The following is a 57,671-nucleotide window of genomic DNA, read 5'->3' on the forward strand; positions in this document are numbered from 1 at the left end:
GATAAAGGATATGAAAAAGAGCGGTTTGAAGGTCTAAAAATTAAATCGTCGGTGGCGAAGAAATTCAGGAGGTTCAGTAAGAAGATTTCGAAATCGCAGTCGATGACCTTGTTGTTAATGATAGAATTTTTCGAAGAGAACGGGATATCACCTGAGGAGTCAATGGGACCGCATATGCAGACTTTAGAGAACCTTATCAAAAAACGAATCAATGGAGTCATCGCTATAATGAAGGATATTGAGAAGAACCAGACCAAACCTACTGTGGCCATGATTCAATCTTTATTTGAAGAAGCAGAACCAAAAAAGAAACCATTGATTCTGGAAAAGAACGACCCAAACAAAAGACAACCGAAATATCGAGAACGTAATCAAATGGAACTCTAAATAGCATCAAATGTATATCACTATTACATCTCAAAATCTTGGACAGAACTTTTCGCAAAGTGCAGCTGGTTATGTGGCGTATTTAGAAAAGGAAAACCAAGGATTGGAACAGGGTGAAATGGAGCATTTTTTTAATCAGTATGGCGATGAAATTTCTGCAGAAGAAGTGGTCAAAGAAATTGATGGTAACACGGCCAAACTGAAAAAGAAAGAGCCCAAATTTTATTCGATTACTGTGAATCCATCTAAATATGAACTTCGAAAGCTGGAGAATAGCAGCGACGATTTGAAACGATACACAAGAGCGCTTATGCAGGAGTACGCAAAATCCTTTAATCGTGAAATAGATGGTAGGCCTGTTACAGTGGATGATATTAAATACTATGCTAAAATAGAACACCAACGGACTTTTAAGGGAACGGACAAACAGATAATAGAAAATCAGCCCTATGCCACAAAAATCTTAGAATTGAAAAATAAAGTTCGAAATATTGAAAGAGGGCAGGGGCAAGGAAATATTGATAAACTAAAACTCCAGATTGCCAATCTTGAAAGAGAAGCTCCTCATCAACAAAATGGAAAACGCATCATTCAAGGAATGAAAAAAGAGGGCAACCAGAGCCATATCCATATCATAGTCAGCAGAAAGGATGCTTCCAATAGGTTTAGTCTATCTCCAGGGAGTAAATTCAAATCTTCGGAAGTCGAGATGCATGGCAAGAAAGTGGGAAGGGGTTTTGACAGGGATGCCTTTTTTGAAAAAGCAGAACAGGTTTTTGATAAGACCTTTAAATACAATCGAAATTTTGCCGAAAGGTATCGGGCAAGGAAAAACTTTATCAATGACCCGAAATTGTATTTTTCTGCATTGATGGGTTTGCCAACCAATGAAAAGTCCATAGCATTTAAGATGCTATGTGTAACAGGAATACCAATTCTGCAGAGTATCCCGACCAACAAGGCCCAGATGGCCTTAAAAGCATTCAATAGGTTGAAACGAGGGGTGAATGTGGCCATCAAATCAAGTTCTATAGGAATCTAAAAGAATACTATGGAATTACCTATTTCTATGATTTTCATAATTATTCTCATAAGTAGTCTAGTTTTCTTTGGTCTATACCAACTAACAATATACGCTGTTGAATTGAACCTGCTAATCATTTTAATTGGTGTGATTTATCTTCCCTATCCCTTTACTCCCTTGAAAAGTATTCTTTATTTGGGCTGCCCTTTACTTTTGGTCAACACGGTGCTTTACGTCTTTTTTCAAAAGAGAGAATCGGTTAGTACTTCAGATGCTAAATATAGAATTCAATTTAAGACGGAGCGGGGAGGAGGTGTCGAAATCGATGATATCAAACTCGGAGCATCAATTATTGGTTCTGCAGGAAGCGGAAAGACCGAAAGCGTGGTTTATAATTTTTTAAAACACTTTAGCAAGCATTCTTTTTGCGGTGTTATACATGATTACAAAGATTTTGAACTTACCGAAATGGCGTACCCACTTTTCAAAAACCCTAAAATTCCTTTCTACATCATTTCATTTGATAAAATAATAAATCGCGTAAACCCGATTGCGCCAAGGTATCTGGAAAATGAAGAAAGCGTTAATGAAGTGTCACGAGTTTTGATAGAGAATTTATTGGAACAAAAAGAATCTGGGAGTGTAGGAAGCACAAAATTCTTCAGTGATGCTGCCGAAGGGCTTTTGGCTGGATTGATTTGGAAACAGAAAACCTCCTATCCTGAGTATTGTACCTTGCCCCATATCATAACGATTTTCCAGTTTTTGAATACCGATAGCCTGGCGGAATATCTCAGTTCAAATAGTACCTCAAAGGCTATGGCCGATACCTTTATTACGGGAAAAGACTCGGATAAGCAAACAGCCGGGGTTAAGGGCACATTGGCCAATGCGTTCAAGAAGATAAGCACTCGAAATATTTTTATGGTGCTTTCAGCGGATGAAGTCCCCCTTAATATTAATAATGAGAAAAATCCAGCTGTGGTTTCGGTGGTCAACAATCCAAAGTATGAAACTGCTTATTCACCTATAATCGCGACTATTATTCATACGATAACCAAACAAATGAGTGTTCGTTATTCTCTGCCTTCATTTCTATTGATGGAAGAGGCTCCAACTATACGCTTATTGAATATGCACCGTATTCCTGCTACCTTAAGGAGCTATAATATTTCCACGATTTACGTAATGCAGGATAAAATACAGAACGATATATTGTACGGGGAAAAAGTCAGCAAGGCTATTTTGAGCAACCTTTCCTATCAGTTCTTTGGCAAAGCGAATGACCCTGATACCGCTAAATATTATGAACAGTTTTTTGAGATAGTGAAACAGGAAACTACAAGTGTAAGCCGTGGGCATAGTTTAAATTTTGATACTAGAGTTACCAAAGGGGAAAGGGAGGTTGCAAAAATTAGGGCAAACGTTTTCTTTCGTTTGAAAAAAGGAGAGTTTATTACCTATGCCGATGGGCAGGAAAGGAAGGTTCGATTTAAAGTGCCCGAAATTGAAAGGGAGATTCATGAGGAGAAAGAACTATTTTCGAAAGAAGATATAGAGGAGAATTATGAGCGGGTTTATGAGGAAGCTAGGTCAATTTTTAAATAGGTAAATCGGTTAAATACCTATTAATGGGTATTTTAACAATAATATATTTCTGTATTTTTATTAAAATTAAATCTGACATTATGCGATTGATAACTATTATTTTAATGTTTTTATTTTTTGTGAAAGTAGGCGGTCAAGAACTTCCTGGGACAGATGAATTAAATAGGAAATTGGATAATGAGGTGAGTAGTTTTATTCTTTCCAATTACATTCAAACACCATTCGATTTTGAACAAGAAGGAATGTCTTCGGATGAAGTAGATAATGCCATTCGGGATATTATTATTAGTCAAAAGGATAAGAGTATTGAAGGCTTAGATTTTCCTATAAACAACGATAAATTAAATTATTTGGGATTCATTCATCCAACGGAAACTAATATATTTTTTTCTGATTATAATTACTTCCTAAATAATGATGTTTCGATCAAAGGTGATTCCACACATATTTATAAATATGAAAACCTTTATGTATGTACTAAGGGAAACACCGTTTTAGACCGCTATTTAATTTACTATGCCATAAGAGCTCATTTGATAATTAAATACAGGTTTCCTAAGATTTACCATAATTTGTTTCTCCAGACTTCGATTATTCCCCACGAGTTCGTTAGAGAAAATGCCGGAGTTGGTTTTGTAAACCTAACTAAGAATTATTTTATAACCTTTGATGGTCAAAACACTCGACCTGAAAATAATGCTTACTTGGGTACAGCGTATAAACTTCCAGAATATTCTTTTGAAATTTATCCAAATACCCAGGTAATCTATCTAAATAAAAATACCATTAAAAATGGCGGTACTATTGAAGGTGGAGTTAAATTATATCCCAATATAGAGGGAGGAGCTTCTAGTTTTCACCGTTATATGAGGGATGGATTCATTCATACTTTCGTACACGAAAAAATTCACGACTGGATTTTTCAATATAAACACCTCAACAATCTAGCAAAGTTTTTAAGAGAGGAAAGCCAATCATCGGGATTAGTAACAAATTATTATCCATTTGAAGAAGCAGTCGTAAATAATACTACAAATTTACTTTTCGAATCAGAGGTTAATAACGGCGGGTTAAGCGATGATATACTTAATTATTATCGAAGAGATTTAGAAGTAAGCATAAACAAATTCAAAGCTGTCGGTAGTTATGAAAACATGATAGAGGCTTTAAAAATATTTGAAATAGTAAATAGTGATTTTCAAAGCTCTAATACGTACAAAAATTCGAAAGATAGTAGGTTATTTCTAATTGATTTTAGTAGCGTTGAAAATCAACCAACAAAAAAATAGACTTATGGCTTGATAAACACTTAAAAAATCTAGCAATTAATGAAGATAGCCTTTACCTCTTGCGTTCGATATAAAGCGTTTAATAAACAACCAGAATGGAAGCATATTCTGGAATATGACCCTGATTATCTATTTCTGTTGGGAGACAATATCTATATGGATTTTGGCTGTAAATGGTTTAGCTCAGATTATAATGAAAGCCCAAAGCATTTATCAGTAACAGATTTTGAAAAGAGAATGCGTTCTAGATATGACGACCAGTTTGGTGAAGAGAACTTCAAGCAGCTTGTCGAGCATATGAGATCTAAAAATGGTTTTTATGCTACTTGGGACGACCACGATTTTGCTTGGAATGATGCTTGGGGAAATGATGTTCGAGAAGAAAAACTATCTATTACAACGAGCCTTTTTCATGAGAAACTCAATTGCTCTACTAATCTCCCTAAAGTATATTATCATGTCGACACTCCTTTAGCCAGAGTCATTTTTCTTGACAATAGGTCTTATGCAAAAAAGGGAAAAGATGAAAATCGTAATGTTCTCTTAGGAGAAGAACAATTTGCATTTTTAGAGGAAAAGCTAAACCACAATCTTCAATACACAATTGTCTGTGGAGGACTCACTTTAAATGCGACTCCTTTAGGGCTTGGCGATGATTGGAGAAAATTTCCGAATGACTTGAAGAAACTATGTTCATTACTATCTCAAAAGGATAGGGTTGTATTCCTAGCCGGTGATATTCATCAAAATAAATTTATCGAACCAAAGTATAGTTCAAAATTAAAATGTACTACTCCTTTTCAATTAATTTCATCTGGAATGGCAATAAATTCTTTAGGAATTGGTCATGGTATAGATGAAAAACATAATTGGGCAACACTGGAATTAGCTACAGATAAAGCAAACATACAGTTCTTTAAAAGTCATAGACTGCAACCCAAGAAATCTCAAAAAGCTACCAAAGTATTTAATGACCATTTTGCATATTTATAAACCAGAATATTATGAGTGATAATAACCAAAATTCTATAGTAGATATTCATACACATATTTTTAACCTAGATTATTTACCTATAGAAGGTATCTTAAGAGCCAATGGAATTGGTAAGATTCTGGCAAAAGTACTTACCAAGATTATTTCTGCTGTAACGGGGAATACTGATTTTAATCGAGAGGAAATAAGATTAAGTTTTGAAGATGAAAATTACACTCAAAAGTTTATGAAAATGAGAAATACAGAGCTTTTAGAGGATATGGTGTTGAGAATGCCTATACAAGTAATAGATGATAAGGATACACAAGAAGCTCTTGATGAGTTTTTGGAATTGAATGAACCAACTCTTGAAAAATCGGAAAGATTTTCCGAAAAAATAAAGTTGATGGAACCCAATTCTGAAGAATATAAATTTTATTCTAGAGAGGTTATGCTTGATTTTCTTAATGCCACATTGAATAAATCTGAAAGTAATAGAAAGGCAAAGCGCTCAATTGATTTTGATTATATTAAATGGTTTTTGTTTATGACTGGTAATGAACAAAAAATCATTAATATTCTTTTAAGAGAGTATCGGCATATAGACCATTTTGTATTTCATATGATGGATGCGGATTATCTTTTTAAAAAAGGACGTCCTTCCAAAATGTTATTCTCAAAACAAATCGAGAATATGGAGGCAGTAATTCAAAAGTATGGGGATAGGTTTATTGGTTTTATTCCTTTTAATCCTAATAGAAAAAAATCTTTAGAATATATAAGCGAAGCTTTTACAAGAGGTTATTTTAAAGGCATTAAGTTTTACCCACCCTTAGGATATCGTCCCATTGATGATAAAAACGCTAAATACAAAGAAAGAATCGATGAGTTATTTAAAAAATATGGCGATGGTACTGTTCCTTTCTTCACACATTGTACTCCATCTGGGTTTGAATCCATACCAAACTGGAGCGGTAGAAATGCAAATCCTATCTATTGGGAGGAGCGTTTAAAGATAAATCTAAACTTAAAAGTATGCTTAGGTCACGCTGGAGGTGACGCGGGATGGTTTGATGATTTTAATGAGAATGATATTTTCCCTTATTACAATCAGAAATTCATAAAAGATGGTAAAGAAATTATTGAATGTATACGTCCCTACGGAAAAAAAGTCTACGAACTATGTACAACATATAAAAACGTTTATTGTGAAGTGGGTTTTTTAGCCCATAACAATGACCCGGGTAAACTAAATAATTTCAAAAAGAGAATGGAGTATTTGCTTTCAAAGGATTCTCAGAAAAACTATGCTTTTGGAAGTAAAATAATGTATGGTAGTGATTGGCACATTCTTTACAATGAGGGTTTAGAAGATAATTATGATGATGCATATAATGCCGTGTTTAATGACTCAAATTACCCTAATCTAAATAAGGCCAAATCAAGATTCTTTGTTGAAAATGCAAAGAGCTATTTAGGTATAGAAGAAGCGATAGTTTAGGGAAGTGATTTTCTTTGTTAATTTTGAAAGGAATGGAATGATGTTATTTGTTGCTCACCCCAATACTTAAGCTAAACTAAAGTATCCAATAGATAATTCCTTCATTATAAACGGTCGCAAGTTGCAAAATTGATCATAGTATACGACCCTTGCCAGCTCATCCCATAATGCTGTCTTGTAACATTTTTCTTGTATGAACAACCTATAAGTATTCTAAAATAAATTATATGAACTTTTTCAATTTTAGCGGTTTTTCCCAATCAATGAGCACTATCAACATTTTTAACTTCCCTTCGGGTAAAAAACCTGATTTCAAAAATAGGAATGCAGAGGTGATTATTGAAACTGAAAGAGGTCAAGAAATTGTCAGATACAATGACTTCAAAACACTTTATGGATATTCTGGGTTAAAATTGATTAATTCTATGAATTACGATTTGACTGTCTATCTGTTAATTGAAAAAGAAACGATAGGTTCGGCATGGAACCTAGTCGCTCCTGTTATTTTAGAAAATTCCACCATGAAAATAACCCAATTCAATTTAGGTGCTTTTGCACTTCAAGGTTCTGGTGGTGGGTTAAGCAATACTAGTTCACTTTTTCATAAATTACGAGATTATGAAATGAGGGGATACAAAGTTTCAGTAGTTCCAAAACTTGTAGATTCAGAGATTCTCTCGAATTTTCAATTTGCTGATAGTGGTTTAAGGTTAATGGATTTAATTGAGCATCCTAAAACTATTGACTTAGCAAATTATCGCAAAGATCAGTTTGCTGAAATTCATGAGACATACGTTGAATTAACTGAAGATTATGGACTATAAAAGTATTAAAATGACAGCTTCTTTCAACTATATTCTCAGTTACCAACCTTTAAACTTCTCCCATAAAATTAGATTTAGATGAATATTCACGATTTAAGAATAGCCCAAGTTCATTTTGAAAGTCAGATCGATAACGTTCTTGAATCTAGGAAAGAATTATACAAGCTTAGGGACAACTTTTCAAAGTATTTTTCTCCAGCTAGAATAAGTTCAATGCCAATTGATCATTACGCTATTGGGAATGATTTGCCAAAAAAAGGATACAATTTTTGTTATACTATAGAACGAGAACTCGATGGTTTAGGAAGGATTATCGGAGCAACTTCATTCAAATTTGGAGTTTACTACGGTAGAACTAAATCAGAACCGGAATACAAATATAGATTTACAAAGAAGTTTGGTAATAATTCAACGGAAGCATACCTTAATGTAAAGGCCCAAATTCTAAAACTACTTGAAGCGGGTAGAAATGAAAATATTGAAGAAATTGTTCGCAATAAAATTTCGCCAATGTTTAAAGGGAAAATATTATGTACATATTTTCCACAACGTTACCTAAACGTATTTTCAGATGAACATCTTGAATATTTCCTGGTCCAGCTAAATATTGACACCCAAGATTTAGTGAGGTCTGATGCCGTAATTAAAAGAGAGGCTCTTATAAGATTTAAAAATTCAGACGAAGTAATGAAAACCTGGTCCACGGATTTGTTTTCATATTTCCTATATAGAGTTTACCCAGGACGTCCTCCAAAAGAAAATTCAAATTTAAAAAACCCATTGGAAGGTTATAAAAATCCTGATTTCCCAGTAGATCCATCACCGGAGTGGATAGACATGTCAATTGAACCCCCTAAAAAAGTTAATCCTGATAGGAAACCTAGAAAAGAAAAGAAGAATCCAGATTATGAAAAAGAGGCTAGAAAACTAAAAAGACTCGGGGATAGAGGTGAAAAACTTGTTTTAGATATGGAAAAACATAGACTTGAGGAACTCGGGTTTACTAAATTATCTAAGAATGTATCAAAAGCAAAATATGACTATTTAGGTTATGATATAAAATCATTTGAAGAAAATGGAGATGAAAGATATATTGAAGTGAAAGCTACAAGTTCAAAAGTTGGTGCTGCTAACTTTTTTCTTTCCGTAAATGAATTTCAGAAGGCTCAAGAATTAAATAACTATTTCGTTTATGTCGTTTTTGATATTTTATCTGCCAATCCTCAAGTATGGATAATTGGCAATCCTTTTAAGCCAGAGAATAAGAAGGTCAAAATGACACCAATTTCATATAGAGTAGAAATAAATGCAAAGAAAAAATAAAACACTAAATGAAATAGTCTATTCATAGATTTGGGTACTATTTTGTTTGAATCTAACTTAACATAAAATTAGAAAGGCCCCTTCTCCCGCAACCCCTTCTCAGTAACCACCCATTGCCCCTCCTCCTGAACTAATTTGAAAGTCTCAGGCTTTTCCTCATAAGAAGTTGTAAACTTAACCCAGGCTATATCTCTATCAACAATTTCCTGAACAATATTAAAATCAGAAGCCCCACTTTCTGCAGCTGTCATCATATCCTGAATTGAAATAAAGGAAGCATAGCTTTCAGCAGTAGTGTACTTTTTTAGTTTCGAATTGTCTTTTTGATAAAAACTCTCCACCACAATTTTTGCTGTTTCCGTATGAGAGAGTTGTTTGTCGGCACAGGCTATAAACACCAATAATACTAGGTAAGTGCTGAATTTTTTCATGATACTCTTAATTTGGGTTGTTAATAAATCTATGTAAAACTTTGAGTTTCAAATCTCGTTCTCCGTTTTTTTCGTTTAATTCTAGAATCAATTTCCTTTGGTTGCTAATTGAAAATTTAGGTACTACATAAACCAGCTTTTTAGTCTCTTTCTTTTTAATCCTTGCAGGAAGCCCGTACATGAATAGGGGCTCTTGATGTAAACTTTGCAAGGATTTCTTTTTTCCTTTCCTCCGTGTCTCAATAGAGAGATTTAAAAAGTTTAAATCATAGTCTAAAGACGAACCATTTTCAATGCGAATGACGAAATACAATTCTTCCTTATCGAAAGCAATGTTCTCTATGCTAAGTATTACATCATTGTTCGATCTACTTAATGCAAGTATTCTTTGCTTTTGACTGAGCAAATACAAACAAAAACGTTCGTAATAATAATCTCGGTTGTTTGTCTTGAAATCCAGCTGCTGGCTTGAAAACAGCTTTTTTGTAGTTGGTTTTTCATTCCCAATGCTTTGCGATTGGGGAATGAAATAATTCAGTTTGGAAAGGTCTTCTTTATACCTAACAATATACGAAAAAATCGAACCATTTCGGTTGATAACCAGTAAATTACTTTCCTCTCCAGGAGTGGCCTGCAACAAGCCGAAATACTGTTCTTTTTCTCTATTAAAGGTGAATACAAAATTTTCTGACCCGGTTATTCCTTGCCGAATCGGCTCTGGAAAAAACAGGGCTACATTTTTCTGGTTATTGGCATATATGGTGTCCAATATGTGTTGCCCCAATAGGGCGTGGGAACAAAGCAATAAACAAATGCTAGAAAGGAAATTTTTCATGAGATTTCTGTTTTTGAGATTGTGGATAATCAGGTTTTAAAACGAGTTTGTAGTTATTGAGTATGGTTACTCGAACACTTCGATTATTCCTGCGAAATACTTTTTGGATTCCACTTATTTGGGGAACACTTGGAATATTGATATCCTGTAGAATGTCATCAACTACTTCATTGGAGATTTCTTCCCGGAAGTTATTTTCTATATAGATGCCTTCACTTCCGTCTTGAAAATCAATTGCTTTCAGCTTTGTGGGATGATGATTAATATTCTCTATTTCAATTAGGACCCTATTGGGCTGAAATTTTATAAATCCATAAATAGATGTGTTCTTGGCTACCAACCTATCATTGATGGTTGCATCTTTTGTGAGTCGCATTCTTAGACGGTGATTCGCTTTTACGACTTGATTGCCATCTACTGTGACATGAATCTCCGAATCTGTTCTAGAAATATTGATGTCATCATTTTGTATCGGATGGGTAGCAAAGAACAACTTATGTTCCAATCCTAGTTCTTTAGCTGCAGTCTTATGTTCATTTGCCAAATCGGTTGAATCGACTTCGGGTTCTTGCAAAGCTGGAATATGTAGCGTTTTGTATTCAGGTCTCTCAATTTCCGAATAGTAGATTCTGCCTGCTGCATAGATGCTATCCACAATACGTTCCTTTTCCTTATCCAGTAAATCAGGGTCATAGACACCAGTAGAATCGAGGTACTTTTCATCATAAATGCTAGGAGCATTTCTTTCACGCACCTTCTTTAGGGCATCAATAGCCTCCAATTTTGATTTATAGTCCTCCTGTTCCTGCTCCAATTCAGGTACTAAGGTTTGTTTTATGTTGCCATCTCCACCATCTTCTTCCTCCATAATCAATAGACTGTAGGAGACTAAGAAGATTAGGGTAATGGCAAGTACGGCACTAAAGACAATTTTGTTCTTTTCTATCTTCATATGAGTGATTTTATTAATCCCACCTTCCTACGACAGGCAGGTTATGGGCTTTCATTCGATAATTTTTTAAGTGTGTTTTCAAAGTAATCCGTGATAAGCAAGCCATGGGTATTGTTCGGGTAGTTCCTATCCACGATAATCAGCTTTCCCGAAGAAGTCAATTCGTAAGTATCGATTATCGAACCACGGTTGATTTCAAAAACCGTTGTGGTTTTGAACGTATAGTTTCCATTTTGTTCCTGTACCTGACTATCAATGCTCAATATCTTTTGAACGAGGGAATACTGAAGTATGCGGTTATAGACGCCATCTGCTTTCTTTTGCCGGTACAGGTTATCCACAGAGCTATTACCAAGCCACAAGGCCTTTTCTAAGTTCTTTTCGTAGTTACTTGCATCGATATTGTAGAAGTAGGTGTGGAACAGCTCTAAATGAGCCAATGCCTCTACTTGAAAGTTTTCCTTCTGTGTGACCAACTTCAAGGGAATGACTTCGCCATCAGTACCTATTGCAAAGGTTGTATTCAAAGACTTTTGATGAATGTTGAAAACCATCCATCCAGAAAACAAACTGGATAATAAAGCCCCAGAGACTACAATGCTGACGATGACTCTATTGGTTTTTAAAACAGTATAGATATTCTTGTAAGGTGTTTTTAGTTTCATAGTTTACGTTGTAAATAAGCGTAGCGTGAACGTTGTTGCTTTTTTATAGAGTTTGAATTTTAGAAACACGATAAATACAATAGAACCGAGGTCAATTACCGGAGCAAAAAAACGACTCCCTACATCTGTGCCGAATAGGTTTGACCAAAAGTTGGTGTTTAGCTCGGTATATATGGAATTGATAAAAACATTGACCAGAAAAAATGCCGGTACCAACATATACACCGCTGCATATAATTTGAAAAATGTATAGGCCATCGAACGGAATTTTTCGAAAACGGCTAGACTAATGACCAAAGGAAAAAAGGCCTGCATTATACCCAGCAGGAAATAGCGTTCCGCTAGAAACAAGGGGTAGATGAACAAGTCTAGAATCCAAAGAAATAGGCTAATAATGAACGCTAGTATCTTCCAACCATAAAGCGGTGTTACGAGCGCTTCGTACAGTAATGCCATTGCCTTTTTGGCGGCTTCCAATGCGCCCACATCCTCTTCCAGAGGAATATCTTGCATTTGGAGCGGGAGGAGCGCAGGAGCCGTATTGCGATATTGACCTTCAATGGCCACGAGAATGTTGTCGAAGAAACCCAATACCTGTGTTGAAAAAATTACGATTAGCACTATCGCAAAGTTTTTGGCAAGCTCTCCTGGAGTCAAGCCCCAAGTATATCCATACCTATCCGCGACACCTTCATTATACTTTTTAAGAATATTGATTAAGAAAAGTAGAACCGCAAGTGTTTTCATTCCCGCAATGGTGTATTGCAAAAAATCGCTGTCTTTTATGGTTTGGAAGACAGCATCTACATATTCCAGTCCGATTCCTAAAAAGATAATGGCAGTCATTCCTAGTAATTGGTTTCGCGGGTGTTGACTTTATCCTGCATTCTGCGAAATGAAATAATCTCACGATAGCGCTCTGTCTTTTTAGTAATTTCAGCAACCATTTCTTGGGATTGAATTTCTTTGTCTTTCAAAACTTTCGCCCGTTCGGCATCCGTCATTTTCAGGTTGTCACTTGATAGAATTTGATTAATGAAGTCCAGGTCTTTGGTCGAATTTTCCAGAATGGCGCTAAAGGATTCGTTCACTCGATTTACTTCTTCCGCTTTGATATAAGGGGAATTGAGGATTTCCCGTAAATCATCTTGCACGACTTTGTAGAGCTTTTTATTGTTGCTAGTCAGTTGCTCTACGGCCTTTAGTTGTTTGATGGCATTACTGACTTTCTCGATATTCTCCTTCTGCTTCTTCAGAAATTTTACCGTTTTGATAATATTCGAAGTCTGCTTGCCAGCCTCTACAAGTTGTTTTGCAAATGAGATAAAGTTTATGTTGTCATAAACAGGCATCCCTTGGGCCTTAGCGCAACAAGGAGATAAAATACCGATGGCAAGAATTAATACTAGTGTTCTAATTGTTTTTTTCATGATATATTGATTTAAGAATTAATAAATATTTTAATGGCTTCCTCCATGGAGCCTGTTTCGTTATAAATCGCCATTATGGCATCGTTTTCTTTTCCATCGGTCAAGTAGGCGGCATATACCTCCTTCGGGACTTCTAATCGGAAGATGTTACTTTCCTTTCCAATTTTGATAAACATTTCGGTGTATTTTCTTGGCCCTGAAAGATTGTTCTTGATGGATTTTAATTGATTTAAATCATGGCTGGATAGATTGAGCCGCTTGACTAATTCGGCATAACCCTTTTCGTTGTTTAGGCAATAAATCACTTGGGTATTTTCCAAAATGCTAGCAGAAGTAGAGTTATTGGGTAATTGATTGATGGATTGCAGAATAATGCCGATAGCCCCGTTCTGTTTCCGGATGGCTTGATAATAGAACTCCACACTTTCCAGTACGTTATCGAATTTGAGTTGCTTTGCGAACTCGTCGAAAAGAATGATGCCTTTTTCTGCACGATTTCTCCAGATGGTTCTTTGGATGGCGGACTTTATCAATTTGAGCATTACGGAAAGGATTTCCTTATTGTCTCTTACTTCATCCAGTTCAAAAACAATCAATCGTTTTTCTTCGATTTTATAGGTCTGGTCTTCGCTAACTTCAAATAGGAAACTGTAAATACCATTACCTACATACTCAGACATAATGTGAAGAAAGCTTGCGATATTGAAATAATCGGACTGTATTTTAAGACGATTTAAGAGGTCTTTTTGATGTGTCTCAACAAACTTGTAAAATCCTTCTAAAGAGTATTCCTTATCAACTGTTTCCTTATAATAATGGAGCAATATTTTCTTGATGGAAACAGACTGGGTTTTGGTCACTGTTAAATCGGAACCAAATAATTCAAAAAGAAATAGGGATAAATCTTCAAGACGTTCAGGGGTCAGGTCATCAATATTGCTTATGTAAAAAGGATTGATTCCCAAGTTCTTTCCACTCTCATATCGAAGCACGATATATTGGTCTGGGTAGAGTTTGGCAAACTTGGTATAAGAGCCTCCCAAGTCAATGATGACCAATCGGACGCCACTTTCGAAATATTGACGAAGGATGTTATTGGCCGAGAAACTCTTACCTTCTCCCGTTGGGGCGAAAAAGGCAAAGTTCCGTGCCTTAATACGCTTCTTCTTTTCATCCCAAACATCCTTTAAAACTGGAATGTTGTGTTCACGGTCATTAAAGATGATTCCCGTGTCATCAGATTTGTAGTTGCTGTTATTCAGTGTGAGGCATAGCGCGTGTTTTAAATCCGTTACATATAAATCCTCATTGGAAAAATTAGAAGAGAAACAGAAGTAGCTGTTCAGAATATAATTCTTGCGTTCTTCCCCTCCAGGATAGTAGGGTATAATATCGAGCTCCTTAAATTCAGTTTTTATATTAGCTGCTATTTTATCAAGCTCTCGGGCTTCCCGAGCCCAGTAGATTATATTGAGGTGACCTCTAATAATACGGGCATTGTCATCCGCATTAATTTGGTCTTGGACATACTGGATTTTTTTGAGTACAACTTTATTCTGGGAACCGAAATTTGAACTCTTGTTCAGCTCTTCGATTCGCTTGTTCAACAGCTTGCGCCATTTTTGTTTATCATCTAGATAGATGATTTGGTTGACAATATGATTTTCGGTTAGGGTGAGTCCTAACCCATCTACAAAACCTTGATGGAAAACAAAATCATCAGAAGTAAATCGTTCATTGGTTTTACTGCTCTGTACGCTTTCCCCAAAGCACAATTCGCTGTTGACAGCAAGCACATCAAAGTGATTTTCTCCAATGGTAACATCAGATTTCCCTAAAAGTATATCGGTGTCATAGCCTTCATTGTAGCCGTTGAAAAAGCTATCGCTCAGCGAATGGATTTCATGGACTTTTAGCGGAATCAATTCTATTTTTCGACTATTGTTGATGAAGGAAACAGAATCGCTTACGGAGCTTATAAAGCTATACACCGTATCGTTCATTTTTTGAACAATACTCTTGGAAATATTGCGAAGCGGATTGACATATTTGGTGTTGTTCAGGGTCTTGTTTTTAGTAAGGGTAAAGAAGAGGTAACAACTATGTTGCATGTACTCGCGGCCTTTAAAATGATTGTGAGTAGCCTTTTCTAAAAAAGAGGTGTTGGGTAGCTTTTCGGAGGTGTATGATTTCTTTAGATAAATATCTTGCTTATGGATTACCGTACCGATGGGAAGGGATTTCAATGCCTGAAACCAAGCACCGTGTATGTCCTCAAAATCTTTTTCGGAAAGCGAGTAGATTTCCGGGAGTTTCGCTTCATAACACAATACCACATTGCCATTGTTGGCAAAGACAACATTGTCGAGTATCTCGACTATGGGCTGAAAAGAAGCTAGGTTAATTTTCTTCATAATGGAATTGAGATGATTTTTTATTTGAAATCAGCTTTGGAAATGGTCTTGCGATATGAAAGACTCTCGGATTGCTGGAAATTCGCATTAGAACCGTGTAAAGCACTCCGTTAAAAAGGAGGGCACCAATAATAATCGCAAGGCTGAAAGAAAAAATGATGACCAAGAGCGAGGCTACTACGCATATCATCAGTAAAGCGAATAGGGGTAGGGGCAGTCCGAAAATGACCGCCCCTTTTCGTATGTTCTTATAAACTTCATATTTTTTCATGTGGCTTGCCTTAAGGATTATACTACAATGCCTATTAGGTAGGTGAAGATGCCCACTACCGCACCGGCAATGAGAACAAAAACTAACACTCGGGTAATTCCTTTTTTGAGATCGGCGTTCTCACCAAAAAAATGACCTGCATTAAAGAGGAAACCGATAAGGAAGATTACCCCAAGGATAATCGGAAAGATGGTTCGAATGGTATCGGAAACATCGTTTACGGAATCTTCGATACCTCCTATTTGAGCAAAAGTTGATGACGATACCGACAGGAATAGTGCAGTCAAATACATTGATTTTTTCATACTGAAATGGTTTTAAATTGGACTCATTTTTGTTGTATGAAAACTATTGTATATTTGAATTTAAAATACTGATATACAGTATTTTGTGAATAAAATAGTATTTGATTTCAATTGAATTTTGATGCTGTCATTTGACATCAAATCCTATGAATTTTTGAAAAACGGTTGTTGATAACTAAGAATTTGAAATGGGAAGCACCCTCAAAAACGTCAGCTTGGTCATTTTGCTTTTTAAAATGTGCTTTGCTTTTAGTCAAAAAAAAGTCATTGTTATAGATCCCGGACATGGAGGAAAAGATTCTGGTGCAATTGGTATAAATGGTATTCGTGAAAAGGACGTGGTTTTGAATATTGCCAAGGAGATTGTCCGTTTAAATCGAATGGTTTTTGAAGATGAATTTGAGATTTATTTGACGAGGTATGAGGATACTCTGATTTCATTGTCGGACCGGACGAAATTGGCCAAAAGATTGGAAGCAGATGTTTTTATTTCGTTGCATTGTAATCATTCTGATAATCCAAAAGCTAGAGGGGTGGAAGTTTATGTGGCCAGGACTGAAACTGGCTATTTGGATGAATCTATTCATCTTTCTTATGCATTGCAGAAGGGATTTCGGGATAAGCTTGGGTTTGAGAGTAGGGGGGTAAAATTTGCCGGTTTTCAGGTGTTACTTGAAGGGGCAAAGAGTTTTCCATCTGTTCTGTTGGAGTTAGGTTTTTTGAGTAATTGGGATGAGGCATGGTATTTAAGAAATATGAGTGATTTTACAGTTGTTTGCCTTTCGATATTGAATTCAATATAATTTGATGTTGGCACGAGAGAATTTGGACATAGTTTGTTGCTAATGTCAAAGGAAATATTGACCAAATTTATTGATGAAAATGAGAACGATATTCTCTAGTTTTAGAAACTATTGCTCAATTATTTTTTGTTTTAAATAGAAAAAGCAGGGGAATAATATTACCTTGTAAGTTTGTTAATTTTAATACTTTTATTTTGAAATGGGGAAGCCATTTGCCGAAGAACTTAAACAAAACTATGACTTATTAAACTGGGTTTCAAAGCTTGAACTAGGGCAGCTAGTAAGTTCAATTCAAAGATGTCGAAATACTACCGTTTACATTGTTGGCTCAGGAGGTTCTTTAAGTGCCTGTTATTTTCTTGAGTTTTTATTTGAGCAAAACGGGATTGTTGCCAAATCGGTTACTCCGTTAGAGATAATATATTCTAGAAAAAACATAAGTAACTCAAATATATTTTTGGTCAGCTCCAGTGGGAAAAACAAAGATATTCTTTTTGCCTTTAAAAATATTATAAAGGAGAACCCTAAAGGTATTCATATGATTTGTATGAAAAGGAACTCTCCTCTTAAAAAACTTTCAGATTTATATACCAAGGCTAGAATTTATGAATATGAGATTCCTACTGGTAAAGATGGGTTTCTAGCAACTAATTCTTTACTGGCATATTTCGGGATATTTACGATGCTTTTCGGGAAATTAACGGGAGTAGATTCTCTAAAGAAAAATGCACGTGATTTTTTAAAGGAGGTAAAGTCATTTTCGAAAAAAATTGATTCAACTTACACTTTATTTGTTCTATACAGTGGTTCAAGTAAATGTGTGGCAATGGATATTGAATCAAAATGTATTGAAGCTTCACTCTGCGATTTAACAACTGCCGATTACAGGAATTTTGGACACGGTAGACACAATTGGTTTGACAAAAGACCTGAAAATTCAGCTATTATATTGCTTACTAATAATGTTGATAGAGCACTTTCTAAAAAAACTATCGAGGTTTTGCCAAACGACATTCCATACCTAACTATTGATAGCGATAAGCAAATTCCTTTATCGAGTGTTGACCAACTATTGCAATCATTTCACTTAATAGAAGCGCTAGGTAAAAATGCGAATATCGACCCTGGAAGGCCAGGAGTACCTGAATTTGGCAGAAAGTTATATAATCTCAATTACTATTCTATATTCAAAGAAAAGCCCTTAGTTAGCAACAGAGCTTATTATTCTATCCATAGAAAAATAGGTGCTTCAAATACTGAAAACCACAAACTATTAAAAAATTGGAATGAAAATTATGAAGCATTCATCAAAAGAATAAATAATGAAAGATTTACTGCATTAATATTCGATTTTGATGGTACATTGTGTAGCAGCTCAAAAAGGTATGATGGGGTTGATGATACTATAAAAAAAGAACTTCTTACTATTCTTCAAAAGGGCTTTATTATAGGAGTATCAACCGGTAGGGGGAAATCTGCAAGAGAAAATTTACAGTCCTTTATTCCTGAAAAGTTTTATAACAATGTTTTCATTTCGTATTACAATGGATTTGAAACGGGCACTTTAGGACAGAATGAACTTCCAGATTTAAAGAGAAAATCGAATGATTCAATTGTTGATTCTCACAAAATTTTGAAATCAAAGCTAAAAAATTATGACGTGACGCTCGAATTACGGCCAGGGCAATTGACAGTTGAGATAGATGATATGGATAATCCGGTTAAACTCAAATCATATATTAGAGGAACAATATTAAAACACTCTGAACTTAAAGTTCAAATTTTAGAGTCTGACCATTCAATCGATATTATTCCAAAGGATGTTTCGAAACTTTCGATAGTTGATTTCTGCAAAAACAGGGAAAAGGAACTTGGCTTAGAAGGAAATTATTTATGTGTTGGAGATAAAGGTATTTGGCCAGGCAATGATTATAAGTTACTAAGTACTGAGTTCTCTTTAAGTGTAGACGAAGTATCATTGGATGAGGAAAGTTGTTGGAATTTGGCAAGTGTTGGATTAAGTAATGTTGAAGCAACGAATGAATATCTTGGAAAAATTAGTTTTTACGATAATCATATGAAATTTAGAATTACCAAATGAGGCAGAGATTAGCAGAAAAACTATTGCTTAAAATTATGCAATGGGATGTTGATGAGGTTCAAGTAGAAAGACCAATGCTTCAGGCAATATCTAATTTTAAATATGATGAGTACAGACAATTTTCTCCTGGTATGCTTTTTTTAGGAAGTTTAACTAGTTGGCTAAGACAGTTTGAGACACTAGAAGAGAGAAGAATTGCATATAGCTTTGTCAAGTCGCAGCTTGTATTTATTTCTGAAAATCAAGTGCAACAACTCGTCTCATTAGCTTTTTCTGATGCTGTGCAACCTTTTTTACTTACGAAGACCGGAAACGAACTTGAAATTGACCCTTATAAAATTAACGAGATTTATCATAGTGCTACATATAAAAATAATAAAAGAAAGACGCTTTTTATAGGCCTAAGTGATGGCTCTAGAATTGATTTTTTTAGGAGGATCAGCGGACTTAATAATGAACAAGTTTTTTCAACCTATTATATTTCTGAAGAAAAGTCTGCTGACCTCCAGAAAGAATTGAAAAAAGACGGCCATGAGAAATTTAACTCCATTTTTTTAATAGACGATTTCACAGCAAGTGGTAAGAGCTATTTTAGACAAGAAGACAGAAAATACAAAGGCAAGATTTTTAAGTTTATTGATTTCTTATTACATCCTGAAGATTATAAGGATATTTCATTACAAGAATTAATTGACCTTGATTCTTTGGAAATCAATGTTCTTTTCTATATCGCAACTGAGGATGCTAAGGATTATTTGGAGATGTCAATTGCAAAATGGAAAAAAGAAACGGGGAGCAGCATAATTATTAATATTAAGGTTATACAAATAATTCCAAATTCAATCAAGATTAGCAAAGCACAAAACAAGGAGTTCTTTGATTTAATGATAAAATATTTTGATGAGAGTATTATAGATGTACATTATGAAAAAGGCAAACACGATGAACCATATTTAGGTTTCAATGAATGTTCACTGCCATTGGTGTTGAACCATAATACCCCAAATAATTCTTTGCCGATATTATGGTTTCCTGATGATAAGAAATATAGAGGATTATTTCCAAGAATAACCAGACATTTTTAATGAGCAATAAATTAAGAAATCCATTTAAAATGCGTGCATCTGAGAAAATTGAATCAGATGTTAATTTTCTGCGTTTATTTAGCCCAGAGGTTTTAAATGTGCTTATCCAGCAAGAAAAATTACAGGGTCTTTGGGGTAACGTACTATTCATACGAAGTTCGGCAGGAGCCGGAAAAACATCTTTATTAAGAATTTTTGAACCAGGTTTACTTTCATTAGTACATAACCATAAAGGCAACACTGATTATAAAGAGACATACTCTAAACTGAAAACGCTAGGTGTAATCGATAACAAAAAGGTTTTGGCACTCGGAGTGCTTATTAAATGTACGAGAAATTATGAATTGCTGGAAGAAATAGATATTAGTGCACATCATAAGAAAAGGTTGTTTTATGCTCTATTAAATTCAAGACTAGTTTTGGCCACTTTAAAGAGGGTTACAGAACTAAAGAGCTTGAATTTCCCAGATGACTTAGACCAAATTAAATTCGACTATAAAGATGGTCATAACTACTTTAAAAAAGTTAAACTGCCTTGTACCGGAAAGGAACTGTTTGATTGGGCATCAAATTTGGAGATTGAAATTTATGAAGTCTTGGATAGTTTTTTGGCCGTTGACTATGATTCTATAGAGGGACATGATGAGTTATTCTCAATATATGCTCTGAACCCACGTAATATAAAGTTCAAGGAGGAAGAGGTTGCCGAGAAGATAATTTTTATGATTGATGATGCACATAAACTGTCTGTTAATCAAAGAAAATCTTTATTTGAATATGTAACGGAGCAGAGACAGTACTGCAGCGTGTGGATTTCTGAAAGACTTGTAAAAATTCAGGACTTCAGTTCTTTTCTTAACAGAGATTATAACGAAATAAACCTCGAGAGCTTTTGGAGTAACAATACCGCTAAATTTAAGAAGGCTTTATTACAAATTTCACTCAGTAGGGCAAGTTATTCAACTGAAGGCATTACATCGTTTAGGGAGTACTTGAGTGATTTTATAGAAGCTAGCTCTTACAAAAGTAAATTGCAGACTGCTATAGGAAAATCTCTATCAGAGCTTTCTCAAATTTCATCATTTAACTCAAAATTTGACGAATGGGTTGACTATTTGGCAAATGAGACTGCGCTGGAGATTACTCCAGAAAGAGCATACTTAATCAGAAAGGCCATATTGTTGATCCATAGGGATGAGAATAAAAACCAACTTGATTTTAATTTTGCTCTCTCAAAAGAGCAACTTTTAGATGGGAATGCTGAATTGGTTAGTGTTGGAAAGTTGTTTTTAAATAGATATGACAAAATACCCTACTATTATGGGTTTTCAAATCTCTCAAAAATTGCAAGTAATAATATTGAACAATTCCTATCATTTGCTTCTGAAATATTTGAGGGGATATTATCAAATTCAATTGCTGGAAAGAACCCTTCTTTATCTGCAGAGCGTCAAGAGAGAATTACCAAGAGAGTAGTAGCACAAAAATGGGATGAATTAGATATTCTTTTGCCTAATTCCATAGAGGTCAAGAGATTCATCAATAATTTAGGTACCTTTTTACAGTCGAAAACATTTTCGGATACTGCTTCATATGCTCCGGGCATAACTGGATTTGCCATTCATCAAAAATCAACATTGCAACTTATTAAAGATATAGATTGGGAAGAAAGTGATTTTTATGACCCTTTAAGAGAAGTTATAAAAACTTGTTTAGCATTCAATCTATTTGAAATTCAAAAAGTTATACAGGGAAAAAAAGGACAGGAATGGGATGTTTATTATTTGAATAGATGGCTCTGCGTGATGTACAATTTACCTCTTCAACTTGGAGGGTGGAATAAAATAAAACCCAATGAATTATTGAAATGGACGAAAAAATAGCTGAAATATCAAATCTACGTTGGGATCCGTATGTCTTTTTCAAAAACGAAGAATGCAATATTTTTTTTAAGAAACATTTTGCGGAAAACGGAATTAACAAGAAAATACTTTTTGTTTTAGGCCTAGGTTTTGACCCTAGAATGAATTTTGGGATTATGGAACTTTCCAAGGATATTGCTCCAATAGAAATAGAAATAGTTCTATTAAAGTTTAAACAAGAAAAAAATAAGCATTCTAAAAAATATAAGAACCTTACTGATGCTAATCTGGTCGAACTAAAATCAATTAAAAATGTTGTTTTAAAAGAAATACAACTGAATGATGTTGGAAAAAAGAGAGAGATCGAAGCCGCTAATTTTTTTACAAAACAACTTATTTCAGATTTCACAGATGTTTTTTTGGATATCAGCTCCTTACCAAGAAGTATATACTTTTCGACGGCAGGAAAAATTTTAAGCTTAATTGATATTGTCCAGGTCGACAGTGTTATAAATTTCTTTATTACTACTACCGAGAATGCTGAGATTGATTCGATGATAAAGGAAGTTGGCATCAACAATGATTTAGAGTACCAACACGGTTTTGGAGGTCAAATAGAGGTTGTTTCTAAAAGTATTCCCAAGATTTGGTTTCCGCTTACGGGAGAAGGAAAAACAAATCAATTTAGAAGTGCTAATCAATTTATTGAACCTGCTGAAATATGCCCCATGTTACCTTTCCCTTCAAAAGACCTGAGACGTTCTGATAATATTTATATAGAGAATCACGACTTATTTTTTAATGAATTACAAATTGAATCTCAAAACATAATGTATGTGCCAGAACAAAACCCATTTGAAGCGTATAAGAAAATAATAAAGGCAGCTGATAATTACAATAAAACACTTATTGAATTGGGAGGATGTAAGGCTGTAATATCTAGCTTTTCAAGTAAGCTCTTATCAATAGGTGCATTATTGGCGGCTTATGAATATAAGAACAAGAAGAAGAAGCTCAGCATTGGTATTCTAAACGTGAATTCTATGGATTATAAAATAGAGGACGAAAAAGCATTAAAAAAGTCGGTGAAAAAGAGTGAACTTTTCGTAAATTGGCTAACAGGAACACCATATCAAAACTAAATTTTTAAATGAATAAAAATATCTGTGTTGGCACTGGTTTAGTGGCACTTGACATAATTTTAAATGATAACAAAAAAGCTGAACCTCTTATAACGGCGGGAGGTTCATGTGGTAATGTGCTAACAATTTTATCTTTTTTAGGTTGGGAGAGTTATCCTATTGCTAGACTGGATGGTAGTGAAGCAACACAACTTATCTTGGAAGATTTGACTAAAAATAACGTCAAAACTTCATTGATTTCTGAAAAGGAAGATGGAAGTGCTCCAATAATTATTCATCGTATTCTTACAGATAAATATGGTAATCCCAAACATAGATTTGAGTTTAGAAGCCCTAAGACAGGGAAGTGGTTCCCTAACTTTAAACCTGTGCTGAATAAAAGTGTAAATGATTTAGAACCAAGATTACCAAAAGCTAATTTTTTTTATTTCGACAGGTTAAATAGGTCTGCTATTGAATTGGCTAAAATAAATAAAGAAAATGGAGCTACCATTTTCTTTGAACCATCATCCATTAGTAACGAAAAAATGTTTGCTGAAGCTTTGGAAATAACAGACATTATCAAAATCTCAAATGAAAGAATTTCAGATTATAAAGAAATATTTGAGAAAACAAGTGTTACCCTGGAAATCATAACTCAAGGATCCGAAGGTTTAGATTATAGATATAAAAATAGTAAATGGCTTCACTCTGACTCAATTAGCATTGATGGACTAATAGACTCAGCTGGCGCAGGGGATTGGTGTTCAGCAGGAATAATTGAAAAATTATCAGAAATTAAAAAAGATGTAGAGGAACTTAATAATGATGAAATATTAAGTTGTTTAAACTATGGCCAAAAACTGGGTGCAATTAATTGTCTATATATTGGGGCAAGGGGGTTGATGGCCTATATAGATAAAGAAGAGTTGAATAAGTTGGTAGAAATACTTGGCAATAAATCAGAAATAAATATTGATTATACTAAAAGTACTATAGTTAAAGAGAAATTGAACGCTAACCAAGAATTTTTGAAAGAACTTGTTTAGACTATCTCGGATTCAGTTAACCATTATTACATTCTGTATTTGATAGTCTTTTTTAAAACGGATTGAACCTATATAGAAAGGAACCGCATATAAATTTAATGGAATTACTACCTTTTATCCTCACAATCCTTATCAAAAGCAATCAAATTAAACATCTGCCGCATCCGACTACGTACCCTTTCTCCATAACGCTCTTCAAGTTCAACAGCATTAAGATTAGTAGTAGCATGGGTGGGTATTTTCCGTTGTAAATATAGCTCATGCCGCGACAGAATGATTTCACCAAGCACATTACAGTCCTTTCCAAAATGTCGTCCCATAGGTTCAACACCTAAATCATCAAAGCAGTAGAATTGACCATCGCCATAGTCTTCAATGATTTTGTAACCAATATGGTTAAATGCAAAGGCAACGTTTCGTGCAGGTATAATTTCATAAGGTCTTCTATGTGGCACAATATGCCGGAGTAGTTTCATCAAACTGGTTTTGCCGCAACCTACCGGTCCGGAAAGTAAAATACCTTTGTCGGGGTCGATTCCTTCCTTTTTGCAATTCTCAAAATCTCGTATGAAATAATTACTAAGTTTGAAAAGGATTGGTTTATCCTCTTCATAGATTTTGAAGTCTTTTCCAAAGAGCAGTTTGCCTTTAGCATCTAAATATCTTAAGATTTTCGGGAAGTCATAGCTGATTTTACGACCGTCAAAACTTCCCAAAGAATATTCAAGACTGCCTTCGACAATGATATGTGGTCTTCGTTGTGCCACTTAGAGGGGTTCACTATAGTTTTTTTCCTTTTTGGTCTTGAGAAAATCTTCATCGATAGGAATATTTTGTTGCTCACTATTTGATTGGCCATTAGCGGTTTTAATTTCTTGCGCTTTCAGCATCCAGTTTTCAGCTGTCGAATACCAATCGGTGATTTTAATTTTACCACCAAGTTTCCATCCGATAGAGTTGTAGTGGTTGTAGAATTTTTTAGCTTCTAGCGATGGCCATTTTTTATTTTCAAAAAAGAGCAAAACTTCATTTTCACTTTTGGGTAGCTTAGTTTTAGAATTGTTTTCTATTAGTTTAATACTGTTTGTAATAGGTATCAATGCTTGTTCATAGCTTGCTTTGGACTTATTCTCTGCTTGCTCAGAACTTGTTTCAAAAATGAACATCTTAATTTTGCTTCCCTTGTAAGGGTTGTAGGAGGGTAAGTAACACAAGTACTTCCAATCATTCAGATTTTTTAAGCACTTATGATATGTTGCCGTCCCTCCAATTTTTGATAAGCACATGATTTCTTCTCGATTAATATGAAACATCTCCGGGAAACGGTTCATGTTCCAAAATTGGAACAAGGCCATATAGAGGCTAATGTGCGTTGTGTTTAAACGGGAGTCCTTTGCAAATTGCTGATAGACTGCGTTCATATGTTTGATGTAATTCATACATCACAGCTAGAATTGATTATGAACCCGGTTATTTTCCATGACGGTTTGAATTTCCTGGGCATCATAAAAGATAATACCACCAACTTTGGAGTAGGGGAGGGTACCATTGATACGTAGGTTTTGTAATGTTCCTGGGCTGATTTGGAGCATCTCCATGACCTCTGAAGATTTTAGATATTTTTTTAGACCTCCATTTTTCTGCTTTAAAAGCAGTTTCCGCATTTCATCGAGTAAATCCATTTTGAATTCCCGTAGGTCATCTGTAGTGATAATACTTGTTGGCATAATAAAGTGATTTTAAAAGAAAGGGACTATCGCACCGCTGTCAACCTATTTGATAGCCCCTAACCCGATTTGACTTTCGTTCTACAAATTTGAAGTGTATTGCCAACAATCTAGCAGAGTCTCGGCCGAGTTCGGTTGAATTTTAACGTTTCCAAAATTTGAGGCGATTTATATTGCTTTGATATATGTTTCTCTCATATGAGAGTGTCATTATCCAATTAAAAAGTCGAATTTCTTGAAAACAGAGTCGAAACCGAGTTCGGTTAAGAATAATTACCCAATCCATCTTCTTTAATCATCTTATCGAGGAGTTTTTGACTTGCTTCTTCGAAGAATTTGACACGAGAATGTTTGCGATTTTTAAGTTCATTATAAGTCCTAGAAGAATTTCCCTTTGGAACATTAAGAAAATCCCCCAACTCTTCAATTATGGTTTGGATTTCTATATTGCCATTATTAAAATATGACATGGCATCGCACCCATAAACCATTTCAACAAATGCAGCATAACTACCCGTCCATTTTACAGAGGAAAGTCGTTTTGTAAGCTCATTTGACATTTCTATTCCTTCTATTTCCCGCTTCTTTTCTTTTAGGTAGTTCGTAAGCATAGCCATTGCCCTAATTCTTGCTAGAATTCCGTCATGTGAAGTATTAAAGGTGGGGTCTTTGTAATACGGATAGCTTTCTATAATAGGCGCTCGGTGCAGATATTTTCTTGTGAAATAATGTTTGTCCAAGTGTTCATGCGCTTCATCCACATAGATTAAAAATTCAGTATGTTTTTCAAAGAAAGAATTGACCTTATCTACCTGTTTTTCTAAAAATTGGAACTGATTTGTTTTCCCAATTTTTGGGAACCTTAGTTCACAGGATCTTACCTCAGTATAATAGATAAGATATTGCATTGGGATAATCTTGATGCTTTTAAAGAATTGGATTTCCGTATCCTTATTTTCAAAGCCTTGGCTTTGCACCACTTTTTTCATTTTATTGATTGTTCGAGCGCAAAGAATATTGCCAGTATTCGCTTCTTCCAGAAATGTGGAAGTGTTCTGCTGTAATTCTTTTAACTCTTTATAGAATTTGGATAGTAATCCATCATATAACATATCCTCATGTTTTTGAGATTGGGAACTCGAATATGCTGGTTAGACATAAATTTATTTTCTCACTTAAGTAATTTTAGATGACATAGTTTGTAGTAAATAAGTTGTTAAATGGTTGGAGTAAATATAATTTCATAGGGTTTGATATCCAATGAAAACTACCGTATTCGTATACGGAATAACCCGTATTTATATTATACGGCTATCCGTAGTAGTATGATTCTTAATCGAATTATGATTACTAATAAGAGCGAATTATTTTTCTTGTAATTTGAATCTAGTTGTAAATTCAATCCGATTCTTGGTACTTGTTTTTTTGAAGATATTTGAAGCGTGTTTGGAGACTGTACTTTCTGCGATAAAGAAATCCTCTCCAATTTCTTTATATGACTTGCTGTCCAAGATTGACATAGCTATCTCAAGCTCTCTTCGCGTAAGGTTTTTTTTCAAAAATTTGGAATCAAATTTATTAACCTTATAAAATTTAAAAACACCGGCAATTTCCTTTTTATGTTCGAGAAAAAATAAAAACCGATCAACCTCAATAATCGTTATTGCGAAAAAAGAAATATTCACGACGGTAAAGGTTAACCATTGGTAGTCGCCTATAACAGTTAAAACTGGGAGAAGCGCAATACATGCAACACTCAATAGTGAAAGCTTATTTCGGCGTAGAGCAGATTGGTTATTTTTTTCAGAAGTTGAAATCTTTTTATAGAATGAGTAGAGGAAATACAGTGATATTAATGAAACGGGTATCGTAAATGATAGTCTGGCTATATCAATTGAGTTTGTTAAATAGTAAGGAAAAAGATAAAGTCCAAAGAAACAGAGAGTGCCATATATTGAAATGTTTGAAATTGTGAGGTGTGAGTTCAAAAATTCGATATCATACTCTTTATAAATATAATAGAAAAGGTAAATTCCCATGATTAAAGCTACTCCATAGGTTATGACGTATTGAAGGATAAACGGTCCAGGGAAGTTTTTAATTGGAAGAAATCCCCCTGTTAAATTGTAAAAAATAAATAGTAGACCAAGTATCAGATATCTATTTAGATTATTTTGCCTGTTATTTTTTGAATGAAAAAACGCAAACACTACAATGAAAGTATCTATCAAAAGATAAAAGAAAGTTGTCCAATGTATCGAAGTTCCAAACATCGTATCAGTTTAGTTATCATTTTCTTCAAACCTATTTTCATCAACGTTTTTTACAACATTGTTCCAAGAGAATATTCTTCCGTTCATGGCTATAAACACACCTCTACCTAAAATTTTTAAAGCACATATGGCATATCCTAAATTGAAAGGTGCATCGGTGTTTCTCTCATTTCCTAATAGGAAAGAGCCGACGAGAACTATTGTTTTTTCAAGATTTAGATTGCCTAAGTATTTGGCTGTTTCTATCATTGTTATGGTTCCGTGGGTAATCAAAATTTTATCCAGATTACAGGATTCAATTTTTTGTAAAAGCAATTTTCTATCCTCTTTGGTTATAAAACGGCTGTCTTTATTGAAAGCATCATGTATAAAATATTTAAAAGAAACATTAGCAGCTTTCAGAAAATCCTTGATTCGAACATTTGCATATAGAGGTTTGTCCTGCTCATTAGAATATTCCAGCCCTTCAATTGTTCCACCTGTCGTAATAACTTGAATCATGCCATTATTGTTTTGATATTAATTACCCTTGTTTTTTGTATCCATTTGCTAAACTAACGAATATTCATTAGTTTTGTTAAATAAAGAGAAAAAATGAGTGTATTTCACCCTTTAAGGATCAGAGATATTCAAAAGACAACAAAGGATTGTTCGGTTATTCAATTTGACGTGCCAAGTGAATTGAATGATATGTTTTCCTATAAACAAGGGCAATACCTAACCTTAAGAACTACGATTAATGGAGAGGATGTTAGACGCTCATACTCGCTTTGTTCAAGTCCGTTAGATGATGATTTGAAAGTAGCGGTTAAACAAATCACTGGAGGTGTTTTTTCCACTTTTGTAAACAACGAATTGACCATAGGTGAAACTTTGGAAGTCATGCCGCCATCGGGAGAATTCTATGTTGATATAGATCCGTTGGCTTCAAAAAATTACATCGCTTTTGCCGCTGGTAGCGGTATTACACCCATATTATCTATTATAAAAACGCATTTAATATCAGAGCCTTGTAGTACGTTTAAACTGTTTTATGTGAATCGAACTGCTAAGTCAGTTATTCTTAAGGAAGAAATTGAAAAGATAAAAAATCAATTTATCAACAGATTTCAGGTCTTTTATTTTTTAACCAAAGAACAGCGAGATATTCCTTTTTTAAATGGTCGTTTCTCTAGTGAAAAACTTCAATTACTAATACAGTCTTTCATTGATATCATGAACACTGACGACTGTTTTATTTGCGGCCCCAAAGAAATGATATTCTTGATTCGTGATGAAATGCAAACCGCAGGTTTGGCAAAAGAAAAAATACATTATGAACTGTTCTTTTCGGGTAAGACAATAGAAAACGATAAGCGTATTGCAGAAGTGTTGGAACAAAAGGTAGAGGGTACTGAGGTTACGATAATCGATGGCAGTAAAGAATTCCATTTTGTGATGGATGAAGATTATGATAATATCCTAGATGGTGCATTAGCTGCGGGAGCAGATTTGCCATTTGCCTGTAAGGGGGGTGTGTGTAGCACCTGTAAATGTCGTGTACTAGAGGGTTCTGTAGAAATGAAAATAAACTATGCTTTGGATGATAATGAAGTAGCTCAAAAACTGGTTTTAAGTTGTCAAGCTGTTCCAATTTCCGAAAAAGTTATAGTTGATTTTGATGTTTAATAAAAATTTAGCTATGAGTAAAGAAAAAATCAAAAGTTTAGAAGCGCAATTCGATGCTAGAATAGCTCGTGATGAAAAAATAGAGGCAAAAGATTGGATGCCTGAAAAATATCGAATGACACATATCCGACAAATGTCGCAACATGCACATTCAGAGATTGTGGGAATGCTGCCCGAGGGAAATTGGATTACTCGCGCACCTTCTTTGCGAAGAAAAGTGGCCTTGTTGGCCAAGGTTCAGGATGAGGCTGGTCATGGGCTATATCTCTATAGTGCTTGTGAAACATTGGGTATTTCTAGAACCGAATTGTATGACCAATTGCATTCTGGAAAAGCAAAGTACTCCAGTATTTTTAATTACCCTACACTTACTTGGGCAGATATGGGAGCTATTGGTTGGTTGGTAGATGGTGCTGCCATAATCAATCAAGTACCCTTATGCAATACCTCTTATGGCCCTTATGCCAGGGCAATGATTCGGGTATGTAAAGAAGAAAGTTTTCATCAACGTCAAGGGTACGAAATCATGATAAAATTGGCCAACGGCACGACTGAGCAGAAAGAAATGGCACAAGATGCATTAAATCGTTGGTGGTGGCCATCTCTTATGATGTTAGGCCCTACCGATGATAAATCTGTTCATACGGAACAATCCATGAAATGGAAATTGAAGCGTAAGACTAACGATGAATTACGTCAACAATTTATAGACCAAACTGTACCTCAGGCTGACCTAATAGGATTGACCATTCCTGATAAAGACTTAAAGTGGAACGAAGAACGGAAAAGCTATGATTTTGGAGAAATTAATTGGGACGAGTTTTGGCAGGTAGTCAAAGGGCATGGGCCTTGTAACAAAGAACGCTTGAATGCCCGAGTAAGTGCATGGGAAAATGGTGAATGGGTTAGAGATGCGGCAATGGCGCATGCCGAGAAAAAGGAAAAACGAAAACTTGATAAAGCTGTATAATATGGATAAGAACTGGCCTCTTTGGGAAATCTTTATTAGAAGTAAAAACGGACTGGAGCATCGTCATGTGGGAAGCCTACATGCGTCCGATGCCGAAATGGCTTTGGAGAACGCTCGCGATGTGTATACCAGACGTAGCGAAGGCATTAGTATTTGGGTGGTGGAGTCTAAGAATATTACAGCCTCCAATCCCGAGCATAACGGAGAGCTTTTTGAACCAGCACAGGATAAAGTTTACCGGCACCCAACTTTTTATGAGCTACCCGATGAAGTAAAACACATGTAATGAAAGAAAATCTATATAAATATATTCTCGGAATAGCCGACAATTGCCTTGTTTTAGGACAACGTTTGGGCGAACTCTGTGGCCATGGGCCTAGTTTGGAAACCGACATTGCCTGTACAAATATTTCTTTGGATTTATTAGGGCAGGTGCGTAGTTACTATCAATATGCGGCAAAGGTAGAGGGCAATAATAGAACAGAGGATGATATCGCAATGTTACGTAAAGAACGTGAGTATGTAAATGTGCTTTTGGTGGAACAACCAAATACGGATTTCGCCTATACTATTTGCCGACAGTTTTTATTTGATGTATACCACTTGCTGTTTTTAACCGAATTACAGAAAAGTAAGGATGTCACCTTATCCGCAATCGCTAAAAAGTCGATTAAAGAAGTTAGTTATCATGAACGTTTTTCTTCCGATTGGGTAAAACGCTTGGGAGACGGTACACAAGAAAGTAAAGAGAAAACTCAAGAGGCCATAGATTATTTATGGACCTACACAGATGAGCTTTTTCATCAAACCCTTGCCGATAAAGGAATGATTGCCAAGGGTATTGGTGTTGATACATCGAAACTAAAAAAAGCATATTACCAAGGCGTTTCCGACATATTGGATAGCGCAACACTAAGTACTCCAGAATCTAAATGGTTTCAAAAAGGGGGTAAAGAAGGAATACACACCGAACACATGGGCTATCTGTTAAGCGATTTGCAATACATGCAGCGCACCTATCCAAACTCGGAATGGTAATAGTTATGCAACAAATAGACCAGCAACTAATTCCGATTTTAGAAAAAGTTTCGGACCCTGAGATTCCTGTGCTCTCCATTATGGAAATGGGTGTGGTCAGGTCCGCTTTCGTCCATAATAACGAAGTTCTGGTAAAAATCACACCAACCTATAGTGGTTGTCCTGCTATGGATGTTATTGGGGATGATATTAAAAGTGCGCTTCAAAACGCAGGATTTAATGCTACGGTAGAGTTGGTGTTATCACCTGCTTGGACTACAGATTGGATTACCAAAAAAGGACGTCAGGCTTTAGAAGAATATGGTATTGCCCCACCCTTAGAAGCCAATGCGGATAAAGAAGCACTTTTAGAAAATAAGAGAATTGTAAAATGTACCAATTGTGGTTCTACCGAAACGCAGTTGGTAAGTCAGTTTGGTTCTACGGCATGTAAGGCACTCTTTAAATGTGAAAGTTGCCAAGAGCCTTTCGATTACTTTAAATGTTTAAAATAATTATGAGTACTGTACAAAAAGATATCGAAAATGGAGTTGCCTTTTTAAGGTTGAATAGACCCGATGTTTTCAATAGTTTCAATAGGGAAATGGCACTGCAATTTCAAAAGGAACTCAACTTTTGTGAACAAAGCGAACTAGTGCGGGCTATTGTGGTTATGGGAAACGGAAAAGCATTTTGTGCAGGTCAAGATTTAAAAGAGGTAACGAACAAAGACTTAGATCTGAGTTTTAGAACATTATTAGAAGAGCATTACGCACCTATCATCAAAATTATCAGAGGTCTTAAAAAACCTGTAATAGCCGCTGTAGATGGTGTTGCTGCGGGTGCGGGTGCAAATATAGCATTAGCCTGTGATGTGGTTCTTGCAAGTGAACGCACAAGTTTCATACAGGTTTTTAGCGGCATTGGTTTGGTGCCAGATAGTGGAGGTACTTTTTTTCTACCAAGACTTATCGGTTTTCAAAAAGCATCGGCATTAGCTATGTTGGGAGATAAGATAAAGGCAGATGAAGCAGAACGTATCGGTATGATTTATAAAGTTTTTCCGGTAGATGCATTTGAAGAAGAAATTAGAAATATAGCCGTGAAAATGGCATCAATGCCCACTTTAGCCCTTGTATTGATAAAGCAAGCACTAAATGCTTCAATGACAAATTCGCTGGAAGAACAATTGAAACTAGAAACAGAATTACAGCTTCAAGCATCGGAAAGCAATGATTATGAGGAAGGAGTTACGGCATTCCTCCAAAAACGCAAACCTAATTTTAAAGGTAACTGATATGGAGGTAGGCGTAATAGGTTCAGGAACTATGGGAAGCGGTATAGCCCAAGTTGCAGCAACTGCAGGTTGTAATGTAATGCTATTTGATACCAATGTTACTGCTTTGAAAAAAGCAAAGGAATCCCTAGAGAAAATATTGAATAGATTAATTGAGAAGGGGCGAATCAATGCATCTGAAAAAGAACAGATTCAATCTAATATTTCCTACTCGGACCAGCTGAGAGATTTAGCTTGTTGTGAATTGATTATTGAAGCGATTGTTGAAGACTTGACAATCAAAAAAAACGTTTTTTCAGAATTAGAAACGTACGTTTCCGATGAATGCATCATAGCCTCAAATACTTCCAGTTTGTCCATTGCTTCTATCGCAGCATCTTTGGGCAAACCAAGCCGCTGTATTGGTATTCATTTTTTCAATCCTGCCCCTTTAATGAAGCTTGTAGAGGTAATTCCGTGCATACAAACCTCTGAAGAGATTTTAAAGGAAGTAGTGACAATTCTATCTGGATGGGGAAAGACCGTTGCCGTGGCAAAGGACACGCCTGGTTTCATTGTAAACCGTGTTGCAAGACCTTTTTATGGAGAAGCATTACGAATCTTGGAGGAGGGTATTGCAGATATTTCTACGATTGATTGGAGTTTGAAAACTTTTGGAGGTTTTCGAATGGGTCCCTTTGAGCTTATGGATTTTATTGGAAACGACGTAAATTATGTAGTTACGGAAACCGTATTTACAGCCTTTTATTATGACCCAAGATACAAACCTTCATTTACGCAGAAGCGTTATTCTGAGGCAGGTTATTTGGGGCGTAAATCTGGTAAAGGATACTATGACTATTCCGTTGGAGCAACACGACCAAAACCAATAGAGAATAATCAGTTGGCACAAAAAATATGTGATAGGGTATTGGTCATGCTCATAAATGAAGCGGCAGATGCACTGTTCTGGAATATTGCTTCAGCAGAAGACATTGATAATGCCATGACAAAGGGGGTTAATTATCCCAAAGGGTTGTTGAGATGGGCTGAGGAAAAAGGTATTGAATGGTGCGTGAAGACTATGGATGATTTATATGAACAATATCGAGAGGATAGATATCGCTGTAGCCCCTTGTTGCGTAAAATGATATCTGAGACTAATAACGAACCTAAATCGTTTTTTGATGAAAGGAGAGCAAATACCTAAAATAATGCTTCAAAATGATGCCTTTAGCAAATGGTTAGGCATCGAGATTTTAGAATGCGAAATAGGTCGCTGTAAAGCTGGTATGACTATTCGCAAAGAAATGCTTAACGGCATGGGCAAGGCTCATGGAGGGATTACATTCTCCTTAGCCGATAGTGTTTTTGGGTTTACTTCAAATACGCATGGCAAGTTCGCCGTATCCATTGAAGCTTCCATTAACCATATAGAAGCTTTGGAGGAAGGCGATTATATAACCGCCGAATGTTCAATTGAAAAAGTAAAAAATAAATTGGGTTTTAACGTAATTGAAGTTAAAAAAGGAGATGATTTAGTGGCTCTTTTCAAAGGCTTCGTTTACCGCACTCAAAAAAATTGGGAAGAATAGTATGAAAGAAGCGTATATAATAGATGGAATAAGAACTCCTATTGGAAGTTATAAAGGAACATTGTCAACGGTTAGAACAGACGATTTAGGAGCTTTAGTAATTAAAGAAGTGGTATCTCGCAACCCGAATATTCCGAAAGAGGCTTATGATGATGTTATCATGGGCTGTGCTAACCAGGCCGGAGAAGATAACCGGAATGTAGCACGTATGTGCTCTTTATTGGCTGGATTACCTTTTACCGTGCCAGGCGAAACCGTAAATCGTTTATGTAGTTCAGGATTGTCTGCAATTATTCATGCCAATCGCGCTATAAAAGCAGGTGATGGAGATGTATTTATTGCTGGTGGTGTGGAGAATATGACACGGGGTCCATATGTTATTGCCAAACCATCAACAGGTTTCGGAGGTGATTCAAAAATGTATGACTCCACATTTGGATGGCGTTTCGTTAATTCTAAAATGGACGAACTCTATGGAACTGACGGTATGGGAAATACCGCCGAAAATCTTGTTGAAAAGTATAATATATCAAGAGAAGACCAAGATAAATTTGCTCATTGGAGCCAAAAGAAAGCGACTAAGGCACAAGAAAGCGGAAGATTGGCAAAAGAAATGGTTACTGTTGAAATTCCGCAACGAAAAAAAGACCCTATTCAATTTGCTAAAGATGAATTTATAAAACCTACGACTACTACCGAAATTTTAGCAAAACTAAGACCGGCTTTCAAGCAAGAAAGTGGTAGTGTTACCGCAGGGAATTCATCCGGATTGAATGATGGTGCAGCAGCAACAATTATAGCCTCTAAAAAAGCTGTAAAACAATACAACCTTAAACCATTGGCTAGAATTGTAAGTTCAGCCGTGGTAGGTGTCGAACCAAGAATTATGGGTATAGGTCCGGTTCAAGCCTCAAACAAAGCGCTCGAAAAAGCAGGCTTGACTATGGATGATATGGATATCATTGAGTTGAATGAAGCCTTTGCCGCTCAGGCATTAGCATGTATAAGAGCATGGGGATTAGCTGATGATGACAAAAGATTAAACCCTAATGGGGGAGCTATTTCTATTGGGCATCCATTAGGGGTTACTGGAACAAGAATAGCCTATTCAGCGGCATTAGAACTGCACGAGCAAGACAAGAGATATGCCCTGATTACGATGTGTGTAGGGGTAGGGCAAGGCTATGCAGCCATTATTGAACGTGTATAATTAAAAGGACAAGAGAATGAAAAAAGCACAAAATTTTGTACTAGGAGATTGGGTTGAAGGAAAAGGGGCGGGAATACCCATGTACGATGCGATAACCGGTGATGTGGTCGCGCTTTCGGATACGGAAGGATTGAATTTTGAAGAAATATTGAATTTTGGTAGAACCATGGGTGGCCAAGTACTTCGTAAGATGACCTTTCAAGAACGTGGTAATATGCTAAAAAAATTAGCATTGCACCTTACCAAAAAGAAAGAACCATTTTATGAATTGAGCTATAGAACAGGAGCTACAAGAATCGATAGTTGGATTGATATTGACGGTGGTTTCGGTAACTTATTTGCCAATGCATCTTTACGAAAGTTATTTCCTAATCAGTCATACCATGTGGAAGGCGACCCTATAGACTTGTCTAGAGGTGGTCGTTTTATGGGACATCATATCATGGTACCTAAGCATGGCGTTGCCATACATATTAATGCCTTCAATTTTCCAATATGGGGCATGTTAGAAAAGTGTGCTTGTAATTGGATGGCAGGCGTTCCAGCGGTCGTAAAACCAGCTACCAATACTTCATTTTTGACCGAAGCAGTAGTAAAAGAAATTATAGCTTCCGGAATACTCCCTCAGGGAGCGTTACAATTAATTACAGGCTCAGCTAGAAGCATATTGGAAACTGTTGATTCTCAAGACGTAGTAACATTTACAGGTTCAGCAAGCACTGGTAAGATTTTGAAATCAAATCCGAGAATCATAAACGAATCAGTTCCTTTTACAATGGAGGCAGATTCATTGAACTCATGTATTCTAGGAGAAGACGCCACTCCTGGTACGCCAGAATTTTCTCTTTTCATCAAAGAAGTTAGAAAAGAAATGACAGTGAAATGCGGCCAAAAGTGTACGGCTATTCGCAGAGTTATTGTCCCTGAAAAATTAATAGAAGATGTGCAAATAGCACTTGGAAAAGAGTTAGCTAAAATAACGATTGGTGACCCTCGACTTAAAGAGGTTCGAATGGGGGCTTTGGTTAGTAAAGACCAAGTAATAGAAGTAAAAGACCGTGTTTCTGAATTAGCAAAAACTGCTGAAATTGTATATGGGGATTTTGATAAAATCGATGTCCTTGGCGGCAATGCCAAGGATGGAGCTTTTTTAAGTCCAATAGTTTTAAGGGAAGACAAGCCGTTCGAAAATTTGAGTGTACATGATACTGAAGCTTTTGGTCCTGTAAGTACTATAATGCCTTATAAAAGTTTGGAAGAGGCCATTGTTTTGGCACAAATGGGTAAAGGTTCTTTAGTTTCTTCTATCGTCACAAATGATGATACAATTGCCAAAGAATATACAATTAATGCAGCAGCTTACCACGGTAGAATTCTAATTTTAAATAGAGATAGCGCCAAAGAAAGTACTGGTCATGGTTCGCCATTGCCTACCTTGGTTCATGGTGGTCCTGGTCGTGCTGGTGGTGGTGAGGAAATGGGGGGTATGCGAGGTATTAAACATTATATGCAACGCACTGCAATTCAGGGTTCGCCTACCACATTAACTGAGGTTACAGCAATATACCAACCCAATGCCAAATACAAGGAAGTCCCTAAACATCCATTTAAATACCATTGGGAAGATATTCAGCCTGGAATGTCTTTAAAAACCCATAAGCGAACATTTACAGATACGGATATCATCAATTTCGCCAACGTTACTTGGGACCATTTTTATGCCCATACCGATATCACTTCTTTAGACGGGAGTATCTTCGAAAAGAGAACTGCACATGGCTATTTTATCATTTCGGCCGCTGCGGGATTATTTGTTTATCCTAATAAAGGCCCAGTTTCAGCAAATTATGGATTGGAAGAATGTAGATTTCTTCGGCCACTGTATCACAACGATACCGTCTACGTAAGGCTAACTTGCAAGCAAAAAGTAGATAGGGATGTTGCCGGGGCGGAACACCCAAGCGGCATTGTAAAATGGTTCGTAGAAGTATTTGATGCTGAAGACGAATTAGTGGCCATAGCCACTATTTTAACCATGGTGCAGAAAAGGCAAGAGACTTTTGTTGAAATTACGGAGGGTAAGATTAAAGAATGTTTATCTAAACTGACTGAAAAGAGCAATGCTAATTGGGGGACACTTACCCCCCAACTGATGGTAGAACATTTAGAATTTAGCTATAATTTATACGCAGGTAATACCGAAGATTTTGAAATTGGCACGTCGGATAAAATATTAGAAAAAGTTCATGCTACTTTATACAACTACGACAAAATGCCTCATAATTATGAGTTTCCGTTAGCTGAAAAAAGTAAAATCTCGAAAACTATCCATTCTAGCCTAGATGAAGCTAAAGAGTATATGTTAAAGGCAAGAGAAACCTATTTGTCATTCGTGGAAGAAAACCCCACTGTATTAATAAAGACACCTGTTTTTGGTGAACTAAATAGATATGAGTTGTATCTACTCGAAAGAAAACATTTAAATCATCATTTTGAGCAATTCGGATTGCTTTAGAAAAACCAGCCATGAAAAACAAACCTTACGTAAACATAGAGATTGCTAATAATATGGGCATGATAACTTTTTATCATCCCGCCCATAATTCTTTACCTGGTAACTTGCTTAATGAATTAGCTGAACTTATTATCGAAGCTGGCCAGAATGATGCTGTTAAAGTGATTGTTTTAAAAAGCGCAGGCAATCGCGTTTTTTGTGCAGGAGCGAATTTTCAAGAACTACTAGCAATCAATACCATAGATGAAGGCCGGCAGTTTTTTTCTGGTTTTGCCAAAGTCATCAATGCTTGTAGAAAGTGTCCGAAATTTATAATCGCTCGTGTTCAGGGAAAAGCTGTTGGTGGAGGCGTAGGATTGGCCGCTGCAGTAGATTATTGTATGGCTACCCAATATGCATCCATTAAACTGAGCGAGTTAAATATAGGTATAGGGCCCTTTGTTGTTGGACCTGCCGTAGAAAGAAAAGTTGGTTTGTCTGGCATGTCGCAACTGGCAATTAATGCTGATACTTTTCAATCTGCTCAATGGGCAAAGGAAAAAGGTTTGTATACAGATATTTTTGATACAACAGAAGAGTTGGACGATGCGATTGTTGAATTAAGTCTGAAACTGGCAAAATACAACCCAAAAGCAATGCAACTTCTAAAAAGTACTTTTTGGAAAGGTACTGAACATTGGGATGAATTATTAAATGAAAGAGCCAATACTAGCGGGTCACTTATATTAATGGACTATTCCAAAAAAGTACTAATTAACAGCAAATAGTTATAAAGGCTACTCTTAAAGATGCTCTAGAATGAATTTTTATACTCGAAAATGGATTAAACCAGAAGACCTTAATCCGAACAATACACTATTTGGAGGTAGGTTGTTACAGTGGATAGATGAAGAAGCCGCTCTATTTTCAATTATTCAACTAGATAATGATAGAGTAGTTACCAAATTCATGACAGAGATTAATTTTAAAGCTTCTGCCCATGCTGGTGATATTATTGAAATAGGGTTGTGTATCCTCAAACTAGGGAAAACATCTATTACGTTAAAATGCGAAGTCAGAAACATTCAAAGCAAAGAAATCATAATTACCATTGATAATATTGTGATGGTGAATCTTGATAAGTATGGTAACAGTCTTTCTCATGGTAAAACAGAAACCACAGCAAAACTCAGATAATGATATACTCTTTTAAAAGTTACATACCAGTAGTTGATGAAACTTCCTTTGTTCATCCGTTGGCGGCGGTGACGGGAAACGTGATTATAGGAAAAGATTGCTACATAGGTCCTGGAGCGGCTATAAGAGGAGATTGGGGTCAGATTATTTTGGAGAACGGAGTTAATGTACAAGAGAATTGCACGATACACATGTTTCCAGGCAAATCAATTGTACTTAAAGAGAGCGCTCATATTGGTCATGGGGCAATCATACATGGTGCTAATATTGGTAGAAATGTATTGGTTGGTATGAATAGTGTAATTATGGACGATGCTGAAATTGGTGACGAAAGTATTATTGGTGCTATGACATTTGTAAAGGCGGAATCTAAAATTCCTGAAAGAAGCTTAGTAGCTGGGAATCCCGGTAAAATAATCAAAAAAGTGTCCGATGAAATGATTGCCTGGAAAACAAAAGGCACTCAGTTATATCAACAATTACCAGCTCATTGTCACGAAACGCTTAAGGAAGTGGAACCACTTAGAGAAGTGCCCGAAAATTTACGAACACAAGAAGAGTCGTATAAAACTTTGAGAGATACGTTCAAGAAATAATAACATACTTCCAAAAACAAAATTCATTTAATGATTGAGTCCAAAAACGGTAAGCCATCCATTTCTTTAAGCGAATACGGCATTAAGCATGAAAAGATTAACTATCAGTTATCTCCTTCAGAATTGCACGATATAACATTATCCAGGGGTTTGGGAAAAGAAGCTGCATCGGGTGCTTTAGTTATTAATACAGGAGAATTCACGGGTCGGTCTCCCAATGACCGCTTTATTGTAAAAGATAAAATCACCGAAAAACACATCTGGTGGGGAGATATAAACATTCCTTTTGAATCGTCTAAATTCAATAAGCTTTACGACAAAGTGATATCGTATTTAAATGAAAAAGAACTTTACGTTCGTGATTGTTATGCTTGCGCTGACGCAAATTACCGAACTGATATTCGTGTAATTAACGAATATCCTTGGAGCAATATGTTTGCCTATAATATGTTCATTCGCCCAACCGATGAAGAATTGAAAAATTTCAAACCGGATTGGACAGTCATCAACGCGCCTAGTTTCATGGCGGATGCAGCTGTAGATGGAACACGACAACACAATTTTGCTATCTTAGACTTTACAAGAAAGATTGCTTTAATAGGGGGTACAGGATATACCGGAGAGATTAAAAAAGGAATATTTTCAGCTCTTAATTTTATATTACCCATTCAGAAAAACACCTTACCCATGCATTGCTCAGCCAATGTTGGTAAGAATGGAGAATCAGCTATTTTCTTTGGATTATCAGGCACAGGAAAAACGACATTGTCAACGGATGCTTCGCGAAAACTAATTGGCGATGATGAACATGGTTGGAATAATGAAAACTGTGTTTTTAATTTCGAAGGGGGATGCTATGCAAAAGTTATAAACTTAACCCAAGAAAATGAACCTGAAATTTATAAGGCTATCAAAAAAGGAGCAATTCTAGAGAACGTAGTCTTAGATGAAAACGGACATGTTGATTATACAAATACCTCCATAACGCAGAATACGAGAGTAAGTTATCCAATATATCACATCGATAATATACAAGCTCCATCAATTGGAAGTAATCCAAAAAATATTTTTTTCTTAACAGCAGACGCTTTTGGTGTACTTCCACCTATATCCAAATTGACTCCGAGCCAAGCTGCGTATCATTTTATATCTGGCTATACAGCGAAAATTGCAGGTACAGAGGATGGAATCGTCGAACCCTTACCTTCCTTTTCAGCCTGCTTTGGAGCACCTTTTATGCCTTTGCACCCTGTTACCTATGCAGAAATGTTAAGTAGAAAAATGAAGGATTCTAATGTTAATGTTTGGCTGGTAAATACGGGATGGACTGGCGGTTCTTACGGAGTAGGATCGCGTATGAAACTTAAATATACACGAGCAATGATTAATGCTGTATTAAATGGGGATTTGGGTTTGTATAATTATGATGATTACCATATTCACTCGGTCTTTGGAGTAGCCCAACCGAGAAAATGCCGGGGAGTACCCACGCCGGTATTAAGCCCACGCGCTACATGGAAGAATGACGAAGATTATTATAAAACCGCCTTTGAACTCTCTAATGCTTTTCGTGAAAATTTTAAGAAATTCGAATCATATGCAAGCGAGGAAATTCGTAGGGGAGGACCTCAGAGATTTTGTATGTAAGCTCGTAGCTTACTGTTTCAGGGCATGAATAAGTATAAGTTAAGTCCTGGATATCTGGTCAAACAAGTATATCAAACCAATTAGTTATCCATATCAATACCCTTGAAAACTAGTTCTAGTATTGTTCGTTCCAATTCGGCCAAACCTATTATGCCTGTATTGTTATACAATTCAGAATCATAAATCCAGCGAAGAGAGGATAATATAACATTTAAGGTAATTTGCAAATTAGCGGATTTTAACTCCCCTGAATCCATTCCTTGTTTAATTACCTCTGTAAATATTTGTTGATAGCTCGTCCTGATTTCAATAAATTTTGACAAATCAGGCTCTTCAAGGTGTTTCCAATCTTGGGTAATTAGCGCAGTAATATTTTGGTTTTCGGTAGCAACACGGATATGCATTCTAATAATCTCCCTTAATTTATCTTTAAAGGAGTAAGAAGAGTTGTTGACATCTTTTATACCATCATAAAATTTATTTGCTATGGTCAACAATAATACACTTAAAATCTCCTGTTTCGAACTTATATGATTGTATAAGCTTGCAGCCTTAACCCCAACGCCTTCCGCAATATCCTTCATTGAGGTGGCGCTGTATCCCCTGCTATTAAATAATATAGCAGATTCTTCTATTATAATTTGTCTTCTACTTTTACTTTTTTTACTCAAAATTTAAAATTCTAAACCCAACAAAGTTACATAGTTTATTGTTAAAATTCGGTTGTAACTCAATAAAGTAGGATAATTATGGAATTCTAATTTTATCAACGCTATCCTGAATAGCTTTTGGTGCTTTTGAGTAAAACCTAGATACAACGAACATTACAATAAAACTTAAAACCATACCAGGCAAGCCCGCTCCCTGTGGAGAAATTCCAAATAGATAATTGTCAGGAGACCCGTCTAAAAATTTGAAATATATAATATATGATAGTGAAAAGACAAGACCTGTAAGCATAGCTGCTATTGCACCCTCTCTATTCATTGTCTTATTAAATATACCTATAAAAATTACCGGAAATAAGGAGGCCGCAGCAATACCGAAAGAAAGGGCAATAGTTTCCATCACAAAACCAGGAGGGTTAATTCCAAAATAGATGCCTACTAAAATGGCAAATATAGTTGCGAATCGAGCTAAAAGAAGTTCTTTTTTTTCTTTTACCTCGGTGGTTCTATTTATTATGTTTCTATAAAGGTCTCTTGATATTGCTGCTGATATCACTAAAATCAAACCTGCGGCTGTGGATAAAGCCGCCGCAAGACCTCCAGCAGCCACCAGTGCAATTACCCAATTGGGTAAATTTGCAATTTCTGGACTAGCCAAAAACATAATGTCTTTATCAATTGAAAGTTCGTTGATACCAGCATTACTTGAATATTCAATAATACCATCACCATTAATGTCTTGGAACGAAATTAATCCTATTTCTTCCCAAGTTTTAAACCAAGATGGAACATCAGTATAAGCTAAACCTTGTAAATTTTCAATTAGAAAAGTTCTAGAAAAAGCTCCTATAGCAGGTATTGAAATGAACAAAATCACAATAAAAATAAGGGCATAACCTACAGAAGTTCTGGCATCTTTAACTTTAGGAACGGTAAAAAAACGAACTATTACATGTGGCATTCCTGCTGTACCTATCATCATTGTCAAGGCCATCGCAGTTAAATTAATTACAGAACTCTTCATTGATGTAAACTCGCCAAACCCAAGTTCTTGATTCAGTCCATCTAGTCTATCCAATAGATACGTTTCTGTACCAGACATCTTACTGCCTAGTCCTAAAAAGGGAATTGGGTTATTTGTTAGTTGTATGGAAAGGAAAATCACGGGAACCATAAATGCAAATATCAGAATGCAATATTGCGCCACTTGCGTATAGGTAATTCCTTTCATTCCACCGATTACGGCATAAACCAGAACAATAGCCGCTCCAATAATCACTCCGGTATTAATATTTATTTCCAAAAATCGAGAAAAGACAACCCCAATACCTCTCATTTGTCCAGCTAAATATGTAAAGGAAATGAAGAGTGCACAAATTAAGGCAATTGCTCTTGCTGAGGTAGAATAGTATCGGTCGCCTATAAAATCTGGTAGTGTGAATTTCCCAAATTTTCTTAAATAGGGCGCAATCAACATGGCCAATAATACAAATCCGCCTGAGCCTCCCAATAAATAAACCGCACCATCGTAGCCCATAAATGAAAAAATGCCAGGTAGAGATATGAAAGTTGCCGCTGACATCCAATCTGCTGCTGTAGCCATTGCATTCGCAACTGGATGAACACCACCGCCAGCAACGTAAAAATCTTTGGTAGATTTGGCCCTTGTCTTGACAGCAATTAGGGCATATATAGAAAAAGTAATTGCGGTAAATATGAAGGTAAGCGTTTGTGCACTCATAGAAAATCGTAAAAAATATGATTTAGTTAAGCTTGGTGTTTTTCATCTAAACGGTTCATTAATCTCACATATAAAAAAATGAGTATGATAAACCCTAACAATGACCCTTGAACCGCGAACCAAAAACCGAGGGGAAATCCGCCTATTCGAAATTGATTAAGCCAATCAGCCATGAGTATTGGAAGTATGACTGCAATAAAACACCATATTGGCATTAAAACCAACAAGTATTTAACATTGGATTTCCAGTATGATTTCGAATCTTTCATTGGATTGCTTTTAATGGAACCTACTCCCTTAAGTCAACAATTCTGCTGAGTTTACCACCTTCGCTTTTAGGAATTTGATTATGTGCCATCAAGGTTACATTCATGGAGATTCCTATATTATCTTTAATTTTCTTTCCCAATCTTTTACTTAGAAAACTAAGTTTCTCATTTTCATTAACCATCTCACTGGTTAAAACTCCGTTTACATTTTGACTCTTTCCATAATTTTGAGAGAGTTCTACCTTTACCTCTACTTTATCCATTATACCCTGTTTTGTAACCACTAATTGATAGTTCGGAACCAGTTCAACAAAATCATGGATAAGCTCTTCAACTTGGGTGTGAAACAAATTGACCCCTCTAATTATTAACATATCATCAGCTCTCCCCTTGATTGCACTCATTTTAATATGAGTTCTAGAGCCTTGTTGGTCATAATCTATGCTACATATATCATTAGTCCAATACCTTACAAAAGGCATAGCCTCTTTCGTTAGGGTTGTAAATACTAAAACGCCCTCTTCTCCATAAGGTAAAGGCTCACCAGTATATCTATCTACAACTTCTGGAAAAAAGTGGTCTTCCCATATATAGCTACCTGTGCCTTTTTCATCATATGCTTCCTGAGATACTCCCGGACCTATTACTTCACTTAAACCAAAAATGTTAGTTGCAACCACCCCCAAGCTTTCTTCAACTTGTTGTCTTATACCTTCTGTCCATGGTTCTGCACCTAAGACTGCATATTTCAAATTTAATTCCGAAAGTGAAATTCCTCTTTTTTTCAATTCAGCTCCTATAGTCTGCGCATAGGAGGGTGTACAACAAATAACCTCAGATTTAAAATCTCTTAAGAGATTTATTTGTCTTTCGGTCATGCCTCCCGAAACTGGTATTACGGACAACCCAAGCTTTTCACCTCCATAATGAACACCTATTCCTCCCGTAAACAATCCGTAACCATAGGCATTGTGCAATTTCATTCCTGGCTTTGCACCAGCTGCGGCCAATGACCGGGCCACAACTTCAGAAAACAACTCTAAATCGTTTTCAGTGTAGGCTACCACAGTTGGTTTACCTGTTGTTCCACTTGAACAATGAATTCTTGCTAATTCACTTTCTGGTACGGTCAAAAAGCCAAATGGGTAATTATCTCGTAAGTCTGTTTTTTTTGTAAACGGAAGCTTATGAATATCATTTATTGATTTAATATCGGAAACCTTAATTCCTTTTTCATCAAATGCCTTTTTGTAAAAGGGTACTTTCTCGTATACGGTATTCACCAAATTAACCAATCTTCTACTTTGTAACTCTCTGAGTTCTGTCAACTCTAATGTCTCTATTTCCTTATTAAACATTTGTTATTCTTTTAGTCCAACAGAAAAGAAACTGTTGTTGTTATGCCCCAAGCACTGATTCCTACAATGGATAGATTTAATTTGCTAATTTCAACTTCTATTACTTAATAAGTTCATAAACCATAGAAGCAATCTTAAGTAGTTTTTTATCAGAACCTTCAGGACTTTCTAAATGTATCCCCACGGGCAACCCTTCTTTTGTAACTCCAGCAGGAATGCTGATTCCAGGAATACCTGCATAACTGCTTGGATTCATATTTTGAAGAAGAGTGGGGAAAGTTGGGACTTGCTTTCCATTCAATTCAATTGTTTCATCACATCCAGCAATGGGTCTGGCTTCTACAGGAGAGGTTGGGAATAGTAGCACGTCTAAATCATACTTGTCAAAGTGCTCCTGATAAGTTCTTTGTAACCTAGGACGTTCTTCGGTAATGGCAAAATCATACGTTTCATTGGTATTTATTGCCCCTGAATCGAATAAACCTTTTACATCTGGAGAGGAAATTTTAGAAGTCAAATCTTCATATGAAATCCCCGGAGCGTGTTTTTCTAAGTACTTATTTAAAGACAAATAGGTTTCATGAAAGACAATATTTATGCTTTCCGACAATAATTCAGGAATACCTTCTATGTCTATCTCCACCAATTGAATTCCGTTAGATTTTAGTTTTTGAATTGTCTCTTCACTAATTCGACTCACTTCTGATGATAAATTATCATAGAAGTAAGCTCTTGGAATTCCAATTCTAATTGATTTAGCGTCTATTTTGATATCATTGCTTTGGTTTGTTATGACCTCGTCAAGTAAAATTATTTCTTCCATTGATTTTGCTATCAAACCAGGAGTATCTCTAGTTGTTGATAATGGTACAACTCCTTCGGAGGAGTAAACTCCTGCAGTTGGTCTAAAACCAAATACACCACATAATGCAGCTGGAACTCTACAAGACCCCCCAGTATCTGTGCCTAATCCAACGTTAACTACTCCCACTTTTACGGCAGCAGCAGTGCCGCCGCTGCTTCCCCCAGCAAACAGTGTTGAATCATAAGGATTTTTCACCGGTCCGAAATGACGGTTGTTGCTAGTAAGACCGAAGGCAAGTTCATGCATGTTGGTTTTACCCATAACTATAGCTCCCGCATCTCTTAACTTTTTTACTAATTCAGCATCAGTTTTTGGAATAAAATTTTCCAAAGCAGGTGTGCCCGCAGAGGTCGGAAAGTCAGATGTATTGAAGTTATCTTTTACTACAATTGGCAATCCGAATAATGGGGCGGATTTATTAATTCCTTTAAGAGAGTTAATAACGAGGTGTTTGTTATTGTTCGGGTCGGTAGTAAATAAATTAAGTGATTTATTATGGTCTAAATTTATAGTGTCATAAAGTGATAAAAGATATGTTTCTAAAGTCTGAATATCCTTTTTGAAAATTTCGATTTGCTCTACCGAGGTTTTATTTTTAATCATACTCATAGTTATGGTTTCTTTACTTTTCGTTTTGCAGCCAAATAAAAAAAAGCTGCTCAAAAAGATACATTTAAAGATTGATTTCATAGTTCCACAAGTTTAATAAATAAAGAATTAATTGTCTATTTTGATTGCAAAGCACCTATTCCAAAACTACATTCGAAATAAGTGCTTGGCCAACTTAAACTAACTCAAACTTACTTTTTATTTCAAGCCATATCGAAAACCAACATAATATATAGAACCAACAGCTGGACCTCCATATACATAAGAGTACTCTTGATTAAAAATATTACTTCCACCCAAAGTTATCTTTGAGTCCCATTTCGGAATTTTTATACCAAAGCTTGCATCCGTAGTGTTTACCTCTGGAATTACTGTAGCTCCAAATGATGATTCATATTCATATTCGGAGGTTGCTTTAAAAGAAATGTTAAAACTCAAATTATCATTTTTACCAAACCCAGTATTGCTAAAGGAAGCTTGAAAACGATTTTGCGGAGTATTAAAACGTAAACTCCTTTTAAAAGTAGCTTTATCCGTACCTCCTTGTAGTGAAGGGTCATAATCGGGAATGTCAAAAGAACTATTTGTATAGTTAAACCCTAGTTGGAAATTGTTTGGTAAAACATAATCCAATCCTAGTGATAACCCATCAGATGTAACAGTTTGCTCAAGGTTATAATACCATAAAAAGGCTCTTGCATCTGGTCCCGGACCTGCTGCTGTAAATCCGAATAAAGCCGGAAGTTGTATTGCAATGAAATTTGGATACCAAGTTTTATAGTAACTTAAATCTACTCGTAACTTTTTATTAAATACCAACCCTTTATATCCAACTTCGAAAGTTCTATTTTCTTCGGGTTGAACTGCGGTTCGACCTAAAGATTCTCTAACCTGATTCCCTGTAATTACATTGCCAGTAGCCCCAGTATATTGATAATTGTCTAAATTAACTTGACTAGTTCCAAGTATTGTGAACCCAGGAAATAACTCAAAATTGATAAATGATTCTTGAAGACCCGGATTACGAAAAGCTGACTGATAAGAAACTCTGAAATTATGATTCTTGTTTTCATCAGGACTTAAAACAGCGGTTATTCTTGGAGTGAAATTACCGTCATAGTTTTCATTTTTATCATACCTCAAAGAGCCAGTGAGCTTCAATTTGTCATTGAATATTCCCGTGGAAGCTTGTACAAAACCACCATATTGAGAATAGTTAATGACATCGGTAAAGTTATTATCTCTATTATCATTAAAGAAAGTACCCTCAGAATCTACAGTATAGCGTCTAAAATTTGCACCAACCTGCAACTCGAAATTTTCAAACTTGTCTGAAAAGTCATAGTTCAAATCACCATGTACAAAACCACTATTGTCTAAGAATTTAGAACCTCCATTAAGTACATCTGCACTAGCCAAAGCATTTTCTTTGGCCTGATTAAAGTCATTAATTCTACTCTCAAGAATATTTCCGTTCGCATCTAAATAGTCATCTGCAAATGTTCTAGCTTCTTTAGGAGAGCCACCATTGTCAATTATAGACTGGTAATCTGCAATCCAGTCCTGGTTTGGTTTTAAGCCTTGTTGAATGAAATCAGCTGTTAAGAAGCCAATAGAACTCCTGTTGGCTGTTTGTTTTGAGCTATAAACCCTGGCAGTGAAGTTCTTGCTCTTAGCTTCTAACTTATGGTGCGTTTGTGCAAAATCTTCAAAAGGATAAAAGGTTGTAATCCTGAATGAAAAATCATTATGGGCATGTTTAAATTGATAATTAATTTCCCAATCTTCACTAGGTCTATAGTGTAAGGAAGCATTCACTCTATAGTTTTTTACATCACCGTCATACAAATCACCATCTAAAATGCCTGTTCGCGTGACAGGTGTTCCATCGGTTAATGAAAGTACTCCTACACCAAAATCACCATCACCATACCTATTGACTGCATTGTAAAAATTTGCATTGTTTATATCAGTGCCTAGCAGGTTTTCTCTATTGTCAAAATCACCAGCTCCTGTTTTATAATCGAGACTACCACCAATCCAATCTGTCGCTGACCGATGGTTACCATCAAATTTAAAAGCTAACTTATCACTAAATACATGTGCATAGCGAATACTATAATCGTTATATGAATTCGTACCTGCTGTCGATTGTCTGGTCATTCCTGTTTTCCATTCCATACTAAAACCAGGGAAGTCAAATGGATTTTTTGTAAACATCAATACCATTCCATTGAAAGCGTCCGGACCATAAAGGGCAGATGAAGAACCAGGTATCAATTCAACACTACGTAAGTCAAGAGCTGTCGCACCAGCTGTATTTCCGATTATTCCAAAACCGGGAGTAGTAATATCAATACCGTCAATGTGTTGTATAAATCGTAGATTATTAGGATCGGCAAATCCACGTGCATTAATTGAAGTGAAACTCATACTTCCTGTATTTGCTTGAACACCTTTCAAACTGGTCAATGTTTCATAGACATCCGCTGAAGCGGAGTTATTAAGTTTTTTAACACCCAGTTGTTCAATACTAATAGGCGCTTCAAGTAACTTTTCCTTGAAACGTGATGCACCCACTACCACAGGATTTAGGGAAAACGCATCTTCCTCTAATTCAATAATTACATTTGAGCTATTTGATTCACCAACTATTACCTCTTTTGTTTTGAACCCAAGATAGGATGCGCTAATAGTAATTGGAAAAGCTTGATTCGATTCCAAGGTGAATTTTCCGTTTTCGTCCGTCGTTGCACCATTCGTGGTGCCTTTTTCAATGATGTTAACTCCCAAAAGAGGTTCTCCTTGAGATGAGACAATACCTGTTACCGTTACTTGAGCCATAATGAAGCCTGTGCTTAGTAAGGTAAACAGAAGAATAAGTTTAGTTTTCATATTTTTCATTTATTGGTTAATTACCAGTAGTTAATTACTAACTAATGTTCGTTAGCAAATATAAAAAAATATCTCATAAAACATGATGAAAGTCATTTTTTTGACTTTTCTGATTGTTATTTTCTCATTAAAGGCTCTTAAAAATTCTTATTTTATTAAGCTTAGGGCGGTTTTATTTAAAGCTTATTTTTTTGAAGGAACAGTGAAATTAGTTTGGTTTCTTGTTATTATTAAGCTTCATTTTTAAAACAGACATATCTTCACTCACCTTTTTTTCGATTACCCTTGCATATATTTGAGTCGTTGCTAGCTTGGTGTGACCTAGTAGTTTAGATACTGTTTCTATGGGAACACCATTGCTTAAGGTAACCGTTGTGGCGAAAGTATGTCTGGCCATATGGAAAGTGAGGTTTTTTTTAATTTCACACAGGTCGGCGATTTCTTTTAAATAGCTATTGAGTCTTTGATTAGAAATACTAGGCAGAAGACCTCCGGAAAATTTTGTTCGAGGATGTCTTTCATATTTTACAATTAAAGACTCTGCTTCAGGTAGTAATGGTATTTTGAATGGAGTACCCGTTTTCTTTCTATTTGCCATAATCCAGTTACCTCCGTCAATACCCAATACAATACTATTACGATTGAGCTTAATAATATCTCCATAAGATATTCCTGTATAGCAACTAAAGACAAATAAGTCTTTGACAACTGATAGCCGCTCAATAGATGGCGATAGTTTTTTAACTCTTTCAAGTTCGGCCTCAGTAAGAAATTCTCTTTCTCTTTTTTCCAGTTTGGGTTTGAATTTCACGAAAGGATCACGACCTATCCATTCCATATGATAGGCCAAAGTAATCATTTTTCTTAGCCGCTGAATGTGCTTCATAACGGCATTGTTTCCTATTTTTCCTTGGTAATGGTTGGGCTGGTATGCCCTTAGAAAGCTTTCGAAACTTAGTACGAATGAATAGTCCAAATCTTGTAAATATCTATCCTCGGATTTAAACTTTTTTGATAAGAACCTTAAAATATACTTTTGACTGGTTCGATAATGACAAAGTGTTTTCGCACACAGTTTTTCTGCCATTGTTTCGTTGTGATAGTCAAATATATCTTTTAGGGAATAAATTCTTTTATCTTCCCCAAGAAATCTTAATTTGATTAGTTGCGGGGTGATAACTCTCGATTCCGCCTTTAAATCTCGATAATAATTGACTATTTCGGATTTTACTTCGTCTAAATAGAAATTTACTTCTCTAGCTTTTTGACCATTACCTTTCGCTCGTTGTCTTTTCGAATCCCAAGAATCAATATTTACCTTCTGTTTGAGGCTGATATTGACTTTTTTTCCATTCACAGTGATTCTGACATAAATCTTACATTGATTATTTTTGTCAACTCTTTGGGTGTAAATCCAAAAAAGTATTGAAAATGTGGTTGTACTTCGCATGTTTTTCGTCTTTAAATGAAACAATCAGTGAGACGAAAGTCAAATCAACAAAGCAAATTTTCGGGTAATAAGAAAGTCAATTTATAAAAGTGTTGACGATTTTGTTGACGATTTTAAAAAATGTTGACGATTTGTGAACTTTTAAAACCAAATCATATTAAATAAAATGACTCTCTTAAAAACATAAAAGCTTGCTAATCATAAAATTAGCAAGCTTTTGATTCGGATTGATATCCTTTTCAGTGACCTGGCTGGGGCTCGAACCCAGGACCCTCTCCTTAAAAGGGAGATGCTCTACCAACTGAGCTACCAGGTCATAATTTCAGTGCCAAGTTTTTCACTTAGCGGCTGCAAATATAAGTCCATTAATTTATTTCACAAGTCGATTTTAAGAGAAATTTGAAATTCTTTTGAAATCAATTGTTTTTAGTTCAATTTTACCAAAAATAGAAGATGCAAATAGTTTTAATAGGATACATGGGTAGTGGTAAAACTACAATTGGTAAACTTCTGGCTAAAAAATTGAAAATCAAATTTTTAGACCTTGATAGTCATATTGAGGAATCTGAAGGAACTTCTATTTCGAATATTTTTGCTGATAGAGGAGAGATTTACTTCCGCAAAAAGGAGGCTACAAGACTGAGAGCTATATTATCAAATGAAAAGGATTTTGTGCTTTCGGTAGGAGGGGGCACTCCTTGCTACGCAAATAATATGAATGCCATCTCTGAGGTGAACAAAAACGGAATCTATCTAAAAGTAGGTTTAGGCGAATTGGTCAAAAGACTATCAAATGAAAAGGCGCAAAGACCTTTAATCGCTAATATTCCAGAAGGAGACTTACATGAGTTCATCGGAAAACACTTGTTTGAAAGAAGCTTTTATTATAATCAGGCAAATCATGTTGTCAATTGCGACGAAAAAAGTGCTGAGCAGATAGTAGCAGAGATAGAAGTTCTCCTAAGCTAAGGAAACTGAATCGTTTTTTGCTTTGAATTCTACCTTCACATGTTCTTGTAAAGATGTTGATAAAGAGATGCCTTTATAGTCTGCTTTGACAGGATACTTTTTATGATTTCGATTCACCAATACGGCCGTCTTCAATTGTTTTAATGGAGTTTTTAAAAAATGTTGAACTCCATAGATTAAAGTGGTTCCTGAATTTAAAACATCATCTATCAATACTATTGACTTGTTTAAGTATTCTTCTTCAGTAATTGAAGTTTTAACTCCACTCTCCAATGGATTACTTTTATCCATACTCACTTTACAAAGGAGTATATTGGCCTTTGTAATATTCTGTAATACACTTTGTATCTTTTTCGCAAAGCTCAAACCTCCGCCATCAATACCAGCCAAAACAATTTCTGTTTCATCAACATTGGCTTCATAGATTTGATAAGCTATGCGACGAACTTTATGTTGTATCTGCTGGTGTGAAAGTATTTTATTTTGCATCTACGTTTTGCATTTAAAATTCAAATATAAAGAAACCTTAATTTATCAGTGATCTGAAACTTTATTCTTCGCTCTCATTCGAGCCGGTTGGAGATTCTAAATAGTCGTCAATTTCTCTTCGATCTTTTTTAGTGGGTCTACCCATACCATTCTTTCTGTAATAATCCTTTGAGTATTGCAGTAGTTCAGTATGTTCAAATGCTTCTTTTGGAGTCGTATCTTTTCTATATAAATCCAACAGTTTTGCTCCTACGCGACTTTTTGGAGTATCTAAAACGGTAAATTGATAGTTGATTTGATTTTTTCTAAGGATTATTTTATCCATCGGATATACCTCTCTAGAAGGTTTTGCTATCTGATCGTTAATTCTGACATGTCCCTTTTTACATGCTTCCGTGCCCATATTTCTAGTCTTGAAATAGCGAGTACTCCATAGGTATTTGTCAATGCGCATAGAGAATTAAAAATGTTTGTTAACGTCGTCAACAAAAATAAGGGAAAATTGTATCTTGCCGACCTTAAATTAGAACAATGAAAATGAATCGAATAGTTACATGTTTGTTAGGTGCATTGATAATGTTATCCTGCAGAAATGATGATAATGTTCTACCGGGAATATCCATACCTCAAAGATCGCTTTCTGAGGTTGCTTTAGAAGATGATGCTGAGCTTAAAGAATATCTTCAAACCCATTTTTACAATTATGAAGAATTTGAAAATCCGCCTGCTAATTTTGATTTCAAGATAAGGTTTGATACGATAGCTGGAGATAATGCCGGTAAGACCTCGATTTTTGATAGTAGCAACTTAAAAAGCCAGATTATTAAAGAGGAATCGGCAATATTTGGTTTAGATGATGGTGAAGAAGTTAATCACACGCTTTATTATCTTGAAGCTAGACTAGGTTTAGGGGGGAGCCCTACCGTTGGAGATAATACCGTTTTGCGGTATGAGGGTTCGCTTTTAGATGGAAGATCTTTTGACGCTTCTACAGTGCCATTGAACCAATATTTATCTGGAGGTTTGATTCGAGGTTATTCGGCTGGAGTTGAAAAATTTAGTGCAGGTATGGGGCCTGAAGAAAATGGAGACGGTACAGTAACTTTTACCGATTATGGTGTTGGAGCAATCTTTATACCTTCTGGTTTAGGTTATTTTAGTAGCTCACCTCCAAATTCAATTATTCCGGCTTACGCACCATTAATATTTAAAATTGATTTATTGGCTTTTGAAGAAGATACAGATTTTGATGGTGATGGAATTCCTTCAATTTTAGAAGATCTTGATGGTGATGAAAATTTAAACAACGATAATACAGATTCTGATAGCGAACCGGCAACCGTTTTTCTTGCAAACCACAATGATGCCGATGATGATGGCGATGGAATACCTACTATTGAAGAGATAGAGTTAGATGCTGATGGCAATTTTGTTGGATTTAAAGACACAGACGGAGATACTATTCCTGATCATTTAGATAGTGATAGTTAAACTGAAACATTCGCAAACTAAAAAAGCCCTGAATTTAAATTCAGGGCTTTTTTAGTTTATTACTAATCGACTATAATTTTAATGAAAGACTTAAGATCAATTGATCTGGTCTTGTATCTAGACGGCCTTCTACAGAGGCATCTTGAATATTGGTATTGATAAATTTAGCCTCATTATTGCTTAAACCTCTTTCGTATCGTAAATCTATTCCCAGTTTACCCAAATTCACACCAGCACCAATATGTGCACCTACTGAGAAATCGTTTTCAATATTGTCGATGCTTATTCCATCAAATTCGCTATTTAAAATGTACTGAAATGCAGGCCCAGCAAAGACATGTAAGGGACCAACGACTTTTACTCCAACCAGAACCGGTAAGTCTAGCTTACTCATATCGAAAGAGTCTCCGTTATAATCTGATTTTGTTTTGGTGTAAATTAATTCTGGACGAATGTATAAGCGACTAATTTTAATCTTACCGAATATTCCGGCGTGATATCCTATGTTTCGATCTGGCTCTTGAGCTGCATCACCAACAGATTCGAAGTAATTGCCATTACCGTTGTAGTTTAAACCGCCTTTAATACCAAATCCAGAATCATTTTGCGCAAACGCAGTAATGCTTAACATAGCAAAAACTGCTAGAAGAAGTGTTTTTTTCATAATCATAATAGTGTTTCGTTCGTAATACGTTCTGTGGTATCAAAAACGATACCATTATCACTTTCTTTTCAACACTTTTAAAACGGCTTTCTCAATGGCTTTATTGTTAAGTCCATACTTCTCCATAAGCTGATCTGGAGTACCACTTTCTCCAAATGTATCTTGAGTAGCTATGAATTCTTGTGGCGTAGGATGCTTAGAGGCAAGCATTCCGGCAATACTTTCGCCAAGACCACCTAAATAGTTGTGCTCTTCAGCAGTTACAATACATCCTGTTTTTTTAACAGACTTTAACACAGCCTCTGAATCTAAAGGTTTGATAGTATGAATGTTAATGACTTCTGCGGAAATACCTTGCGCTTCGAGATTTTCGCATGCGATTAAGGCCTCCCAAACTAAATGTCCTGTGGCAACTATGGTTACATCACTTCCCTCATTTAGCATCAGCGCTTTTCCAATTTCAAACTTTTGATCTACGGGAGTGAAATTAGCAACCTTGGGTCGACCAAAACGGAGGTAAACGGGCCCCTCATAATCAGCTATAGCGATAGTCGCAGCTTTGGTTTGATTATAGTCACATGGATTAATAACTACCATGCCAGGCAGCATTTTCATAAGTCCTATATCTTCCAAGATTTGATGAGTTGCTCCATCTTCACCAAGTGTAATTCCAGCATGGGATGCGCATATTTTTACATTTTTACCTGAATAAGCTATAGACTGACGAATTTGATCGTAGACTCTTCCAGTAGAAAAATTGGCAAAAGTTCCTGTAAACGGAATCTTACCTCCGATAGTTAAACCGGCAGCAATACCCATCATATTAGCTTCTGCAATTCCTATCTGAAAGAAACGATCAGGATTCTCATCAATAAATTGCTGAATTTTTAAAGAGCCGATAAGGTCAGCACATAAGGCAACCACATTAGGGTTTGTTCTTCCTAATTCGGTCATTCCTGCACCATAACCACTTCTTGTATCGTTTTTACCTTGATCTACGTATTTAGTCATCTACTTTTATTTTCATTCTTACATTTGTGCTGTCTCTAGACTTCGAAGGTTTCAGCAAAGGCAAGAATCTTTTGAATCTATTTTATTTTTATATCCCCCTCCTTGGAAGGGGCTAGGGGAGGTCCTTTTACTAGTAATCTCCTAAAGTTTCGGCATTTTGCTCCAAAGCATTTTCTAACTGCTCATCACTAGGGGCTTTACCGTGCCATGCATGTGTGTGCATCATAAAATCTACTCCATTACCCATAACGGTGTGCAATAAAACGCAAATAGGTTTCCCTTTTCCAGTTCTACTTTTAGCTTCTTGATAACCCTTTAGTATGGCCTCAATGTTATTCCCTTCTTTGATTTCTAGAACATCCCACCCGAAGGCTTCAAACTTAGCTTTTATATCTCCCATAGGAAGCACATCATCAGTAGAACCATCAATCTGTTGTCCGTTAAGGTCAATCGTAGCAATAAGGTTATCCACGTTCTTACCAGCTGCGTACATAATCGCTTCCCAGTTTTGCCCTTCCTGTAATTCTCCATCTCCGTGAAGGCTGTAAACTAATTTTGAGTCACCATTTAGCTTTTTAGCCTGCGCTGCTCCAAGGGCAACGGACATTCCTTGACCTAAAGATCCTGATGCAATACGAACGCCAGGCAATCCTTCATGTGTTGTTGGATGCCCTTGTAGACGAGAATTGATTAAACGGAATGTGTTCAATTCATCCACAGGAAAATATCCTTTTCGTGCAAGTACACTATAATATACCGGGGATATATGTCCGTTTGAAAGGAAGAAAAGATCCTCTCCAATTCCATCCATATCAAAACCGTTATTAAGTTCCATAATCTCGTGGTATAAAGAGACAAAAAACTCGGTACAACCTAATGAGCCACCGGGATGACCTGAATTTACTTTGTGAACCATACGAAGAATATCTCTTCGAGTTTGAATAACGATATCTTGTAATTCCTCTATTTTTGGCATTTTATTGAAGCTATTTTATAGGTGTCAAAAGTAGGGGCAATCTTTTGGGTATACAAGCGTGAGTTATTATATTTTATTAACTGAAATCGCCTTTATTGTTAGATTTCAAGTTTCTGTTAAAAAGGTAGAATTTTACCTAAGCCCGTCGAACTTCATTTAAACCTATCGTACAAGAACTTTATTTTTTCATTAAGGAATAATGTGACCTAGTTGTATATCTTTGCCGCTGTTATATGCCAATGAAGTTTACATTAGAACATACAGACCTCCAAAGTAGAGCCAGAGCAGGAAAA

Annotated in this window: 58 protein-coding genes and 1 tRNA gene (2 of these 59 cut by a window edge); 31 read left to right on the plus strand and 28 right to left on the minus strand. The window is 35.9% G+C overall.

The genetic code is table 11. From position 1 onward, the window contains the following. The 8 genes from ACKWCD_RS17530 to ACKWCD_RS17565 form a co-directional block, all read left to right on the plus strand. Positions 1 to 387, plus strand: the 3' portion of a protein-coding gene (locus ACKWCD_RS17530) for a BfmA/BtgA family mobilization protein (protein ID WP_413985262.1). 3 nt of this gene lie to the left of the window's left edge; only the last 387 of its 390 coding nucleotides appear in the window; its start codon lies off the left edge, out of view; its stop codon occupies positions 385 to 387. Between the two features lie 10 nt (positions 388 to 397). Beyond that, positions 398 to 1,429 (plus strand): MobB family relaxase, encoded by a 1,032-nt coding sequence (gene mobB / locus ACKWCD_RS17535; protein ID WP_413985263.1) that lies wholly within the window; start codon positions 398 to 400, stop codon positions 1,427 to 1,429. Positions 1,430 to 1,438: 9 nt separating this feature from the next. Continuing rightward, positions 1,439 to 3,019 (plus strand): type IV secretory system conjugative DNA transfer family protein, encoded by a 1,581-nt coding sequence (locus ACKWCD_RS17540; RefSeq protein WP_413985264.1) that lies wholly within the window; start codon positions 1,439 to 1,441, stop codon positions 3,017 to 3,019. Positions 3,020 to 3,099: 80 nt separating this feature from the next. Next, the gene (locus tag ACKWCD_RS17545; RefSeq protein WP_413985265.1) at positions 3,100 to 4,308 is read left to right on the plus strand and encodes a hypothetical protein; all 1,209 of its coding nucleotides are present in this window, start codon (positions 3,100 to 3,102) and stop codon (positions 4,306 to 4,308) included. A 39-nt stretch (positions 4,309 to 4,347) separates the two neighbouring features. Then, positions 4,348 to 5,301 carry an alkaline phosphatase D family protein gene (locus ACKWCD_RS17550; RefSeq protein WP_413985266.1) on the plus strand — a complete coding sequence of 318 codons (954 nt, stop codon included), beginning with the start codon at positions 4,348 to 4,350 and terminating at the stop codon, positions 5,299 to 5,301. Between the two features lie 11 nt (positions 5,302 to 5,312). Then, positions 5,313 to 6,782 carry an amidohydrolase family protein gene (locus tag ACKWCD_RS17555; RefSeq protein ID WP_413985267.1) on the plus strand — a complete coding sequence of 490 codons (1,470 nt, stop codon included), beginning with the start codon at positions 5,313 to 5,315 and terminating at the stop codon, positions 6,780 to 6,782. Between the two features lie 227 nt (positions 6,783 to 7,009). Continuing rightward, complete coding sequence (locus tag ACKWCD_RS17560; RefSeq protein ID WP_413985268.1) at positions 7,010 to 7,606, plus strand: hypothetical protein; 597 nt, start codon at positions 7,010 to 7,012, stop codon at positions 7,604 to 7,606. Positions 7,607 to 7,684: 78 nt separating this feature from the next. Beyond that, positions 7,685 to 8,929, plus strand: coding sequence for a protein NO VEIN domain-containing protein (locus ACKWCD_RS17565; RefSeq protein WP_413985269.1), 1,245 nt, complete (start codon positions 7,685 to 7,687; stop codon positions 8,927 to 8,929). Positions 8,930 to 8,997: 68 nt separating this feature from the next. Here ACKWCD_RS17565 and ACKWCD_RS17570 read toward each other — a convergent pair whose 3' ends face one another. The 9 genes from ACKWCD_RS17570 to ACKWCD_RS17610 are packed head-to-tail and all read right to left on the minus strand — an operon-like array spanning position 8,998 to position 16,232. After that, a complete protein-coding gene (locus tag ACKWCD_RS17570) occupies positions 8,998 to 9,360 on the minus strand; it encodes a hypothetical protein (protein WP_413985270.1) in 363 nt (120 codons plus the stop codon). Positions 9,361 to 9,367: 7 nt separating this feature from the next. Further along, complete coding sequence (locus ACKWCD_RS17575) at positions 9,368 to 10,195, minus strand: DUF4138 domain-containing protein (protein ID WP_413985271.1); 828 nt, start codon at positions 10,193 to 10,195, stop codon at positions 9,368 to 9,370. Beyond that, positions 10,176 to 11,147 (minus strand): conjugative transposon protein TraM, encoded by a 972-nt coding sequence (gene traM / locus ACKWCD_RS17580; protein WP_413985272.1) that lies wholly within the window; start codon positions 11,145 to 11,147, stop codon positions 10,176 to 10,178. The genes ACKWCD_RS17575 and traM overlap by 20 nt, the downstream gene beginning before the upstream one ends. A 41-nt stretch (positions 11,148 to 11,188) precedes the next feature. Beyond that, a complete protein-coding gene (locus ACKWCD_RS17585; protein ID WP_413985273.1) occupies positions 11,189 to 11,812 on the minus strand; it encodes a conjugal transfer protein TraK in 624 nt (207 codons plus the stop codon). Between the two features lie 3 nt (positions 11,813 to 11,815). Continuing rightward, a complete protein-coding gene (locus ACKWCD_RS17590) occupies positions 11,816 to 12,658 on the minus strand; it encodes a hypothetical protein (protein ID WP_413985274.1) in 843 nt (280 codons plus the stop codon). A 2-nt stretch (positions 12,659 to 12,660) separates the two neighbouring features. Continuing rightward, complete coding sequence (locus ACKWCD_RS17595; RefSeq protein ID WP_413985275.1) at positions 12,661 to 13,242, minus strand: conjugal transfer protein; 582 nt, start codon at positions 13,240 to 13,242, stop codon at positions 12,661 to 12,663. Between the two features lie 11 nt (positions 13,243 to 13,253). Beyond that, on the minus strand, positions 13,254 to 15,656 hold the full coding sequence (locus ACKWCD_RS17600; RefSeq protein WP_413985276.1) for a TraG family conjugative transposon ATPase: 2,403 nt from the start codon (positions 15,654 to 15,656) through the stop codon (positions 13,254 to 13,256). Further along, complete coding sequence (locus tag ACKWCD_RS17605; RefSeq protein ID WP_413985277.1) at positions 15,643 to 15,927, minus strand: hypothetical protein; 285 nt, start codon at positions 15,925 to 15,927, stop codon at positions 15,643 to 15,645. Before ACKWCD_RS17605 ends, ACKWCD_RS17600 begins: the two co-directional genes overlap by 14 nt. A gap of 17 nt (positions 15,928 to 15,944) precedes the next feature. Next, entirely contained in the window at positions 15,945 to 16,232 is a 288-nt protein-coding gene (locus ACKWCD_RS17610) for a hypothetical protein (protein WP_413985278.1), read from the minus strand. Positions 16,233 to 16,420: 188 nt separating this feature from the next. Between ACKWCD_RS17610 and ACKWCD_RS17615 the strand changes: the two genes are divergently transcribed. The 6 genes from ACKWCD_RS17615 to ACKWCD_RS17640 all read left to right on the plus strand — a co-directional run bounded on the left by ACKWCD_RS17615 (position 16,421) and on the right by ACKWCD_RS17640 (position 24,253). Continuing rightward, positions 16,421 to 17,035, plus strand: a complete 615-nt coding sequence (locus tag ACKWCD_RS17615; RefSeq protein ID WP_413985279.1) for an N-acetylmuramoyl-L-alanine amidase family protein — start codon at positions 16,421 to 16,423, stop codon at positions 17,033 to 17,035. A gap of 547 nt (positions 17,036 to 17,582) precedes the next feature. Continuing rightward, complete coding sequence (locus ACKWCD_RS17620) at positions 17,583 to 19,136, plus strand: hypothetical protein (protein WP_413985280.1); 1,554 nt, start codon at positions 17,583 to 17,585, stop codon at positions 19,134 to 19,136. Continuing rightward, on the plus strand, positions 19,133 to 20,221 hold the full coding sequence (locus tag ACKWCD_RS17625; protein ID WP_413985281.1) for a phosphoribosyltransferase-like protein: 1,089 nt from the start codon (positions 19,133 to 19,135) through the stop codon (positions 20,219 to 20,221). Before ACKWCD_RS17620 ends, ACKWCD_RS17625 begins: the two co-directional genes overlap by 4 nt. Then, complete coding sequence (locus ACKWCD_RS17630) at positions 20,221 to 22,104, plus strand: ORC-CDC6 family AAA ATPase (protein WP_413985282.1); 1,884 nt, start codon at positions 20,221 to 20,223, stop codon at positions 22,102 to 22,104. The genes ACKWCD_RS17625 and ACKWCD_RS17630 overlap by 1 nt, the downstream gene beginning before the upstream one ends. Further along, positions 22,089 to 23,225: a hypothetical protein gene (locus ACKWCD_RS17635; protein ID WP_413985283.1), complete on the plus strand. Its 1,137-nt coding sequence runs from the start codon at positions 22,089 to 22,091 to the stop codon at positions 23,223 to 23,225. Before ACKWCD_RS17630 ends, ACKWCD_RS17635 begins: the two co-directional genes overlap by 16 nt. Before the next feature lie 8 nt (positions 23,226 to 23,233). Beyond that, positions 23,234 to 24,253: a PfkB family carbohydrate kinase gene (locus tag ACKWCD_RS17640; RefSeq protein ID WP_413985284.1), complete on the plus strand. Its 1,020-nt coding sequence runs from the start codon at positions 23,234 to 23,236 to the stop codon at positions 24,251 to 24,253. Between the two features lie 107 nt (positions 24,254 to 24,360). Here ACKWCD_RS17640 and ACKWCD_RS17645 read toward each other — a convergent pair whose 3' ends face one another. The 6 genes from ACKWCD_RS17645 to ACKWCD_RS17670 all read right to left on the minus strand — a co-directional run bounded on the left by ACKWCD_RS17645 (position 24,361) and on the right by ACKWCD_RS17670 (position 28,754). Continuing rightward, positions 24,361 to 25,020, minus strand: a complete 660-nt coding sequence (locus tag ACKWCD_RS17645; RefSeq protein ID WP_413985285.1) for a P-loop NTPase family protein — start codon at positions 25,018 to 25,020, stop codon at positions 24,361 to 24,363. Then, entirely contained in the window at positions 25,021 to 25,692 is a 672-nt protein-coding gene (locus ACKWCD_RS17650) for a hypothetical protein (RefSeq protein ID WP_413985286.1), read from the minus strand. Between the two features lie 9 nt (positions 25,693 to 25,701). Beyond that, positions 25,702 to 25,980: a helix-turn-helix domain-containing protein gene (locus ACKWCD_RS17655; RefSeq protein ID WP_413985287.1), complete on the minus strand. Its 279-nt coding sequence runs from the start codon at positions 25,978 to 25,980 to the stop codon at positions 25,702 to 25,704. Between the two features lie 263 nt (positions 25,981 to 26,243). Next, complete coding sequence (locus ACKWCD_RS17660) at positions 26,244 to 27,092, minus strand: RteC domain-containing protein (protein ID WP_413985288.1); 849 nt, start codon at positions 27,090 to 27,092, stop codon at positions 26,244 to 26,246. Between the two features lie 252 nt (positions 27,093 to 27,344). Further along, entirely contained in the window at positions 27,345 to 28,253 is a 909-nt protein-coding gene (locus ACKWCD_RS17665) for a LuxR C-terminal-related transcriptional regulator (protein ID WP_413985289.1), read from the minus strand. A gap of 9 nt (positions 28,254 to 28,262) precedes the next feature. After that, the gene (locus tag ACKWCD_RS17670) at positions 28,263 to 28,754 is read right to left on the minus strand and encodes an asparaginase domain-containing protein (protein ID WP_413985290.1); all 492 of its coding nucleotides are present in this window, start codon (positions 28,752 to 28,754) and stop codon (positions 28,263 to 28,265) included. 93 nt (positions 28,755 to 28,847) lie between these two features. Between ACKWCD_RS17670 and ACKWCD_RS17675 the strand changes: the two genes are divergently transcribed. The 14 genes from ACKWCD_RS17675 to pckA are packed head-to-tail and all read left to right on the plus strand — an operon-like array spanning position 28,848 to position 41,923. Next, positions 28,848 to 29,921 carry a 2Fe-2S iron-sulfur cluster-binding protein gene (locus ACKWCD_RS17675; protein WP_413985291.1) on the plus strand — a complete coding sequence of 358 codons (1,074 nt, stop codon included), beginning with the start codon at positions 28,848 to 28,850 and terminating at the stop codon, positions 29,919 to 29,921. 13 nt (positions 29,922 to 29,934) lie between these two features. Further along, positions 29,935 to 30,891, plus strand: a complete 957-nt coding sequence (gene paaA / locus ACKWCD_RS17680) for a 1,2-phenylacetyl-CoA epoxidase subunit PaaA (protein WP_413985292.1) — start codon at positions 29,935 to 29,937, stop codon at positions 30,889 to 30,891. A 1-nt stretch (position 30,892) separates the two neighbouring features. Further along, positions 30,893 to 31,177, plus strand: coding sequence for a 1,2-phenylacetyl-CoA epoxidase subunit PaaB (paaB, locus tag ACKWCD_RS17685; RefSeq protein ID WP_413985293.1), 285 nt, complete (start codon positions 30,893 to 30,895; stop codon positions 31,175 to 31,177). Beyond that, entirely contained in the window at positions 31,177 to 31,929 is a 753-nt protein-coding gene (paaC, locus tag ACKWCD_RS17690; protein ID WP_413985294.1) for a 1,2-phenylacetyl-CoA epoxidase subunit PaaC, read from the plus strand. Before paaB ends, paaC begins: the two co-directional genes overlap by 1 nt. A gap of 5 nt (positions 31,930 to 31,934) precedes the next feature. Next, positions 31,935 to 32,423, plus strand: coding sequence for a 1,2-phenylacetyl-CoA epoxidase subunit PaaD (gene paaD / locus ACKWCD_RS17695; protein WP_413985295.1), 489 nt, complete (start codon positions 31,935 to 31,937; stop codon positions 32,421 to 32,423). Between the two features lie 2 nt (positions 32,424 to 32,425). Next, entirely contained in the window at positions 32,426 to 33,205 is a 780-nt protein-coding gene (locus ACKWCD_RS17700) for an enoyl-CoA hydratase-related protein (protein WP_413985296.1), read from the plus strand. A gap of 1 nt (position 33,206) precedes the next feature. Then, a complete protein-coding gene (locus tag ACKWCD_RS17705; RefSeq protein WP_413985335.1) occupies positions 33,207 to 34,394 on the plus strand; it encodes a 3-hydroxyacyl-CoA dehydrogenase NAD-binding domain-containing protein in 1,188 nt (395 codons plus the stop codon). Further along, positions 34,372 to 34,779: a PaaI family thioesterase gene (locus tag ACKWCD_RS17710; protein WP_413985297.1), complete on the plus strand. Its 408-nt coding sequence runs from the start codon at positions 34,372 to 34,374 to the stop codon at positions 34,777 to 34,779. The genes ACKWCD_RS17705 and ACKWCD_RS17710 overlap by 23 nt, the downstream gene beginning before the upstream one ends. A gap of 1 nt (position 34,780) precedes the next feature. Further along, positions 34,781 to 35,989, plus strand: coding sequence for a 3-oxoadipyl-CoA thiolase (locus ACKWCD_RS17715; RefSeq protein WP_413985298.1), 1,209 nt, complete (start codon positions 34,781 to 34,783; stop codon positions 35,987 to 35,989). Between the two features lie 16 nt (positions 35,990 to 36,005). Next, positions 36,006 to 38,504, plus strand: coding sequence for a phenylacetic acid degradation bifunctional protein PaaZ (gene paaZ / locus ACKWCD_RS17720; RefSeq protein WP_413985299.1), 2,499 nt, complete (start codon positions 36,006 to 36,008; stop codon positions 38,502 to 38,504). Between the two features lie 11 nt (positions 38,505 to 38,515). Next, complete coding sequence (locus tag ACKWCD_RS17725; protein WP_413985300.1) at positions 38,516 to 39,271, plus strand: enoyl-CoA hydratase/isomerase family protein; 756 nt, start codon at positions 38,516 to 38,518, stop codon at positions 39,269 to 39,271. 31 nt (positions 39,272 to 39,302) lie between these two features. After that, the gene (locus ACKWCD_RS17730) at positions 39,303 to 39,680 is read left to right on the plus strand and encodes an acyl-CoA thioesterase (protein ID WP_413985301.1); all 378 of its coding nucleotides are present in this window, start codon (positions 39,303 to 39,305) and stop codon (positions 39,678 to 39,680) included. Then, positions 39,680 to 40,276 carry an acyltransferase gene (locus tag ACKWCD_RS17735; RefSeq protein WP_413985302.1) on the plus strand — a complete coding sequence of 199 codons (597 nt, stop codon included), beginning with the start codon at positions 39,680 to 39,682 and terminating at the stop codon, positions 40,274 to 40,276. Before ACKWCD_RS17730 ends, ACKWCD_RS17735 begins: the two co-directional genes overlap by 1 nt. A 30-nt stretch (positions 40,277 to 40,306) precedes the next feature. Next, positions 40,307 to 41,923: a phosphoenolpyruvate carboxykinase (ATP) gene (pckA, locus tag ACKWCD_RS17740; protein WP_413985303.1), complete on the plus strand. Its 1,617-nt coding sequence runs from the start codon at positions 40,307 to 40,309 to the stop codon at positions 41,921 to 41,923. 80 nt (positions 41,924 to 42,003) lie between these two features. Here the strand turns inward: pckA and ACKWCD_RS17745 are convergent, their stop codons facing one another. From ACKWCD_RS17745 to ACKWCD_RS17780, 8 genes are all read right to left on the minus strand, one after another. After that, positions 42,004 to 42,594 (minus strand): TetR/AcrR family transcriptional regulator, encoded by a 591-nt coding sequence (locus ACKWCD_RS17745; protein ID WP_413985304.1) that lies wholly within the window; start codon positions 42,592 to 42,594, stop codon positions 42,004 to 42,006. Between the two features lie 76 nt (positions 42,595 to 42,670). Then, positions 42,671 to 44,332: a sodium:solute symporter family protein gene (locus ACKWCD_RS17750; RefSeq protein WP_413985305.1), complete on the minus strand. Its 1,662-nt coding sequence runs from the start codon at positions 44,330 to 44,332 to the stop codon at positions 42,671 to 42,673. A 26-nt stretch (positions 44,333 to 44,358) separates the two neighbouring features. Continuing rightward, complete coding sequence (locus tag ACKWCD_RS17755) at positions 44,359 to 44,601, minus strand: DUF4212 domain-containing protein (protein ID WP_413985306.1); 243 nt, start codon at positions 44,599 to 44,601, stop codon at positions 44,359 to 44,361. A 20-nt stretch (positions 44,602 to 44,621) separates the two neighbouring features. Further along, positions 44,622 to 45,959 carry a phenylacetate--CoA ligase family protein gene (locus tag ACKWCD_RS17760; protein WP_413985307.1) on the minus strand — a complete coding sequence of 446 codons (1,338 nt, stop codon included), beginning with the start codon at positions 45,957 to 45,959 and terminating at the stop codon, positions 44,622 to 44,624. A 100-nt stretch (positions 45,960 to 46,059) separates the two neighbouring features. Next, positions 46,060 to 47,427, minus strand: a complete 1,368-nt coding sequence (locus ACKWCD_RS17765) for an amidase family protein (RefSeq protein WP_413985308.1) — start codon at positions 47,425 to 47,427, stop codon at positions 46,060 to 46,062. A gap of 204 nt (positions 47,428 to 47,631) precedes the next feature. Further along, a complete protein-coding gene (locus ACKWCD_RS17770) occupies positions 47,632 to 50,328 on the minus strand; it encodes a TonB-dependent receptor (RefSeq protein ID WP_413985309.1) in 2,697 nt (898 codons plus the stop codon). 208 nt (positions 50,329 to 50,536) lie between these two features. After that, a complete protein-coding gene (locus ACKWCD_RS17775) occupies positions 50,537 to 51,778 on the minus strand; it encodes a site-specific integrase (RefSeq protein WP_413985310.1) in 1,242 nt (413 codons plus the stop codon). A 243-nt stretch (positions 51,779 to 52,021) separates the two neighbouring features. Continuing rightward, positions 52,022 to 52,094 (minus strand) — tRNA-Lys (locus ACKWCD_RS17780). A 137-nt stretch (positions 52,095 to 52,231) separates the two neighbouring features. Here ACKWCD_RS17780 and ACKWCD_RS17785 point away from each other — a divergent pair. Next, positions 52,232 to 52,747: a shikimate kinase gene (locus ACKWCD_RS17785; protein ID WP_413985311.1), complete on the plus strand. Its 516-nt coding sequence runs from the start codon at positions 52,232 to 52,234 to the stop codon at positions 52,745 to 52,747. Here ACKWCD_RS17785 and ACKWCD_RS17790 read toward each other — a convergent pair. Further along, on the minus strand, positions 52,739 to 53,236 hold the full coding sequence (locus tag ACKWCD_RS17790) for a phosphoribosyltransferase family protein (RefSeq protein ID WP_413985312.1): 498 nt from the start codon (positions 53,234 to 53,236) through the stop codon (positions 52,739 to 52,741). The two genes, ACKWCD_RS17785 and ACKWCD_RS17790, sit on opposite strands and share 9 nt — an antisense overlap. Positions 53,237 to 53,297: 61 nt before the next feature. Next, complete coding sequence (locus tag ACKWCD_RS17795; protein ID WP_413985313.1) at positions 53,298 to 53,690, minus strand: RNA-binding S4 domain-containing protein; 393 nt, start codon at positions 53,688 to 53,690, stop codon at positions 53,298 to 53,300. A gap of 83 nt (positions 53,691 to 53,773) precedes the next feature. Here ACKWCD_RS17795 and ACKWCD_RS17800 point away from each other — a divergent pair, with 83 nt between their 5' ends. Further along, positions 53,774 to 54,727 carry an FKBP-type peptidyl-prolyl cis-trans isomerase gene (locus ACKWCD_RS17800; RefSeq protein ID WP_413985314.1) on the plus strand — a complete coding sequence of 318 codons (954 nt, stop codon included), beginning with the start codon at positions 53,774 to 53,776 and terminating at the stop codon, positions 54,725 to 54,727. A 70-nt stretch (positions 54,728 to 54,797) separates the two neighbouring features. Here ACKWCD_RS17800 and ACKWCD_RS17805 read toward each other — a convergent pair whose 3' ends face one another. The 3 genes from ACKWCD_RS17805 to ACKWCD_RS17815 all read right to left on the minus strand — a co-directional run bounded on the left by ACKWCD_RS17805 (position 54,798) and on the right by ACKWCD_RS17815 (position 57,378). After that, the gene (locus ACKWCD_RS17805; RefSeq protein WP_413985315.1) at positions 54,798 to 55,391 is read right to left on the minus strand and encodes a porin family protein; all 594 of its coding nucleotides are present in this window, start codon (positions 55,389 to 55,391) and stop codon (positions 54,798 to 54,800) included. Positions 55,392 to 55,448: 57 nt separating this feature from the next. Beyond that, on the minus strand, positions 55,449 to 56,402 hold the full coding sequence (locus tag ACKWCD_RS17810; protein ID WP_413985316.1) for a transketolase family protein: 954 nt from the start codon (positions 56,400 to 56,402) through the stop codon (positions 55,449 to 55,451). Between the two features lie 130 nt (positions 56,403 to 56,532). Continuing rightward, a complete protein-coding gene (locus ACKWCD_RS17815; protein ID WP_413985317.1) occupies positions 56,533 to 57,378 on the minus strand; it encodes a transketolase in 846 nt (281 codons plus the stop codon). 239 nt (positions 57,379 to 57,617) lie between these two features. Here ACKWCD_RS17815 and tgt point away from each other — a divergent pair, with 239 nt between their 5' ends. After that, positions 57,618 to 57,671, plus strand: the start of a protein-coding gene (gene tgt / locus ACKWCD_RS17820; RefSeq protein WP_413985318.1) for a tRNA guanosine(34) transglycosylase Tgt. The gene runs 1,077 nt beyond the window's last position; 54 of the gene's 1,131 nt are visible here — the first part of the coding sequence; the start codon lies at positions 57,618 to 57,620; the stop codon falls past the right edge of the window.

The sequence above is a fragment of the Maribacter taeanensis genome, from assembly GCF_047345145.1.
Lineage (GTDB): Bacteria > Bacteroidota > Bacteroidia > Flavobacteriales > Flavobacteriaceae > Maribacter_C.

Excerpts from the sequence above, each read along its gene's own strand:
- mobB (WP_413985263.1), top strand. The coding sequence starts at position 398 with ATGTATATCACTATTACATCTCAAAATCTTGGACAGAACTTTTCGCAA.
- ACKWCD_RS17540 (WP_413985264.1), top strand. The coding sequence starts at position 1,439 with ATGGAATTACCTATTTCTATGATTTTCATAATTATTCTCATAAGTAGT.
- ACKWCD_RS17545 (WP_413985265.1), top strand. The coding sequence starts at position 3,100 with ATGCGATTGATAACTATTATTTTAATGTTTTTATTTTTTGTGAAAGTA.
- ACKWCD_RS17550 (WP_413985266.1), top strand. The coding sequence starts at position 4,348 with ATGAAGATAGCCTTTACCTCTTGCGTTCGATATAAAGCGTTTAATAAA.
- ACKWCD_RS17555 (WP_413985267.1), top strand. The coding sequence starts at position 5,313 with ATGAGTGATAATAACCAAAATTCTATAGTAGATATTCATACACATATT.
- ACKWCD_RS17560 (WP_413985268.1), top strand. The coding sequence starts at position 7,010 with ATGAACTTTTTCAATTTTAGCGGTTTTTCCCAATCAATGAGCACTATC.
- ACKWCD_RS17565 (WP_413985269.1), top strand. The coding sequence starts at position 7,685 with ATGAATATTCACGATTTAAGAATAGCCCAAGTTCATTTTGAAAGTCAG.
- ACKWCD_RS17570 (WP_413985270.1), bottom strand. The coding sequence starts at position 9,360 with ATGAAAAAATTCAGCACTTACCTAGTATTATTGGTGTTTATAGCCTGT.
- ACKWCD_RS17575 (WP_413985271.1), bottom strand. The coding sequence starts at position 10,195 with ATGAAAAATTTCCTTTCTAGCATTTGTTTATTGCTTTGTTCCCACGCC.
- traM (WP_413985272.1), bottom strand. The coding sequence starts at position 11,147 with ATGAAGATAGAAAAGAACAAAATTGTCTTTAGTGCCGTACTTGCCATT.
- ACKWCD_RS17585 (WP_413985273.1), bottom strand. The coding sequence starts at position 11,812 with ATGAAACTAAAAACACCTTACAAGAATATCTATACTGTTTTAAAAACC.
- ACKWCD_RS17590 (WP_413985274.1), bottom strand. The coding sequence starts at position 12,658 with ATGACTGCCATTATCTTTTTAGGAATCGGACTGGAATATGTAGATGCT.
- ACKWCD_RS17595 (WP_413985275.1), bottom strand. The coding sequence starts at position 13,242 with ATGAAAAAAACAATTAGAACACTAGTATTAATTCTTGCCATCGGTATT.
- ACKWCD_RS17600 (WP_413985276.1), bottom strand. The coding sequence starts at position 15,656 with ATGAAGAAAATTAACCTAGCTTCTTTTCAGCCCATAGTCGAGATACTC.
- ACKWCD_RS17605 (WP_413985277.1), bottom strand. The coding sequence starts at position 15,927 with ATGAAAAAATATGAAGTTTATAAGAACATACGAAAAGGGGCGGTCATT.
- ACKWCD_RS17610 (WP_413985278.1), bottom strand. The coding sequence starts at position 16,232 with ATGAAAAAATCAATGTATTTGACTGCACTATTCCTGTCGGTATCGTCA.
- ACKWCD_RS17615 (WP_413985279.1), top strand. The coding sequence starts at position 16,421 with ATGGGAAGCACCCTCAAAAACGTCAGCTTGGTCATTTTGCTTTTTAAA.
- ACKWCD_RS17620 (WP_413985280.1), top strand. The coding sequence starts at position 17,583 with ATGAAAAGGAACTCTCCTCTTAAAAAACTTTCAGATTTATATACCAAG.
- ACKWCD_RS17625 (WP_413985281.1), top strand. The coding sequence starts at position 19,133 with ATGAGGCAGAGATTAGCAGAAAAACTATTGCTTAAAATTATGCAATGG.
- ACKWCD_RS17630 (WP_413985282.1), top strand. The coding sequence starts at position 20,221 with ATGAGCAATAAATTAAGAAATCCATTTAAAATGCGTGCATCTGAGAAA.
- ACKWCD_RS17635 (WP_413985283.1), top strand. The coding sequence starts at position 22,089 with ATGGACGAAAAAATAGCTGAAATATCAAATCTACGTTGGGATCCGTAT.
- ACKWCD_RS17640 (WP_413985284.1), top strand. The coding sequence starts at position 23,234 with ATGAATAAAAATATCTGTGTTGGCACTGGTTTAGTGGCACTTGACATA.
- ACKWCD_RS17650 (WP_413985286.1), bottom strand. The coding sequence starts at position 25,692 with ATGAATTACATCAAACATATGAACGCAGTCTATCAGCAATTTGCAAAG.
- ACKWCD_RS17655 (WP_413985287.1), bottom strand. The coding sequence starts at position 25,980 with ATGCCAACAAGTATTATCACTACAGATGACCTACGGGAATTCAAAATG.
- ACKWCD_RS17660 (WP_413985288.1), bottom strand. The coding sequence starts at position 27,092 with ATGTTATATGATGGATTACTATCCAAATTCTATAAAGAGTTAAAAGAA.
- ACKWCD_RS17665 (WP_413985289.1), bottom strand. The coding sequence starts at position 28,253 with ATGTTTGGAACTTCGATACATTGGACAACTTTCTTTTATCTTTTGATA.
- ACKWCD_RS17670 (WP_413985290.1), bottom strand. The coding sequence starts at position 28,754 with ATGATTCAAGTTATTACGACAGGTGGAACAATTGAAGGGCTGGAATAT.
- ACKWCD_RS17675 (WP_413985291.1), top strand. The coding sequence starts at position 28,848 with ATGAGTGTATTTCACCCTTTAAGGATCAGAGATATTCAAAAGACAACA.
- paaA (WP_413985292.1), top strand. The coding sequence starts at position 29,935 with ATGAGTAAAGAAAAAATCAAAAGTTTAGAAGCGCAATTCGATGCTAGA.
- paaB (WP_413985293.1), top strand. The coding sequence starts at position 30,893 with ATGGATAAGAACTGGCCTCTTTGGGAAATCTTTATTAGAAGTAAAAAC.
- paaC (WP_413985294.1), top strand. The coding sequence starts at position 31,177 with ATGAAAGAAAATCTATATAAATATATTCTCGGAATAGCCGACAATTGC.
- paaD (WP_413985295.1), top strand. The coding sequence starts at position 31,935 with ATGCAACAAATAGACCAGCAACTAATTCCGATTTTAGAAAAAGTTTCG.
- ACKWCD_RS17700 (WP_413985296.1), top strand. The coding sequence starts at position 32,426 with ATGAGTACTGTACAAAAAGATATCGAAAATGGAGTTGCCTTTTTAAGG.
- ACKWCD_RS17705 (WP_413985335.1), top strand. The coding sequence starts at position 33,207 with ATGGAGGTAGGCGTAATAGGTTCAGGAACTATGGGAAGCGGTATAGCC.
- ACKWCD_RS17710 (WP_413985297.1), top strand. The coding sequence starts at position 34,372 with ATGAAAGGAGAGCAAATACCTAAAATAATGCTTCAAAATGATGCCTTT.
- ACKWCD_RS17715 (WP_413985298.1), top strand. The coding sequence starts at position 34,781 with ATGAAAGAAGCGTATATAATAGATGGAATAAGAACTCCTATTGGAAGT.
- paaZ (WP_413985299.1), top strand. The coding sequence starts at position 36,006 with ATGAAAAAAGCACAAAATTTTGTACTAGGAGATTGGGTTGAAGGAAAA.
- ACKWCD_RS17725 (WP_413985300.1), top strand. The coding sequence starts at position 38,516 with ATGAAAAACAAACCTTACGTAAACATAGAGATTGCTAATAATATGGGC.
- ACKWCD_RS17730 (WP_413985301.1), top strand. The coding sequence starts at position 39,303 with ATGAATTTTTATACTCGAAAATGGATTAAACCAGAAGACCTTAATCCG.
- ACKWCD_RS17735 (WP_413985302.1), top strand. The coding sequence starts at position 39,680 with ATGATATACTCTTTTAAAAGTTACATACCAGTAGTTGATGAAACTTCC.
- pckA (WP_413985303.1), top strand. The coding sequence starts at position 40,307 with ATGATTGAGTCCAAAAACGGTAAGCCATCCATTTCTTTAAGCGAATAC.
- ACKWCD_RS17750 (WP_413985305.1), bottom strand. The coding sequence starts at position 44,332 with ATGAGTGCACAAACGCTTACCTTCATATTTACCGCAATTACTTTTTCT.
- ACKWCD_RS17755 (WP_413985306.1), bottom strand. The coding sequence starts at position 44,601 with ATGAAAGATTCGAAATCATACTGGAAATCCAATGTTAAATACTTGTTG.
- ACKWCD_RS17760 (WP_413985307.1), bottom strand. The coding sequence starts at position 45,959 with ATGTTTAATAAGGAAATAGAGACATTAGAGTTGACAGAACTCAGAGAG.
- ACKWCD_RS17765 (WP_413985308.1), bottom strand. The coding sequence starts at position 47,427 with ATGATTAAAAATAAAACCTCGGTAGAGCAAATCGAAATTTTCAAAAAG.
- ACKWCD_RS17770 (WP_413985309.1), bottom strand. The coding sequence starts at position 50,328 with ATGAAAACTAAACTTATTCTTCTGTTTACCTTACTAAGCACAGGCTTC.
- ACKWCD_RS17775 (WP_413985310.1), bottom strand. The coding sequence starts at position 51,778 with ATGCGAAGTACAACCACATTTTCAATACTTTTTTGGATTTACACCCAA.
- ACKWCD_RS17785 (WP_413985311.1), top strand. The coding sequence starts at position 52,232 with ATGCAAATAGTTTTAATAGGATACATGGGTAGTGGTAAAACTACAATT.
- ACKWCD_RS17790 (WP_413985312.1), bottom strand. The coding sequence starts at position 53,236 with ATGCAAAATAAAATACTTTCACACCAGCAGATACAACATAAAGTTCGT.
- ACKWCD_RS17795 (WP_413985313.1), bottom strand. The coding sequence starts at position 53,690 with ATGCGCATTGACAAATACCTATGGAGTACTCGCTATTTCAAGACTAGA.
- ACKWCD_RS17800 (WP_413985314.1), top strand. The coding sequence starts at position 53,774 with ATGAATCGAATAGTTACATGTTTGTTAGGTGCATTGATAATGTTATCC.
- ACKWCD_RS17805 (WP_413985315.1), bottom strand. The coding sequence starts at position 55,391 with ATGAAAAAAACACTTCTTCTAGCAGTTTTTGCTATGTTAAGCATTACT.
- ACKWCD_RS17810 (WP_413985316.1), bottom strand. The coding sequence starts at position 56,402 with ATGACTAAATACGTAGATCAAGGTAAAAACGATACAAGAAGTGGTTAT.
- ACKWCD_RS17815 (WP_413985317.1), bottom strand. The coding sequence starts at position 57,378 with ATGCCAAAAATAGAGGAATTACAAGATATCGTTATTCAAACTCGAAGA.